Origin of the sequence: Mesorhizobium sp. WSM3879 (assembly GCF_002294915.1) — a bacterium.
Taxonomy (GTDB): Bacteria; Pseudomonadota; Alphaproteobacteria; order Rhizobiales; family Rhizobiaceae; genus Mesorhizobium.
The window spans coordinates 172,760-230,430 of the sequence record NZ_NSFZ01000002.1 but is presented as its reverse complement, the minus strand read 5'-3'; the positions used below and the strand labels follow the sequence as shown (position 1 = coordinate 230,430).

Here is a 57,671-nt window from a genome sequence, read left to right as displayed (position 1 = left end):
GGCGCGACGGGGCTGCTTGCGGCTTGCCAGAGCGGCCCGCCGAAACCATCGGTTATCTCGGTCAACGTGACCGGTGGCGCCGGCATGAATCCGGGACCCGGCGGCGGCGATCGACCGGTGACTGTGCTGGTGATGCGGCTTGCCAGCACCGGCAAGTTCAATTCGGCCGATTATTTCGCGCTGCAGGGCGATGCGGGGTCCGCACTTGGGGCCGACCTTATCGGATCCGATTCGATCTCCGTCGCACCGGGCAAGACGGCGGCCAAGACCATCACGGTCGAACCGAACGCGACGGCGCTCGGCTTCGTCGCGCTGATCCGCGAACCCGGCGGACGCAACTGGCGCACGACCAAGTCGGTGTCGGCGGGATCGAAATTCACCATCAACGTTACGCTAGGCGGCGGCGGTATTTCCGCCTGACGGCGAGGTAGAAGTTGGCAGTGCAGAGAGCAGCGGCATGAGCGACGCAAACAGGGTGCTATGGTCCGAGGGGCTCTTCCTGAGAACCCAGCATTTCCAGCAGCAGGACCGGTTCTTCGAGGCGATGGTGCGGGGCGCGCTGCAGGCCGGCCAGCTCCATACGTTCGGCTTCCAGCAGCTGACGCTCGATCAATCGCTGCTCGATGCAGGCCAGGTTTCTATCGTGTCCGCCCGGGGTATTTTCCCCGACGGCACGCCCTTCTCCATCCCGGAAATGATGGACGCGCCGAAACCGCTGCCGGTAACGGCCGACACCGGCGCCGGGCCGGTGCTGGTCGCGCTGCCGCTCGAGCCGCCCGGCGGCGTCGGTTTCGACCCGGCGCATGCCGCGTCGACCGGAGCGCGCTATCACGGCAGGATCGTGTCGGTGCGCGATTCCGTGCAGGGCGGCGCCGACCCGGAAGAGATCGAGATCGCCCGCCCGCAAGCGGTGCTGCTTGCGCCCGGCAAATCCGTCGGCGGCTATACCGCGCTGCCGGTCGCCGACATCAAGGGTGTGCGGGCCGACGGCGGCGTCTCGCTCGACGAGAGCTTCCTGCCGCCGACGCTGATCACAGGCGCCGTCGCCTGGTACCGGCAACTGCTGCAGGAGGTCGTCACTGGTCTCGACCAGATCGCCGAAGCGCATGGCAAGATGGTGATGGGAGGGCCCGGCCGCAGCGTCGAGGACCTGCTGATGCTCCACCTTGCCAATGCGGCCAAGCCGCGGCTCGCCCACATGCTGGCGCAAGATGTCTTCCATCCGGCCGAACTCTATCTCGAGCTCGCCGGCCTCGCCGGCGAAATGGCGACTTATGGCTCCAGCTCGCGCCGGCTCGGCGAGCTGCCGGCCTATGACCACATGGCGCCCGGCCCTGCCTATATGGCCCTGGCGGACGCCTTGCGCTCGCTGATCCTCAGCCTGCGGTATATCGAGCCGAAATCGCGCGCGCTGCCGGTCATGCGGCATGCCACCAATGTCTGGAAGGTGCGCATCGACAACCCGAAGCTTCTGGTGGCCAGCCGCATCGTCATCCGCGTCGGCTCCGAACTGTCGGAAGACGCGCTGCGCAAGATCTTCGTCAACCAGGCCACCGTCGGGTCCGCCGACCAGTTCGAGGGGCTGTGGAAGTCGCGCCTGCCCGGCATTCCGCTGAAGCCGCTGCATTCGCAGCCGCGCGAGATTCCCTATGACGGCGACCGGCTGTGCCTGGAGCTGGACCAGAAGAGCGAGCATTGGGCCTCGCTGCTCGACGCCCCCGGTTTCGTCATCGGCGTTTCCGGTGTGCTGCCAAGCGAGCCGCAGGTCGACTGCTATTCGGTGAACAGGTGAGGCCATGAGCCGGGATGATCCTTTCGGACTGTCGGAGGATCGCGAACGCACGCGCATCAGGCTGACGGGCGCTTCGCCCCGGCCGATGGCGCCGCTGGCGCCGGGCGCGCCGGTGAAGCGCGCGCGCGCCCATCCCAATGTGCTGATCAATAGCTTCGCGCCGCTGCTCGAATTCGCGCCGGAGTTGGAAAGCGCGCTGGCGCCGGAGAACCCGGAAGTGCTGCGCACGCGCCTGCTCGAGGAGCTCGTGCGCGCACGCGATGCCGCGATGGCCGCGGGCTCGTCGCTGGAGCGGGCCGATCAGGCCGCCTGGGCGGTGGCGGCCTTGCTCGACGATCTCGCGCTCAACACGCCCTGGGGCGGCGCCAGCGCCTGGCCACGCCAGCCGCTGGTGGTGATGCTGCGCGGCGACGTCGATGCCGGCACGCAGTTCTTCTCGCGGCTCGACGAACTGGAGCGGCATCCGAACCGCGACCGCGAAATGCTGGAGTTGCAATATTATTGCCTGGCGCTCGGCTTCCGCGGCAAATATCGCGTGCCTGGCCGCGCCGGCGACCGCTCGCTCAATGCCGTTCGCGTGGCGGCGGCGCGCTTCCTGCGCAATGCCGATGCCGAAGATGCGCCGCTGTCGCCGAACTGGAAGGGCGTGATCGCCTCGGACGAGCCGCAGCGCTTCATCGTACCGATCTGGGTGATGGCGCTGGCGGCCGTGGTCATCGCCGCCGCTGCTTATGTCGGCCTGTCGATGGGGCTGAGCAGCCAGGCGGTCGAGCTCTCCGCCCTGGTCCGCGCTTTGCCGCCGCCCTCGCGGGGCGACGTCACCCGCGCCGCGCCCAAGGTCGACGCGCCCGAACCCGAGGCGCCGCAGCCGGAACCGGTCGATTTTGCGCTGCTGCCTGAATTCAAGGCCGAGGCGCCGGATGGTCTCAAGCCGGCGCTGAGCGGGACCGAGAGCGTGTCGCTGGCCAAGCTCGTCATCCAGTCTTCCAATCCCGAACTGTTCCAGTCGGCGCGGCCGACACTCACGCAGGGCTATGAGCCGCTGATAGAATCGATCGCCAAGGTGATCCTCGCCAATCAGGAACTCATCGGGAACGTCACGGTGGTCGGCCACACCGACAATGTGCGCCTGCAGAAATCCAACCCGCTTTCGTCGAACCAGCGGCTGTCCGAAGCGCGCGCCGAGACCATAGCCAATCTTCTGGTGCAGGCCGGCGTGCCGCAGGAGCGCATCCATTCCGAAGGCCGCGCCGAGACCGATCCGGTGGCCGACAACTCGACGCGCGAGGGCCGCGCGCTCAACCGCCGCGTCGAGGTCCTGGTCGAGAAGAGGCTCTGATGTTCATCTTGCGCTTCCTCTGGGCGGTTCTCACCTCGCGCTTCCTTTGGACGCTGATCGGCATCGCGCTGCTTTCGCTGCTGATCTGGGTGTTCGGCCCGATCGTCCAGGTCGGCCCGTATGCGCCGTTCGATTCCGACAATGTGCGCATCGCCATCATCGCCGGGCTTATCATCCTGTGGCTGATCTGGCTGATCATCGCGCAGCGCCGCGCGATCCGCGCCAACCGCATGTTCGTCGCCGAGATCGCCGCGCCCGTGGCGGAAAAGCAGCTCACTCCTGGCGAGGAAAGCGTTGCCGCGGTCGGCGCCAAATTCGGCGAGGTGATGGCGGAGCTCAAGCGACGCAAGCTCGGCGGCCGCAAATTCCTGCGCGAGATGCCTTGGTATGTCATCGTCGGACCGCCGGCCACGGGCAAGACCACGGCGCTGCGACAGTCAGGCCTCAACTTCCCGATCGATCTCACCGACGATCTGCAGGGCGTCGGCGGCACGCGCAATTGCGACTGGTTCTTCTCGGAGAACGCGGTGCTGATCGACACCGCCGGCCGTTACGTCCAGCAGGAAAGCCAGCCGGATGTCGACGCGACGGAATGGCTGGGTTTCCTCGATCTTCTCAAGAAGCATCGCGGCCGCCGCGCGCTCAACGGCGTCATCGTCGCGCTGTCGATCGATGTGCTTTCGGAAGGCGACGAAGCCATCAAGGCGCATGGCCGCAAGATCCGCCGCCGGCTGGCGGAGCTGAACGACCGCCTCGAAATCCGCCTTCCCGTCTATCTGATGCTGACCAAGGCCGACCTGATCAAGGGCTTCGAGGCCTTCTTCGGCGGTCTCTCGACCGCCGCCCGCGAGCAGGTATGGGGGACGACCTTTCCGCTCGACGCCCGCATCGACGCCAAGACCGTCGAAAGAGAGCTTGCCGCGCTTGCCACGGAGCTGGAGCGGCGGCTGGTGCCGCGCCTGGAGGACGAGGACAAGCTCGGATCGCGCGCGGAAATCTTCCGTTTCCCGGCCCAGCTCGCCAGCCTCTCCGAGCCGATCCAGGTGCTGATCGAGGCGATGTTCGGCGAAAGCCGCTACGAGGAAGCCGCCTGGCTGCGCGGCCTCTATCTGACCTCGGCGACACAGGAAGGCGCGCCGATCGACCGGCTGACGGCGGCGCTGTCCTCCTCCTTCGGGCTGCCGCCGCGTCGCGCGATGCTGGCGCCGCGCGTCGAGAAGCGCAGCTTCTTCCTGCGCAATCTCCTGACCGAGGTCATCTTCAAGGAAGCGGGTCTCGGCACGCTCGATCCGTTGGCGCAGCGCCGCCGCGCCTGGATTTGGCGCGGCGCGGCCGCGGCTTGCGCGCTTGCCGCCCTGCTGGCGGGTGGACTGTTCACCTGGTCCTATCTCGACAACCGCAATGCGATCACCGAGCAGGCCGGCCAGTTCGAGGCGCTGCAGGCGCCGCTGACCGACGTCTCCGCCACGCCGGCTTCGGTGGAGCAGCCGACGATGGATGGGGCGCTGGCCGCGATGGACGCGGTGGCGACGGCACGCACCGCACCGCCGGAGGCTGTCCACAATTTACTCGGCCCGACCGCTTCGGCCGAGCTCGTGCGCGCCCAGACCGACACTTACGACCACGCGCTGCGCAACGTGCTCGAGCCGCACATGGTGGCGCTGCTCGAAGCCACGATGTGGCGGCAGATCCGCGATCCGGATTTCATGCTCGGTGCGCTGAAGACCTATCGCATGATGACCGGCCTGTCGCAGATGGACACCGACTTCGTGCAGAACTGGTGGGTGAACAGTCTGCCGGAATTCGCCCCCGCCCCGCCCTTCCCGACCGCCGACGCCGAACAGCACCAGCTTGCCGCGCTCCGCCGCATGGCGGTCGACGACAGCTACATCGCCCCGGACAAGGAGCTGGTGGCCGAGGCGCTGAAGACGGTGTGCACCATCTCGCTGCCGGAGCGCGCCTACAAGCAGTTGCTCGCGGATCCGGAAGTGGCAGCCGTCAAGGAATGGGTGCCGGCCAATTTCGCCGGCCCGAACGGCGCCAAAGTGTTCGCGCGCCGCTCCGCCAAGACGCTGCGCGTCGGCGTTCCCGGCGCCTACACCTATGCCGGCTTCCACGACGCCGTTCTCGATCGCGTCGAGGATGTGGCGGCGCAGGCGGCGCTCGATCGCGCGGTATTTGCCGGCGGCTGCTCGGAGAATGCCGAGACCTCGGTGTCGGCGCTGTCCGAAGACATTCTGAAGCTCTACTACGACGACTACATTTCGCAGTGGGACAGCTTCCTGCGCGACATGCGGCTGGCGCCGCTGACCGACCTCAACGTCGCAAGCGAAAATCTCAAGGACCTTTCGAGCGCCGATTCCGCGTTGAAACGCCTCCTCACCGCGGTCGTGCAGGAACTCGATCTCACCCGTTCCGACGAGGCGCCGGCTGATGACAAGAACGGCGCCGCCGCCAAGAGCGGCTCGAAGCTGCTCTCCAAGCTCGGCAAACTCGGCAAGGTGGTGAAGACGGGAGCGAAATTACTGCCACGCGCGGGCTCGGCCGAGCAGGTCGATATGACCGGCAGCCTGGTGGCCGAACATTTCAAGCCGCTCAAGGGCACGATCGCCGAGGTGGACGGCCAGCCGCCGGCGCTCGACGCAGCCGTGGTGGCGCTGACGGCGCTGTCCAATGTGCTGCAGACGGTGTCGGCCAACCCCGACCCGCAAGACGCCATCAAGAAGCAGGGCGGCCTGGCCGAGCTGACGGGGGCGGTCGCAAGACAGGCGCAGATCCTGCCTTCGCCGATCAACGACTGGCTGGGCGGGATTGCCGGCGACACCAGCGGCCTGTCGCAGAAGGCGGTCACCAACGAGCTCAACGCCATCTGGCGCGCCGACATCCTGCCCTTCTGCCAGGCGGCGCTCAACAACCGCTATCCGTTCAGCCCTGAGAGCGCGGTGGATGTCAATGTGCGCGACTTCCAGCGCCTCTTCGGCCCCGCCGGCCTGATCGACGCCTTCATCAACGACCATCTGATCAACTATGTCGACACCGCCAGCCAGCCGTGGAAATGGCGCGCCGATTTCGGCCTCGACGCGGCCGCGCTGGCGGCGTTCGAGCAGGCGCGGCACATCCGCGACGACCTGTTTCCCGGCGGCACCGGCCCGGTGATGAACTTCACGCTGGAGCCAAAGGACCTGTCGCCCAACGTGGCGCGGGTGACGCTCAACCTCGATGGCCAGAACCTCGTCTACTACAACAACGCGACCCGGCCGCAGCCGATGACATGGCCCGGCAAGGACGGCACCGGCGTGATCTCGCTCGCCTTCCAGCCGGTCGACGGCTCACCCGAGGTGATGCTCAACGAGACCGGCAGCTGGGCGTGGCTGAGGATGCTGCGCGGCGGCAAGTTCGCCGGAACCAACCTTTCCGACGTCTATAGCCTGCGCCTCGGCACGAAAGGTATGTATGCCGATTTCGAGCTCAAGGCGGCAAGCGTCGAGAACCCCTACACACTCGAGATGTTCAAGAAGTTCACATGTCCGCCGCAGATATGAGCACCGGCTTCTACGGAAAGATACCCGCCACCGGCGATTTCGTGACGCGGCGGCTGCCGGGCGATTTCGTGCGCGTCTGGGATCGCTGGCTGGCGCAGCAGATCGTCCCGCTGTTTGGCCACGATGCCTGGCAGACGGACACTGCCTTGCGCTTCCTCGCCGGCCCCGCCTCGTTCGGCGCCTCGGCCGGCGTCATCGTGCAGAGCGCCGACAAGGTCGGCCGACAGTTCCCGCTCAGCGTCGTCGCACGGCTTGCCGAGGCGCCGCTCAGGCTGGCCTATTCGGATGCCTGGTTCGACCGCATCGAGGAAGCGGCCTTCGCCGCGCAACGGGGCGAGCTGACCCCCGACGAACTGGATGCCGCGCTGGGCGCCCTGCCTGCCCCGGCGGTCGATGAGGATGGCGATGTCATCGACGACCTCGTCATGTGGACGGCGCGCACGGATATCTTCGACGTCGACCCGCAGGCGCCGCAAAAGACGGTGGAGAGGATCTTCGCCGCTAGCTGGGAGACCAGCTGATGCAGGGACAAGTCTGATGTTCGTCAGTCAAAACACGACGCCGTTTCTCGCGGAGACTTTTCCCTATCAGGACAAGCATTGCGCGAAGTTCTGCGTTCTCGTCGTGCGAGCGACATACGACGTCGACGAGCAAGGCAACTGCACACCGAGCAAGCAGCAGTCGCCCTTCGTCTACGCTGATACCCATTACGGCGATCCGGAATTCACCTCCATCCGCGTCGAAACCGATTTCGCTCCCGTCAAACCCAAATGCGAGGTCCTACTCGACGCGGTGGCGATGGCCCCACAGGGGCGGCAGGCCGAATCGGTCGAAGTACGCCTGGTCGGCCCCGGATTAGACAAGTGCGCGGTGGTTACTGGCCAACGGCGCTGGTTCAGAGGCGGGCTGGGTATCCAGGCTTCGCGGCCGACCCCTTTCACCTCAATGCCGTTGGCATGGCACCTTGCCTTCGGCGGCACCGATCGCACGGATTCCGACCCAGCGAAGCATCGCAGCGACGCCGTCAACCCGATCGGCAGCGGCTACCTTGCCGGTCAGGGCAATATCGACGGCACCCCGCTGCCATGTGTCGAGCACCCGCAATCGCGGATGCGCATCTGGAACGATCGGCCGCATCCCGTCGGGTTCGGCCCTGTACCGCGCTTTGCGAAGGAACGCGCTCGCTATGCCGGCACCTACGACAAAAACTGGATGGAGAACGTGCTGCCATTCCTGCCGCAGGATTTCGATGACCGCTATTTTCAGGCGGCGCCGGAAGACCAATGGCTCGACAGATTGGGCGAGGGAATGGTCTTCGGCTGCATCGGGATGAACGAGAGAGGTCGGTTCGGGGTAAAACTGCCGAGACTGTCAGTGCCGGTGCGCTTCGTGTTCGACGACCATTTGGAACGGAAGACGATGGTGCCTGATACGCTCATCATCGTTCCGCACGAAAGCAGAATCGTACTGGTGGGCCGGTTAGGCACGAAGCTGCCGCGCAAGTTCGTGAGACTTGAGGAGGTTCAAGTCGGCAACGACCTCATCCCCCGCGAGGGCGAGAAACCGCACTATGCGGGGCTGGGAGTCGCAGTTGCCGCTCTGAAGGAGATAAGGCGCCTAAAATGACGGTCATTTCCTGCCTTAGCCTCGTGTCGCCGGTCGGCTATTCGGCGGGGAGTACGGCGGCCGCTATGCGGGCAAACATAGCAGCGTTCGCCGAACTTTCCTATCGCGATGCCGACGGCGAGCCAATACGTGGCGCGTCAGTGGATGCCCTGCCGGCGACGATGCGCGGCCGCGATCGCGTTGCTGCCCTGACGCGTCTGGCCGTCGATCAGGTCGACCCAAAACAGGCGGACCGGCTGCCTTGGGGCGAGATGCCGATCATCTTGTGCACGCGTGAACCGCAGGTTCCAGGCCCGCGCCTCAACGGTATTGCGGGCGGGCTGGCGCTGCCCAATGGCGCATCTCTTGTCGGACCGCATTCCGTGCATGTGACGGAAGGGGCCGTGTCCACCTTTGTCGGCGTCTGGCACGCGCGCAAGCTGCTCGCCGAACGCAAAGTTCCCGCCTGTATCATCCTGGCCGTGGATACGCTCATCGATTCGCGCACCCTCGGCTGGCTCGACAAGGCGGGCCGTCTCAAAACGAGCATCGTCACGGATGGCCTCATTCCTGGCGAGGCGGCGAGCATCTCCGTCGTCAGCGCTCGTCCGCTGCTCGAATCACATGTGACGGTGCATGGCCTCGGCTTGGCGCGCGAGACCGCGACAGTGGTCAACGAGGAGCCGTTACGCGCGGACGGCCTAGCCTCTGCGCTGCGGACGGCCCTGGCGGAAGCCAGGGTGGAGATTCACGATGTTGCCTTCCGCCTGTCCGACGTCGCCGGAGAATCCTACGCTTTCGAGGAATTGGTGGTGGCGCAAATGCGGGTGATGCGCACAGTCAGGCCGCAACAACTGGTCTGGCTGGCGGCGAGTTGCATCGGCGACTGCGGAGCGGCTGCGGGTTCCATCCAGTTCGCATGGGCCGAGCAAGCCTTCCGGCGCGGCTATGCACCCGGGCCTTCCGCGGTGCTCTACGGCAGTTCGACGTTTGGTAGCCGCGCAGCGGCGATCGTTACCGCATAGGGTTGAGAGAGATGACCAAGAACGTCTTCGCGGAAAAATGGGAGATTGCCGGAAAGAACGGCATGAACAAGTCGATCGCGCGGTTTCCGGATGTCTGCCTGTCGCCGCCATCCCCACCGGCTGGGCCCATCCCAATTCCCTACCCGGACACGTCGTTCTCTAACAATCTGAAGGAAGGCTCCGAGACCGTGCTGATCGGCGGTAAGCCCGCCGCGCTGGCGCAGAAATCCTACTACAAGGAGCCGATGCTCGGAAACGAGGCCGCAACCCGCACGTTCGGATCTTCGGTCGTGACCCACCAGATCACCGGCAAAACCTACTTTCAGGCTTGGTGCATGTCGGTGAAGTTCGAAGGCAAGAACGTCTGCCGCCATTTTGACATCACGACGAGCAACCATGCGTCCTATGTTGGCGCGACGCCGCCGGCGCCGCCGCTCGAGTCCCTCAATGCAAAGGATGCCAAGGCGGCCGCGAAGGCCGGGAACTGCCCGTGCTGCGGTGGCCCGCTGCACGAATGGCAGAAGGACCCTTCCACCGGCAAGGCCTATCCCGTGGTTAAGGAAAAGACGTTCTGGACGAACAAGATCAAGAAGATGAGGACTGGGAACGCCGCGCAGATTGCTAATAAGGCTCTCTACGAAGCCTCGCTAAAGAGGATGTTGCAACTTAAAGCAAAGCATCGCCGGCTGCGGAAAGCCGGCAAACCGGCTTGTCCGAATGTCCACAACAATGACAATCAGGGCTGCGCCATGTATTTCGACATTCCGAAGGGCGCGAGAACCTCTGGGGGGGTCAATACACCGGCGCAGGAAGCCAAGATTGCCTTTGAAGCGACCGGAGTGAAGGATGGCTGCATTCTTGCCTGGGAAACGGGGAAAGGCTCACCCATTAGAAGAGGGCCGAATGCTGTCGCCGGGAAGAAGTCCTACCATTCCTTGAACCACTTAACACCTCACATGGCCGGCGGATGCAACGAGCCATCAAACGTATGTCCACAGGATGTGATGGATACGGGTGAATGCCAGGAGATTGAGGACGCACAGACTATTCTTGAGAACGTAAACGATTGCATTCCATAGGCTTTACAATGTCGAAATACATTCAAGTTCCAGAATCCACTCTCAAGACCCTTTCGATAGGATTCCATGTTCCTGGAGTCGATTTGCGTTCTTATGATCCATTCCGGTTGCTTGGAAGCGATGAAACCTGGGAACAGATAGCAGGCCTCTTTCTGGCCTGTGAGTTGGGCGATTCTTCCGCGTTGCGCCGCATTCCCGCAATCATGAAGGGCAGCGATGCCTATCTCGTCTGGCGAGCGGTCACCAATTTGGCTGGCTTGGCCAGCACCCTTGGCTTTGTGAAGAACGTCTTCAAGCCGTTCGAGAAGGATGGCTCCGGATCGGAGTACTTCATGGCAACGGCGTTGGGCCTGACGCTAGACCCTGACGCGATCGGGCTGCTGCTGACCCTGCACAATGACGCAGCGGACGAAGAAACCCGCCATCAGATCGAGAGAGAATTGTCGTATCTGCTCGAGGACACCAACGGACCCATAAGCAGGGGCGCCGACGAGTCCATCGAATCCGAGGATGAAGATACCGTTCACATCGTCAATCGGCAGAAGTACTTTCCCAAGGTAGGGGACGCGTTGTCGCTGATGCGGGGCCAGCTTCCGGGTCCCAATACCCCCGTCCTCGGTGGCAAGATTTTCGACGTGGTCAAGCTCGCAAGGCAGCTGCTTGAACGGGTGGGCGGCGCGGCGCCGGAAATAGGCCGCGTTCATCGGCACCGTCTCATCTTCGAGGCCGCCACCGGCGTGAACTGTGCCGCCTTCTTTGACAGCCCGGTCAAACTCAATTCGCTTCAGGCGACGGCAATACTGGAGACATTCCTCGATAGCGATGACGTCAGAAGATTTGTCCCGGGACAAAGGTATTTTTTTGGCCATCCCATCGGCGCCTGATCCGACTGGAAATTGAGAGCTGTAACGTCGTTTCAGTTCCGTAGGGCGCCGGCCGCTCTGCCCCATTCAGCAACCTTATCGGCGAGCGGCACGCGTACGATGCTGTCGCTGAAGTAGTCGATGAAGTCCGGGCCAACCTCTTCCATGTCGGCGGAGGACAGCTCATCCCAAGGAGCTTCTGGAAATAACTCCGCAAATGATGCGCCCGCTGCGATCGATACCGGCGGCTCGCGCATCCTCTCGACAAGCCAGGCAAGCCGGCCGCGATCGCCCAACATGCCGATGCTGCGAACCGCGATTGAGGCGGTCTGGGGCGACTGCATTAATCCGCCGAGCCATGCCCGAACTTCCGTTTCAGGCCCGCCCTTGATCGCGGCGCGGAGCGCTATCAGCCTGTCCTTTCCCGGCGTTTCAACCGCTGCCCTCAATGCGTTTTGCGCCAACCGGGCATGACCCAGTTCAACCAGCGACCATGCCGACCAGAATCGCGCACCTTCGTCGGAATCGTTGAGCGCAGCGTTCGCCGCGCCGGCGAGATCGGCTCGTTTGAGGACGCCCACCAGCCGTAAGCCCGCCGCACGAACGCGGGGATCGGGATCGCGGGCTAACCGCGGCAGCAGGTTCTTTGGATCGACCGAATGCGCCAGACATGCAGAAACGCCGAGAAAGCGCTTGAAGGCGTCGGCATCGGTGATCCAGTCCCTCACATGCGGTCCGATTCGGTCGGCCGCATGCCACCGCAGCGCGCCGATGAACCCGGACGGGCTCGGTGTCAGCTCGCGGGCATGCCCCACCGCTTCTGAAAGCCTGAATGGATCGTTGAACTCGATCGCGGTCCAAGCAAAGGCAAACAGTTCCCCACTGTCAGGATAGTCTTGCAGTTGCTGGTGCAGGCTCGGCCACGCGGCCTGGCCTGCGATACGCAGTCCGTCCATGTTGGCTTCGATACGGTCGCCGATATCCTTAGCTGCCACCGCCGCGGGCGGCTCTTGCGCAAGAAGGCTCTCGCGCTGCACCCAAAGAAAGGCTACCTGTTCCGCGTGCTGTCTGACCACAAGGCCAGCGATGCGGGGGCGATGGAAGCTTTCGACCGGCGACATCAGTTCAGATTGATCGAGCCGCCACGGATATGATTCGGCCCGCTGGAGTGGCTGACCAAGTATGAACCGCGGATGACGATCTGCCCATCACTATCCATCACGATAGATGCCTTGCCGCAACGCAGTTCGAGCCGGTCATTGGCTCGGATGCGTACACGCTTGCCGTCGCTGATAACCTCGACGCCAGGCCTGCGCACTGGCTCGACGATGCGGCCGACGATCAGCGGCTTGCGCGGATCGCCCTCCTGGAAAAGCAAAGCCACTGCCTTGCCGACCATATCGGAAGACAATTCACTGAGGCTACGCGCAGGCTGCGCCGTTTCCTCAGGATTGCCGGCAAAGACCACGAGAGGTACGCCTTCTTCGCCGAACCCCATGAAGACTCCGATCACAACGCCATCGATCGTGCTCTTGACTCTGCCCATCACGTCCCTCAATTCTCGTTGATCTTCGAGCCTTTGATGATGACATCGCTCGATGCCTTGACGTTGATTTTCCCTGAACCCTTCACCGTGATGTCCTTGCCGTCGATGATGATGGTACCGTCCTTCTTCATCACGATCTTGGAGCTGCCGCACTTGAGGGTAATGTCGTCGGCTGCTTCCACTGACAGGCTTTTACCGACCTTGATGCCGGTATTCTCCTTCACGTCGGTAAGGCTGCCCTTCGCTACCTTCAGGATGTAACCGCCGCCGACGTCGGTGCTGTCGTTCGACTTGATGTTGGCAGCGCGTGAGGCGCCTACGTCGGTCACCTGGGACGCCGCGATGGCAACTGTCTGTCCGGCACCGATGCTAATGTCTTGTCCCGCGCCGATGGTCCAGGAGTCGCTAGCGCCGATGCTGTGGCTCTGGCTAATGCCGACGCTGACCGAGCGTGTCGCCCCGATCGTGTTCATTTGCGCCGCGCCTACCGTCCTCGCCTCAGCCGCCCCAACTGTATCCACACGCGCGGCACCCACCGTCACCGTCTGCACCAGCCCAACCGTCTGCGAGTGGTTGGCGTCGATATTCTCCGTCGAATTCGCAACAATGTGGATGGTCTCATTCGCATGGACCGTCAGCGAGCGGTTCGCCCCCACCGTTTCGGTGTCGTTCGACCCGATATTCGTCGTCTGGTCGACGCCGATCTTGACCGTCTTGTTGTTGCCGACGTCCTCGTCGAGGTTGTGGCCGACGGAGTGCTTGGCGTCGTGGTCGATGCGGTCGGACTGGTCGTGCTGGACCAGCTTGTTGCGGTCGTGCTTGATCAGCAGATGGTGGTCTTTCTGCGCCTGGAAATTGACCAGCTCGGAGCCCGCCTTGTCCTCGAACATCAGCTCGTTGTAACCGCCGCCGCCTTTCGAGGAGTTCGACTTCCAGCCCGACTGCGTCGCATTGCCCGGCAGCCCGTACGGCGGCATCTGCGAGGCGTTGTAGACCCGGCCGGTGATGATCGGCAGGTCCGGGTCGCCTTCGATGAAGTCGACGATCACCTCTTGGCCGATGCGCGGGATCTGGATAAAGCCCCAGCCGCTGCCGGCCCAGGTTTGCGACACCCGCACGAAGCAGGAAGAATTCTGGTCCTTCTTGCCGAGGCGGTCCCAGTGGAACTGCACCTTCACGCGCGCATATTTGTCGGTGAAGATTTCCTCGCCCGAGGGGCCCACCACCGTCGCTGTCTGTGGGCCGCGCATGATCGGCCGCGGGGTGATGCGCGGCGGCCGGTAGGGCAATGTGGCGGGCGCCACGCCGAGCACCACCTTGAAATTCTCGCTATGGGCCTCGTTCTGGGTCCGGTAGCCCGGATCGAACAGCCGGTACTCGGCGCTGATCACCAGATAGTCCTGGTTCTGGTCGTCGCGCGGAAAGCTTTCCAGCTTGAACTTGCAGCCAGAGAAGAGGCCGCGCACGGTGCCCACCGCCGTGCTGCGCTGGTGCACGGCCTGAAGCTCCTCGCGGCGAATTCCCGCAATCGTGTCGCCTCGCCCGACATCGAGATGCGCGCCGGGCTGGCGATAGTTTTCGCCCGCGGCCTCCTTGTGGCTGAACGGCTGGGCGGACTTCGCCATCAAATCCGCGCCGGGCTTCTCGAAATCAAAGTCGGTGTGGGCATAGGCCCCCGGCCGCACCGCGCTGCCTGGAATCCATTCGGTGATGTACTCGACGTCGCGCCGCGAGCCCTGGCCCTCGAAATTGTAGAGCACCTTCTCGTAGCCGGGTGCCGGCTTCAGCTTGCTCATCGCGTCGCAGAGCACCAGGGTATGCTTACCCTCGTCATGCTCGAAGAAATAGAAGATGCCCTCGTGCTCGAGCAGCCGTTGCACGAAATCCAGATCGCTCTCGTCATACTGGACGCAATATTCGCGCTGCGGATAAGACCCTTGCAGCCGCTTCTCGAATTTCGCGATGCCGTATTTCGAGAAGATTTTCTCGACGATCTCGACCGCCGTCATATTCTGAAAGATGCGGCAATCGGTGGTGTTGCCGAGGAACCAGAGCCATGGCCTGACCATCGCCTCGTAAAAGGCGAGCCTGTCCTCGATGCGGATGAGCTTGAATTCCGACACAAGGCCGCTGAACCAGCGTTTCGGATCGGATTCGCCCTCGACCGAAACGACGCCGCCCAGCATCTTCAGCGGATCGACGTCCTGGCTCTTGGAGACGAAACCGACCGTATAGGCGAAACAACGGCTGATCTCGTCGCGCCCGACGAGATGGGTGAAGGTCAGCACATCGCCGCCGACGGGTGTCTGCACAACCGTGGCGCGTTCGTTCGGCATGGGTCGTGCCCCTCCTGGACGCGGCCGCCAGTATGATGGATTGAAGCCCCCGCTATGTTAACCGCATCACGTTCGGGAACTTTTCGCACCCACCGCACTGGACCTTTTTCAGCCTAGCACATGTTTGGTGGCGGCCAAACAACAGCTGTGGCTAAACCCGCCAAGCGCCGGTGTGAAACGCTCCTCTCCCGCCGCGCTCGCAAGCTGCTAGAATGCCAGGGCAATTCCCGGAACACCGCATAGCGATTTTCCGTTCGGAGTTGCGTGAAGAATAAGCATTTGTTGACCAAGTTCGGCGACGCTTCCGGATGTTCATCTCGCTCCAGATCAGCAATGTCGACAGGCTGCCATCCGGCGCCGCCGCGAGCTACGCCGCCCGCGACCGCAGTTTCGAGATCGGGCGCGAGAATTGCGACTGGACGCTTTCCGATCCGGACAAGATCATCTCGGGCCGGCATTGCGAAGTCCGCTTCCAGGCGGGCGGCTTCTGGCTCTACGACATCTCGCGCAACGGCACTTTCGTCAACGGCTCCAGTCAGCGCATGGCCGGTCCGCATCGGCTGGCGCATGGCGATCGGATGCTGATCGGCCGCTATGTCGTTGCGGTATCAATTGACGAGGAAGGCGCCGCCGCCGGCCACCCGCGAACCCGGCCAGCGTCGACGCAACGCGAACTGCCGCCATCGACGGGCAAACCGCTGGAGCTCGGCAAAGAGCCCTTCTTCAGTCGGACGGAACAGCGGCCCGGGACGGGAGCGGCATCGACATCTTCGGCGCTGCGGCCGCCCCCAGCGCCGGCGAAGCCGGGTAGCCAGCCGGCGGGAACCGATATGCTGCTGCAGGATATCGCGAGGGCGGCCGGCATTTCGCCCGACCTGTTTCAATCGCGCGATCCGCATGAGGTGGCCGCCGAGATCGGTACCGTGCTCAGAACCACGGTCGAGCAACTGTCGCTGCTGCTTAAGGCGCGCGCGGCGGCCAAGGTGCTGGCCAAGAGCGCCAACCGCACGATGATCAGCGCCGAAAACAACAACCCGCTGAAATTCGTTCCCGGCACCGACGACATACTGGAGATCATGTTCGCCAAACGCCGGACCGGCTATCTCGACGCCGCGCACAGCGTCGAGGACGCCTTCCGGGACCTCAAGACGCATGAATTGGCAACTTACGCCGCCATGCAGGCAGCGCTTTCCAGGCTGCTCGACGACCTGTCGCCGGAAGCCATCGCCAGGAAGCTCCCGCCGGCCTCCTTCTCATCCAAGAAGAGCCAGGCGTGGGATGCCCTCGTCGCCACCTGGCGGACGATGGAGGAGAAGCATGAAAACGGCATGCTCGACGTCTTCCTGGTCTATTTCAGCGAAGCCTATGCCAAGGCCAGCAAGCAGAAGTAGGTGGACCCGGGCTATGTGACGGGTCTCACAGAAGAAAGCGCTGCTTCGAGCATCCTGCTTTCCGATTTCAATCAGCTGCCTGTACGGTTAGGATAGCGTACGGAAGCTTGCCTGGCGGGCAAAGCGGCGTGGCTTGGGGCGTGTGCAGCAATGTCATGTTTCGGCGAGATGAGCCTTTCCATCCGGCCCGCCCCCAAAGCTCGGCTTGAAAAGCCGCAAGCCGACCTCATTTCCCGTCAAGGAAATGTTCGCCGCGCCGCGACGGTGGATCGCCGATGAGTTCGAAGGACGATCCCTCCCGGCCGGCGGACAAGACCGTCATCCGAGCGCCACGGCCAAGACAACGCTCGCCCGCGGCTCCCGCGAGTTCTTCTTCGGCTGGCGCTGAGCCCGCTGCGCCACCCGCCAGGGAATCGACGGTTTTCGACGCCGGCGTCGGCAGGCGGATGCCGACAGGCTGGTCCTCCGGAACCGTGGTCGTTCAAAACGCGGTTCCAGGGGCTGCAGCGGCGGCACCCGCCTTGCAACAGGAAATCCTGCTCAGCGCCGCGGATGGCGTGAAATACGCCGCGGCAAATCCAGTCCTCGCTGCGGCGGCGCCCTTGCTGGTGCTGTTCAGCCAGCTGCGGCTGATGCCGGTCGAGCGGCAGGCGGCCCCTTTGGCAGAGCACATCACCGAAGCGATCGAGACATTCGAGCGGGAGATGGCGAAAGCCGGCATCGCCGAGGAAGACGCGCGGATTGCTAAATTTGCTCTATGCGAAACCGCCGACGATCTGGTCGGCAACCTGCCCTGGCCGAAGGACGACGGCTGGAGCGCGCACAGCCTGGTGGCTCGGTTCTTCCACACCAAGCCCACCGGCGCCGGTTTCTACGAGGCGCTGAACAAGATCCTGGGCCGGCCGGAGGGTCATAACGACCTGCTCGAACTGATGCATGCCTGCCTCTCGCTCGGGTTCGAGGGGCAGTATCGTGGGAGGGTCGGCGAACGGGACGCGCTCGAACGCGTCCGGCGCGACGTCTACGACACGATCCGCTATTTTCAACCGCGCGCCGGGGACGGCATCTCGCCCCATTGGCAAGGCATGGCGGCGGCGCTGTCAAAGCCCCAGGCGCGGCTGCCGCTATGGGCGGTCGCGGCCGCCGCCGCGACCCTGGTCACGGCGGCCTTCTTCGGACTACGGATCCTGATCACCGACGAGGGCGACGCAACAGCCAGCGAATTGCTGGCGCTCAATCCCTCAACGCCGGTCACCATCGAGCGCGCGAGCGTCGCTCCTGTTGCCGAGCCGGCGGTAGCCGCCCCGCCGGAAGCCACCCCGTCGCCGCCTGCCGTTCCCACCGTCACCCAGATCGACGTTCCCACCATCACCCAGATCGACCGCATCCGCGCCGCGCTCGCCAACGAAATCGCCGGCGGCGGGCTGATGGTCGGCACAAAGGGCAACTTCATCGTGGTCGAAATCAGCAACCAGCTCTTGTTCGCGCCCGGGCAAGCCGAGCTGAAGCCGGAGTTCCAGCCCATTGCGGCGGACATCGCCACGGCTCTCAATGCCGAGCCCGGACCGATATGGATCGTCGGCCACACCGACAATGTGAAGCCGAAGAAGTCGAGCCAGTTCAAATCGAACTTCGATCTTTCCGTCGCGCGCGCCAAAGCCGTCCAGGCGATGGTGGCGAACGAGCTCAAGGACCCGTCGCGGGTCGGGGTCGATGGCAAGGGCGAGGACGAACCGATCGCCGACAATGCGACGGCTGATGGCCGCGCCAAAAACCGCCGCATCGACGTGATGATCCCGAAGGAGGAGACGTTGTGAGCGCGCGCGGCGTGGAGCGGCACTGATGCGCTGGGTGCTGCGGCTGTTCAGCCTGCTCGCGCTTGCCGGCTTCTCGGCTGCGGTCTGGTATGCCGGGCCGCTGATCCGGTATGCCGATACACGTCCGCTCGGACCGGTCTGGCTCCGGACAACGATCATCGGCGTGGCCGTTGCGCTGCTCGCGCTCTTCTACGGCATCCGCTTCTGGCGAGCGCGCAAGGCGCAGAACGCGCTTGAAACGGGCATCGTACGCAGCGGCGACCGCAACGACGATTCAGGGGTGCTCGAAGCGCGTATGAGCGAGGCCATCGCGACCCTGAAGCAGTCGAGCGGCAGGCGCAACTTCCTCTATGAGATCCCCTGGTACATCATCATCGGCCCGCCGGGCGCCGGCAAAACGACGGCGCTGGTCAATTCGGGGCTGAAATTTCCGCTTGCCGGCTCCGGCAATGCCCAGCCGCTGGCCGGAGTCGGCGGCACGCGGTCCTGCGACTGGTGGTTCACCGAGGATGCCGTGCTGATCGATACGGCCGGCCGCTACACGACGCAGGATTCGGATGCCGAGCGCGACAAGGCGAGCTGGCTCGGCTTCCTTGGACTGCTCAAGAAGTACCGCACCCGGCAGCCGATCAACGGCGTGATCCTCGCCATCAGCGTCGCCGATCTGATCGGCTTCGACGACCAGCAGCTCGATGCGCATGTCACCGAGATACGAAGCCGGCTGCGGGAGCTGCACGAGACGCTGAAGATCCAGTTCCCGGTCTATCTGCTCTTCACCAAGGCGGACCTCGTTGCCGGCTTCATGGACTATTTCGGCGATTTCGATGAAGTCCGCCGGCGCAAGGTCTGGGGTGCGACGTTCCAGACCACCGACCGCAACAGGAACATGGTCAGCGAAACCTCGGCCGAGTTCGACGCGCTGGCCAGGCAGCTTGCGGACGAGATCGCCGACCGCCTGCAGGACGAGACTGATCCGGTGGCGCGCATCGCGATCTTCGGCTTCCCGGCCCAATTCGCCGCGCTGCGAACCCGCGTCGTGCGGTTCGTCACCAGCCTTTTCGATGCCTCGCGGGCCCACGTGAATGTCAGCCTGCGCGGCCTCTATTTCTCGTCGGGCACGCAGGAAGGAACACCGATCGACCAAGTGCTGGGCGCGATCGGCCGCAATTTCGGCAGTGCTTCGCAGGCGCATTTTTCCGGTACCGGCAAGAGCTTTTTCCTGCATGATCTTCTGGCGAAGGTGATCTTCCCCGAGGCCGGCTGGGTCTCGTTCGACAAGACAGCGGAGCGGCGCGCCAGGCTCGCCAGGTTTGGCAGCCTCGCCGCAATCGCATTGGCAGCTTTTGCAGCGCTCGGCGTGCTGGGCCTCAGCTACTTTGCCAACAAGTCGCTGATCGGCTCCACGAGACAGGCGATGGCGCAGTATCGCGACAGCGCGGATTCGCTGCTCAGGAGCACGACCGTCACCGATGTCGATCTCGAGAACGTCATCGGCCCGCTCGATCAACTGCGCAACCTGCCGGCGGGATATGAGACCGCCGGCCAAACGAAGCCGATCGAGGAGAGTTTCGGGCTCAGCCAGCGGGAGAGGCTTCTGTCGGCGTCGAAATCCGCCTATCGGCAGGCGCTGGAGCGTAGCTTCCGCTCGCGTCTGCTGGTTCAGGCGGAGCGCACGATCCAGGCCAAGATGGCCGACCCGATCGCGCTCTACGAACCGTTGAAGATCTATCTGATGCTGGGCGGCAAGGCGCCCAAGGTCGACGACGAGTTGATCGTCTCCTGGATGAAGCAGGATTGGGAGGAAAACCGCTACCCCGGCGAGAACAACCGCGAAGGCCGCGCGCAGCTCGAAAAGCATCTGCGCGCCATGCTGGCGCTCGACGATGCCTACGACCCGGTGTTCGAGCTCAACCAGCCGCTGGTCGAGGCCGCGCAACGCTCGCTCGGACGCATGAGCCTTGCCGACCGCGCGTCGGCGCTGATCAGATCGGCGGTCTATGCGGCAAGGCTCCAGGATTTTTCCGTTGCCGCCAAAGCCGGTCCGGAGGCGCAGCTGCTGTTCGAACGCATGGACGGCGCAGAGCTCGCCGACCTTGGCGTTCCCGGCCTCTACACCAAGGCGGGGTTCAACGGTTTCTACCTGCCGCAGCTCTCGCGCATCGCGCAAATGCTGGTCGATGACCAGTGGGTTCTCGGCGGCGGCGGCGAGCAGGGCGGCATCGATCAGGACCTGCCCAGGCTCGGCCCCGAACTCATCGATCGCTACGGCAAGGAGTTCGCCTCCGCCTGGAACGGCGCGCTCGACCAATTGAAATTCAAGGCGATGCTGAAGGACAAGCCGCAATATATCACGCTCTCGGCCGCCGCCTCGCCGGGCTCGCCGCTGGACCGGCTGTTCACGGCCATTGCCGATGAAACCGCCCTGACAAAAGACGGCGCCGCCTTCGCAGGCGACACCGGAACGGCGCAGCAGGACCCGGTCGTTATGGCCAAGGGTCTCGCCCGCATCGGTCTGCAGATCGCCGGCGGCAAGTCGCAGAGCCGCGCCGGGGCAAGCTCGTCCGCCACGCAGAATGCCGGCGCCACCGTCGAGGCGCAGTTCAGGCCGTTCCAAGCGCTGGTGAGCGGCTCCAGCGGTCGCCGCCCGCTCGATGCGCTGACGCAAAACTTCCACGACATCTACCAGAGCGTGAAGCTGGCAGCGGATGTCCCCGCGCAGACGGAGCGCGTCAACGCGAACCTGAAGCTGCAGATTTCGACGATGCGCGCCAATGCCTCGCGCCTGCCCAAGCAGCTCGCGCGCATGGTCGACGCGGCGGCGGACGAGTTCGAAGGCAATGTCGCCGAGACTTCGGTAGCCAACCTCAACCAGATGCTCGACGAGACGGTCACGCGCCCCTGCGAGGAAGCCGTCAACGGCCACTATCCCTTTGCCGGCGACGGCAGCGAGGAAATCTCTCTTGCCGATTTCGCCAAGCTGTTCGCACCGGGCGGCCTGATGGACCGTTTCTTTGCGCAGAACCTGGCGCCGCTGATCGACATGACAGGCCAGGACTGGACCTGGAAGCAGGAGGCCCGCTCCAGCCGCGACCTCGCCAAATCGACCTTGAACGCGTTCCAGGCGGCGGCGGAAATCCGCAGCGCCTTCTTCCCCTCCGGCGGTTCGGCGCCGTCGGTCTCGATCACCTTCACGCCCTCCTCTCTGAACAGCGAGGTCGATAGCGCGGTGCTCAACGTAGATGGGCAGACGGTGCAAAGCACGCAGGCCGGCAATGCGCCGAGCACGGTGACATGGCCGGGCGGCGGCGCTTCCGGATCCGCGAGCCTCAGCCTGACGCCGGAGATGCCCGGCCGCGAGTCCGCCCTCAAATTCGAAGGGCCATGGGCTCTGAAGCGCCTGCTGGACAAGGCGAGCGTCACCAGCAACGGCGCCGGCGCCGAGGCGCGCTTCGTGATCGGCGGACGCGATGTCGCCTACAAGATGGAGAGCGGCTCTGGCGCCAATCCCTTCCTGCTCCCGGCGCTGTCCGGGTTCAGCTGTCCGAAGGCATTCTGAGATGGCGCTGTCATGGTCGATCGGATCGTTCCCGAGCACCACCGTCTCTCGCCTTCATTTTGATACTCTAAAGTATGCGCTTGTGGCAAACTGGCCTGGGCACGCGGCCCATCGTTCGTCACAGAGGACGCTCGCGAAGCGCTTGGTGGCAAATTGAGCACTGTCGCCCTTTCCATTGAGAGTTTCGGCGTCAGCCACAAAGGCTGTGTGCGCGACCACAACGAAGACAACTATCTGGTCGAGCAACAAGCCGGCCTTTGGGTGGTGGCCGACGGAATGGGCGGCCATGAGGCCGGCGAGGTCGCTTCGGCCAGCATCGTCGACCACCTGGCGACGATCGGCATTGCGAGCTCGGCGCCGGACCTTCGCGCCCGTTTCGAGGACCGGCTGAGCCGCGCCAATGCCGAGATCCGCAACATATCGCGTTCGCGCGGCATCACCATCGGCTCCACCTTCGCCGCCCTGCTCGCCATGGAGGGGCGGTTCGCGGGCCTGTGGGCCGGCGACAGCCGCATCTATCTGGTACGCGGCGGCGCTATCTCGCAGATTTCCAGGGATCATACCGAAGTCCAGGAGCTGCTAGACCGGGGCATGATCAGCGCCGAGGAAGCGCTCACCTGGCCGCGCCGCAATGTGATCACCCACGCCGTCGGGGTCAGCGACGAACTCGAGATCGATTTTCAGCAAGGCGAGCTGATGCCGGGGGATATCTTCGTATTGAGCACCGACGGGCTCACCGCGCATGTCAGCGACGCGGAGATCGAAGGGGCGGTGAAGTCCGCGCCGCCGCAAGCCGCGTGCGAGAAGCTGCTGGAGACGGTGCTGGCGCGCGGCGGAACGGACAATGTCACCATCGTGCTGGTCAGGATCGGCGACGGACGCAACGGACCGCTCGATGCGGATCGGTCCAGGGGCTGAGACAGATGAGCGACGACGACAGGACGCGGATTTCGCCGAACCTCGCAAATACTGGCGTCGGCACGCAGCTCAGCGGCATCTACGAGCTCGACGAGCGCATCGCATCCGGCGGCATGGGCGAAGTCTATCGCGGCCACAATATCCAGACCGGCGACCATGTCGCGATCAAGATCGTGCTGCCCGAGTTCGCGCGCGACCAAACCATTCTGTCGCTGTTCCGCAAGGAAGCCTCGATCCTCAACCATTTGTCGCATGACGCGGTGGTGCGATACCACGTCTTCACCATCGATCCGGGGATCGGCCGCCCCTACCTGGCGATGGAGTTCGTCGACGGCCAGTCGCTGTTCGATGTCATGCGGCGCGGCCCGATGGCGCCACCGGACGTGCGTCGGCTTTGCCATCGCCTCGCCTCGGGCCTGAGCGCCGTGCATCAGGCCGGCGCGGTCCACCGCGACCTTTCGCCCGACAACATTATCCTGCCGGGCGGCCGGGTCGAGCGAGCCAAGATCATCGACTTCGGCATCGCGCGCTCGGCGAATGTCGGCGGCGAGACGCTGATCGGCGGCAAATTCGCCGGCAAATACAATTACGTCTCGCCCGAACAGCTCGGCCTTTATGGCGGGGAGGTCGCCGAGCAATCCGATATCTACAGCCTCGGCCTGGTGCTGGCGGCCGCGCTGCGCGGGAAGCCGCTCGACATGAGCGGCTCGCAATATGAGGTCATCGAGAAGCGCCGCACCGTGCCGGACTTGTCGGACATCGATCCCGATTTCCGCGAACTCATCGAAGCGATGTTGCAGCCGGATCCTCAAGACCGGCCCGCCAGCATGGCCGAGATCGCCAGGGCAACGCGTGACGACGATCTCGACGCGACCTTGCCGCCGCCCGGATCGTTTGCTCCGCGGGAACGATCCGGCTTGCCACGCGCCGGCTGGACGGCCTTGCCAAACACCAGTCCCCCGGCTTCTGCTGTTCCCGACGAACCGCGTTTCGTTCCGCATGTGCGGCCTGCGCACCTGTCGCAACCGAGGCCGGCGCCGGCGGCGGCTCCGGCCAGTGCGTCAAGCCGACCTGCGGAGCGAAAGCCCTCGCGGATCCCGGCCATAACGGGCGGCGTCGCGGTTCTGGCAGTCCTGGCGGCGGCCGGTGTCTATTTCAGCGGCGCGTTGGTCACTCCGCCCGCCGTTGAAAAGCCTGGGCCTCTTACGCCGAAGCCGGCGGCAAAACCCGTCGCGGAAGCGCCCAAGCCGGTAGCGGAGGCACCGACGCCTCAGCCAGAAGCACCGCAACCTCGGCGGCAAGCGCCGGCCGAACCGCAGCCGGAAGAACCGAAGGCGGACAGCTCAGCCACCGTTGAGCCGGCAAAGCCTGCCGCTCCGGCTCTGCCGCAACCGCAAGACACGACACAACCCGTCCAGAAGCAGGCCGAGACTGAGCAGAAGCCGACACAGCCGGCCCCATCGGCTGCGCCGCAACCGCAGGACAAGACCGCCCAGAAACAGGCGCAAGTAGAGACCGGACAGAAATCCGAGCCGACACCGCCTGCCCTTTCAGAGAGCCTGGCCAAAAACAACGAGGCGAAAGCCTCGCAGCCGGCGGAGGCCGAACCGGCTCAGCCGTCGGTCGAGAACTTGCCGGCACCCCTGCCGAAAGCAGCGGAAAACCAAAAGCCGTCGAGCCCGACGGCGGAAGCTGCTGCGGCGCCGGAAGCAAAACCGCCGGCGACGAAACCGAGCGCATCCGACCTCGTCGACGCTCTGTCCAAATTGTCGAAGTCGAAGACGCCGGCGCCGCAAGTTACGGAAAACCAAAATCAGGCGCCGGCTTCGACTGCGCGCCAGCCGGCAGCGCCCGAAGCGGCTACTCAGCCGGCAAGGCCGAAAGTCTCGACCACACAACCGGCACCACTGCCGCAGCCACCGCCGGCCAACAAGCCATCTCAAAATACCGACGTCGCAATCAATCTGCCAAAGCCCCAGGTTCCGCCGCCGGCAAACAAAACCGACGCGTTGGCTCAGCGCGCCTCCTGGGTGCGCGACTTCAGCGGCGGCAATTGCTTCTACGCGACCCTGACATCGGCAACGGGCACATCCGCGGCCATCGAGGGATTCGGAACCGCCGTGCAGCCTTTCGAGCAACTGCTTGGTGCGTTCCAGTCCAGGTTCAACGTCGAGCCGGACATCAGCGTGCGCCTGATTACCCCATCACAATGCGGCGTACCCACCTTCCTGCACCTTCTCGACCGAAGCGAGGCTGAACGACCGCAGCTCGTGCTCGACCGGACATCGGTGCCCGACGGATCACCGATCAGCGGCACGCTGGTGACGCGCGGGGGGCTCATCTCCAGCGTGTTGCTGATCAACCACAATGGCACCGCCTTCAACCTCGACAGCCGCATGGTCGCGCAGCCGGACAGGGCGACCTTCAAGATCGCCATCGATCTCGCCGCTGACGACAAGGCGGCCGGCAAGGCTTTGCCTCAGGTCATCCTGGTGATCACCGGGCCACGGGACGTCCAGGCCGCGATGTTTGCGGGCCCGACCCCCGCCTCGGAAGTGCTGCCCCGGATCCTTAAGGAGATCCAGGCGGACGACTCCGGATTTTCGGCCACCGCCAAGTATTTCCGGCTTGGCGGATAGCGCCGACGCCGATGGTTCTCTGCCGCCTGCTCTCTTCCACCCTGTCCCAGTCACGCAAGGAGCGCGGACCGATCCGGCCTGTTGCTAATCGCATCGGCCGCATGAAGCTTGCTGCGCTTGCCGGCACGGCTTTGCTCTCCATGCTATCCGTCAACAAGGCACATGCCGAATTCACCGTCTGCAACCAGACGCTCGACGTCGTCAACCTCGCCGTCGGACAGAAGGTCGACGATGCCGACCAGACCGACGGCTGGTGGACGATCGGCGCCAACCAATGCGTCAACGTCATCCGCGAGGAGCTGACCAACCGCTACATCTACATCTATGCCACGGACGTCTTCGGCCATGCGATCCTCACCGGATCGATCGAGATGTGCATCGACCGGCGCCGCTTCTCGATCCGCGGCATCGACGAATGCTGGCAGCGCGGCCATATCGCGGCGCGCTTTGTCGAGGTCGACACGCAGGAGCAGGTGCGCTGGACCTATTTCCTGAGCGGGAACGGCCCGTGACGCACAGCATCGACACGAGCTTCAAACTGAAGAAGCAGGCGCGCCTTGCCGAGCGGCGACGCAAGCTGTGGCGCTGGATTCTTTCCGGCGTTGCGGCACTCGTCCTCGTCTCGACAGCCACGGGTTTCTACCTCACACGCGATTACTGGTCCTTCGGCGACGAGGACGAGGAACTGCATCCGGTCGAGGGGATGGATGACGTGCCGCCCGACGCTTCGGTCTATGTGCCGGCCATCATCGACCTCGCCGGCGATCCGATGTGGATCACGCTGGCGCCCGATGCCGACACGGCCAAGGGCAAGACCGTCGCGCGCCCGGCCGAGCTCGACAGTTCCGGCGCCTCGCCGCAGATCGAAATCCTGTCCGATGTAATGTTGAGCGCCAGCGAAAAATTCATGACGACGATCCCCTCGACGCAGGAGGATTTCGCCTTCTTCCAGGCGCAGCGGCAGACCGCGCCGAAATCTCCTGCAACGGCGCCGCAGGATCGGCAAGCCGCCCCCCTCGCTCCGGGCGCAGCCGACGACCAGCAAGGCGATCTTGAGAACGACCTTCAGGCCGCACCCGACGAGAGCGAAGCTCCTGCCAGTTCAGCGCCCAAGGCGGATGCCGATGATCCGGAAGCGGGCTGGGGCGAGACCGTCGACCAGGGCGAGGCCGCCCTTCCCGCTTTCAAGAAGACCCAGATCGAGAACAACACGACCGTTGCGACCGTCAGCAGCGAATACCAGCGCTTCGAGGCGACCGAGGACACATTCGTAAAAATCCTCAACGACCGCAGCCTGGACAGCGTCGTCGCCGATGCGCATTTCTCCGCCGACGACGCGAAGCTGGCGGGCGAAGCGCTGAAGACGCTGTTCAACCGTGACGGGCTGGGGGCGGGCTTTGTCGTGGCGATGCGCGGATTCAGGCCGAACCGCGAGACCACCACCATGTCGCTTATGCAGGTCTCGATCTACGCCAGGAATGTCTATGTCGGCACGCTGACGCGCAATGCTGCGGGCGCGTTCGTGTCGGGCGTCGACCCGTGGGTGCGGGAGGACCTTTTCAACTATTCAGGCGCATCCGACGAAGGCGGGCCCAAGCGCCAATATCGCCTGCTCGATGCGATATATTCGACGGCCGCCCGCAACAAGGTTCCGACCAGCGTGATCGGAGAGGCCATCATGTATCTGTCGCGAGGACAGGATCTCGACGCCTTCGCCAGCGAGGACCAGCGGCTGGTGCTGATCTACTCGCAGACGCCGCGCGGCCAGGGCGAAATCTCAGGACGGGTCCTCTATGTCGGCGTTCAGGGCACGGAGAAGACGCTCGACTGTTTCGTCTTCCAGCAGAGCGATGGCCAGTATGCGTGCGTGACGGGCAATGACGAGGTTCGCTCGCTCAACGTCACCAACGGCATGGTGACGCCGGTGAGCGGGGTGATGACCTCGACGTTCGGCCCGCGCAAACACCCGATCCTGGGCACCGTTCGCATTCATAAAGGCGTCGACTGGGCCGCTCCGGTCGGCACGCCGATCATGGCCGCCTTCGACGGCGAAATCACCTTCCAGGGCGATGGCGGCAGCTATGGCAATCTGGTGAAGATTGCACATGCCAGCGGGCGCGAGACGCGCTACGCGCATATGCAGAAATTCGCCATCGCGAGCGCCGTCGGCACCAAAGTGAAGGCCGGCGACGTCATCGGCTATATCGGCACCACCGGACTTTCGACCGGCCCGCACCTGCATTTCGAGCTCTACCAGAGCGGCCAGGCGATCGATCCGCTGGGTACGGTCACCACGGTCGCCACCTATGCGTCCGGCGGCGCCGGCGGCGGCTACGGCGATGCTGCCGTCGAGACGCTGACCGACCGCATCGTCCATGTCGAAAGCGGCGGCAAAGCGCGAGCCAAGAACCCGCTCTCCTCGGCGACCGGTGCCGGTCAGTTCATCACCAAGACCTGGATCCGGATGATGAACACCTATCGGCCCGATCTCGCCCGCTCGCTGTCGACCGCCGACCTGCTCGCGCTCCGCTACGACGCCACGCTGTCGCGCGAGATGGTGCGCAATCTGGCGCGCGAGGGCGAAGCCTATCTTCGCGCCCGCGGCCACCAGATCACCGCCGGGCGGCTCTATCTCTGCCATTTCCTGGGCATGGAGGGGGCTGCCCAAGTGCTGGGGGCGCCCGGCTCGGCGCAATTGAGCGCAGTGCTCGGCTCCGCCGTGATCCAGGCCAACCCTTTCCTTACCGGCAAGACCACCAGCTACGTCGTCGACTGGGCCGAGCGGAAAATGGGTCAGAAGGTGACCCGCTTGGCGTCGTCCGATCAGAACCAGCAGACGACCACGACCCAGGTCCGACAGACTTCGCCGGAGTTCGAGAAATACAAGCAGGCCGTCACGGCCCTGATAAGCTCGATCCAGGCGACCCTTTGAGGCTCTGTCGCGCTGCCGTCGATCGCTGTCCGCAGCGTGAGTGATTCGTGCGGCTTATTCCGTCCTGATCCGCATCTCGACCCGGCGGTTCACCGGATCGTAGGGATTGGCGACGCGCGGGTGCGACTTGCCGAGACCAATAGCTTCGAGCCGGGTGGCCTGTACGCCGTTCGCGGTCAGGAATGCGGCAACCGATTTCGCCCTGCGCTGCGACAGCTCCTGATTGTAGCGATCCGAACCCGAAGCATCGGTGTGGCCTTCGACAACGAAGCTGAACGAACTCAACCGGTTGTCTTTCAGCGCCTTGGCGAACTCGTCGAGCTCGGTGCGCGCGGTCTGGTCGAGCTGGGCGGAATCCAGCGCGAAATTGATCATCATGTCGAGCCCGGTTTTGGTCGGGGCCGCGGTCTGGTCGTTCTTGCTCTTGCACTCTTCTTCAGTGCCGACGCAGATGCCGCGCGTCGCGCCGAGATTGCCCGCGCCGGTGAAGAACTTCACGATGTCTTCGGATTTCTGAAGCGGATCAGCGGAAACGTGCGTCGAAAAAAGCACGGCCGCCAATGCAAAGGCTGAACTGGCCCACCGCATGACCGTTACTCCCTGTTTGAGCGGATCTCGCTGCGGCGGACGATAGCAAATCTCGCGCCGATTGTCTGTGAACAAACACACGCTGCGAGCGCCCGTCATTTGCTAAGCTAATGCTTGACCAGCGCCTCCGCTGGGGCTTCAGTATCTCTATTCCTAATAAGGGCGTGGCAGCCATGGCGAGGGGGCTCCGGTTCAGGACGGCGCGGGATCTCTTCAGCGCTTGCCCGGCCATTGCCCGGGACATGAAAGCGGTCCCGACAGACCAGCCCTCGATCGAGTTTTGCCGCGCGCTGCTCGCTGGACGCGTTCCGGAGGAGGCAATCACCTTCTGCGCCTATCTGCTGCCCGAGCGGGCCGCGATCTGGTGGGCGCATGAGTGCTTGGGCAACCTTGCCGAACTCCTCGGCGACACGGACCTCGAATTGCTGGGGCTCGTCGGCGACTGGGTCGACGAACCCGGCAATCCCGACCATCGCGAGGCGGTGGCCCAGGCCGTGGAGGTGCCGCCCGCGACGCCGGTTTCCTGGATCGCTTTGGCAGCAGGCTGGCGCGACGGCGGCTCGGGCATCGATCAGGCGACAGCCGAATTTCCGACCGCCCATGCCGTCAGCGCGGGGATACTGGCAGGCCTTGCGCGGGTATCGCTCGCGGACCGGTTTACCGTGCTTTCAGCCTTCGTCGAAATGGGCATCGAGATGGCGGAGATGGAGGCGCAACAACAATCGGCCGATGCTTACTAGCCAAGCCTGCTCAAACTAGCCAAGCCTGCTCGAATGTCGGCGATCACGTATAGCCGCCTTGCGCCCCTTGGGGTCAACCTCCCCAGCCGCCGCCACCACCACTATTGCCGCCGCTACCGCCTCCGCCCATCGCTGGAATAACTGGAGGCGGAGCTTCAGTTGTTACCTCCGCCGGTTCGATCGGCTTCTTCGCGGTGACCTTCTTCTGCTTGATCACCTTTGGCGTGGTCGTTGTCCGAACGACTTTTTGCTTCGTCGTCGGCTCCGGTTCGACCTGGGGCGTCACGGCGGTGCACCCCGCGACAGCCAGAACTCCAGTTAGGAATGTTGCGATGATTGCCAGTTTCGATGCCCTGCCCACCATTGCCTCCTTGTTGATCAGAACAAGTCCCGACGCGGATTGGCTTGCTCCCAGACCGCTCTGGCCGTCTTGACCAGTTGAACGTCCAACGAGCCTTCCGCCGAAATCTTTGATTTGAGTTCCCCACGCAGCTGTTTCAGGGCCGCCGTTTTCGCTTTAGCTCCGAACTTCGCCAGCGTGGCCTTGGCATCTGGAATTTCGTTGCGAACATCGAGCGCCGCCGCGAAAGCAAGGTAACGTACGGCGAGAGGCTGGTCCGCCTTGTTGCCCCGCTGCAGTTCCAGAGCCGCGCGATCATATGCGGCCGACTGATCACCGCGGTCGGTCGCTACCTCGAAAAGGCGTTGCGCCTCAGCAAGGTCCTGCTGCACACCGACACCGTCCCTGTACATACGCGCCAAGCTGCCGGGAGCGTAGGGTTGGCCGAGATCCATGGATTTCTGGAAGAGTTCGAGCGCGCTCTTGGGGTCCTTCTCAACCCCAGTGCCGGCGAGATAATTTCGGCCGAGCAGGTTCATCGAATACATGTCTTGCCGTTCGACACCCGCTTTGAGGAAGGCCACGGCGCGAGCCGGATCGGCAGGTACGCCGTTACGACCTTCCGTAAAAATCGCGGCGAGGTCGTTCATGGCATAGGTGTGCCCCATCGCCGCCGCTTTGAGCAGCAGGTCCAGGCCCTTGGTGGCATCACGATCGACGCCATAGCCGTTGAACAAAGCGCGACCCCACGAGGTCATTCCATACGGATCGCCCTTGTCTGACGCTGCGGCATAGAAGGTATTGGCCTGCTTGCGATTGACGGGCATTCCCGTTCCCGTGGCGTTGAGATATCCAAGCTCGAACACCGCCCGGACATGCCCCCTGTCGGCAGCTTCCTGGATGGCCTTCTTGGCCTCCTCGACCTTGCCGACAACAAGCAGCGCACGCCCGAGCTGGTAACGGAAGCGGGCGACGTCGGGATAGGCTTTCACCGCCGCCCGGCAGACATCCACGGCGTTGCTGCTGATTTCGTTCGGCAGCAAGCCGGGGACGACGCCCTGCAGGTCGAGAGGCTCGCCGGCCTCCCTGTCACAGGCGTCGACGCTTGGCGACAGTTTCATCGTCGCCGGCTTCGACGGCGTGTTGTCGGCCCTTATTTCGAAGCCGACGCTCAGCGGCTTGACGGCGCCGATCTGGGGTTCGTAGCGCAAGTGGTCGACTTCATCGGCCATCAGGCTTGAATCCGGAGACAAGGTCCGGTCCGGCAGCGACAGCGTTCCCGTTGCCGGATAGCTTGCAAGCTTCACGCTGACGGTGGGATCCTTGGTCGGAAAAACGAGCTTCAGCGGCACAGGGCCGACACCGATCGGGACGCTTACGTCACGGTTCTCGATCGCCTCGGCGGCGCCGGTGATGTGAATGCCGCGCTCCAGCACCTGCTGCTCCTGCTCGGCCTCGAGCGAAGCCATGAGCTGCTGCCCTTCGGCCGCGTTCCCGTTCTTGACCCGAAACACCAGGATACCTTGGGATTGACCGCCCCAATTGTCATGCGTGGCATAGGCCAGCATGTCGACCTCTTCCTGCGCGCCGGATCCTTTCGGCACGTCCATCTTAAGACGCGGCAGATCCTTGCCCGCAATCGGCTGGCCGACAGCGACAGGCTTGCCGTCCAGCGTCAGGCGTCCAAGCGCCGGCGGCCTTTCGATGCTGACGGTGACCGCGCCGCCGTCGACATCGACCGGCTCCGGCAGGTCAAGCGCCACCGGTCCGACGCCCGACGGCACGACCTTTTCCAGCACCGGCGGCAGTGCCGGTCGACTGGCGCGGCGCATCAGCACCACCTCGTCGATCAGCGACGAATTCTCCCAAGGAACCTGCTTGCCATCGGTGGCTTTGACCACGTCGCGGCGAACCGCCGCCATCACCGTGCGGATCTCCTGGTTGGGCGCCAGCGCCCGACGCGAGAAGGCGGACGAGAAGGGACTGAGATCGCTCGCTCCGTCATAGGCGACGGCTCCCGGCTCGGTGGCGAAGGCAATCAGCGTGTTCAGCGAGCTCTTCACCTGCGCAAGTCCGGTGCCGCCCGCGGCAATCAGCTGGTCCCGCAACCAATAGTCCTTGCGCGGGAACGGATTGTTGCGGCAGGCATCGAGGATGATCACCTGGATCTTCGATTTCGCCCGCAGCTGCTCCAGCACGTCGTCGAGCTTGATCGCCTGGACCTCGATGTCGGCCGCGGCCTTGAGCGAGGCATCGACCGGGATGAGGAAATTCTCGCCGCCGATCTGAAAACCGTGGCCCGAATAGTAGACGACGGCGAGATCGGCACCGTCCGCCGCGGCGAGATAGTTGCGGAACTGCTCCTCGAACCGAAGCTTGGTGAGATCCTTGGCGACGAACACGTCGAAGCCGGCCAGGCGGAATGTGTTCGACACATCCTCGGCATCCTTGTCCGGGTTCTTGAGAGCCGGGATGTCGCGGTATTCGGAATTGCCGATCACAAAGGCGACCCTGCGCTCCGCATGAGCTTCGAAGGCCGTGAAGCTCACGAGAACCAGGGCTGCAAGGAACGCGCAGCATCGCAGCATGGCAAATCCTTAACTGCTATGACCTGTCGGCCACAGGAACGCAGCTTGCGGCGCCGAGGTCTGTTAAAGAGTTCACAATCTGCCGGGACCAGAGCAGACCGCATGCATAACGACAGCGGGCATGCGTCTCATCCAACCAAGTTCTAAATTACTCCAGAGACCTATTCACCGCAATGAGAAGACGCGTTTGATCGCCGGATTGCGTCGCGGCCATCCAACTTCAGGTTCAGGGCTGGTGGGCGTTTGCGCTGCCTATGCCATCCGCGCGGCGTGCCACTTCAAATGATCGTCCATGAAGGTCGAGATGAAATTGTAGGAATGATCGTAGCCCTCCTGCATGCGCAGCGTCAGCGCGATGCCTGCCTTTTTGCACGCCTCTTCGAGCAGCCAGGGACGAAGACCATCCTGGAGGAAGCCGTCGGCGCTGCCCTGGTCGACGAGCAGTTCGCCGTAACGATGGCCGTCCTCGATGAGCAGCGTGGCGTCACAGGCGCGCCAGCTCTTTTCGTCTGATCCCAGGTATTTTTCCAGTGCCGGCCGCGACCAGCCCGCCGTCGTCGGCTGCACGATCGGCGCGAAGGCCGAGCAGCTGCGGAAGCGCCCCGGGTTCTTCAGTGCGATGGTCAGCGCGCCGTGCCCGCCCATCGAATGGCCGAAGATCGACTGGCGCGAAATGTCGACCGGGAATTTGGCCTCAATAAGCGCCGGCAACTCCTCGGTGACGTAGGAGTACATGCGATAGTTCTTCGCGTAGGGCGCTTGCGTGGCATCGACATAGAAGCCGGCGCCGCAACCGAACTGCCAATTGTCCTTCTCATCGGGAACGTCCGGACCGCGCGGGCTGGTGTCGGGGCAGACGACGACGAGTCCAAGCTCGGCCGCCAGGCGCCGGTATTCGCCCTTGTCCATGACATTGGCATGGGTGCAGGTGAGCCCCGAGAGATACCACAAAACCGGCAAAGGCCCGTCCTTCGCCTGGGGTGGCACGAAGACGGCAAAGGTCATGTCGCAAGCACAGACTTCCGACGCGTGCGAATAGACGCCCTGGATGCCGCCATGCGATTTGGACGTGGAAAGGACGTTCATCGGTTCTGCCTTCTCGCCGGGAATGTCCGGCCCGACATAGCTGCCAGACCCCGCGCCCGCAACCTTGCACCTCGCCAAAACGGCGCAGGTGCGCGATCGAGCCACAGAACGGCGGACATTTCGAGCCGCTCTCGTTATGCATCGCCTCCCAGGCGGGTCTTCGCGTGTTCTAGGGTCGGCAAGAGAGCATCCGGGCCGGTTCGCAAAAAGAAGTCTTTTTCTGTCCTTTGCTTCGCCGAAACCGAAGCGGGGCGCTCGCTGACAAGCGGGCAGGGAAAATTCGACGGGTTGTGAACGGAAGCTATCCGCCGGTGCAATGCGGGTGGGGGTGCCCGCATTGCAACGGCGGCTCGGCAATCAGCGGATTGATGAGCAGATCGCGGCGCGCTGCCGCTCGCCGCATCGTCAAGCGATAAGCTGGTCGATCCTGATCGGCAGATCGCGGATGCGCTTGCCCGTCGCGTGGTAGACCGCGCTGGCAACGGCGGCGGCGGTGCCGACATTGCCGAGTTCGCCCAAGCCTTTGACGCCGGCCGGATTGACGGCGTGGTCTACCTCCGGGACCAGGATCACCTGCAGGTCCCTGATGTCGGCGTTGACCGGCACGAGGTAATCCTGCAGGTCGCGGTTGACGTAGCGGGCATAGCGCCTGTCGACCTCGGTCGCTTCATGCAGCGCCTGGCCGATGCCCCAGATCATGCCGCCCATCAGCTGGCTGCGCGCGGTGCGCGTGTTCATGATGCGGCCGGCCGCGAAAGCGCCGACGATGCGCGGCACACGGATTTCCCGAGTATAGCTGTTGATGCGAACTTCGACGAACTCCGCGCCGAAGGCGTATTTCACCGAGTCCTCGTCCTGATCGCCGCCATGGAATTCCGACTGACCGGCATAGAGTTTCTTCACTGCCTCAGGCGTCGCGCCTTTCGGGGCAAACTCGGCATACTCCTCGATCGCGCCAATTTGCATCGCCTTGAAGACGTCCTCGATCTTCGCGGACGCTCCGCCCCTGGCCGCAAGCTTGCCGCCGTCAAGGTCCAGTTCCTCGTTATGTGAGCCGGCAAGCGGGCCGCCTTCGGCCGTGGCTCCGGCGGAGAGCTTCGCCCGGATGGCATCGCAAGCCTTCAGAACCGCCGAGCAGACGCTTGCGGTGGAAATCGAACCACCTGAGACCGGGGCCGGAGGCAGGCTGCTGTCGCCCATTTCGACGGTCACCTTGTCGATCGAAACGCCAAGACGTTCCGAGGCCATCTGGGCGGCCACTGTCCGGACGCCGGTGCCGATCTCATGCGAGCCGCATTGCACCCGCACATCGCCATCCGACGTCAGGCGCACGCGCGCCGCGCATGGTGCCACCGCGGTGGGGTAGATGGCGGTGGCGCAGCCCATGCCGATCAGCCAGTCGCCGTCGCGCATCGCGCCGACCTTGGGGTCCCGCTTCGCCCAGCCGAAGGCATTGGCCGCCTGTTCATAGCATTGGATCAGCGAGCGGCTGGAGAAGGGCTTCTTGCCGATCGGTTCCGCCTTCGGCTCATTGATGCGGCGGAACTCGACCGGGTCCATGCCAAGCGCCACCGCCATCTCGTCCATCGCGTTTTCCAGCGCGTAGACGTAAGGTGTCTCGGGCGGCGAACGCATGTAGCCCGGCGTGTTGCGATCTGCCTGGACCAGCGACACATGCGTCAACACCGAGCCGTAGTCGTACATGCGGCCGGTCGCCGAGGTGCCGCCGACAACATAGGGATCAGGGCGCGATGTCACCTCCCATCCTTCGTGCGCGAAAGCGGTGATGCGGCCGTCCTCGCCGGCGCCGATCCGGATGCGGTGGCGGGTTTCGGCCCGGTAAGTCTGTGTGCCGAAAGCCTGCATGCGGCTCGTCACGCAGCGCACGGGACGCCCGAGACGTTTTGCGGCTACTGCGACGATGGCGGTGCGCGGCGTCATCGGTCCTTTTGAGCCGAAGGCGCCGCCGATGAAGGGACTGACGATGCGCACATTGGCCGGATCGATTTTCAATTCTCTCGCAAGTTCGGCCTTCCAGCCGGTGACGTTCTGGGACGGCTCGTGGACGATGAGCTGATCGCCCTGCCAAAATGCCGTCGTGGAGAACAGCTCGATCGGGTTGTGGTGCTGGGTGGGCGTTGAATACCGAGCGTCGATCCTGACCGCGGCGGCTGCATAGGCGGCGTCGAAATCGCCTGCTTTCACATCCTCCTTGAACAGCGGACTCTTGCCGGCGGCGGGAATGGTTTTGGTGCCGGGACTATCGAAACTCGCGGACGGTTTCTCTTCCTCGTAATCGGCGCGGATCAACTGGGCCGCCTCCTCCGCCGCCTCGAATGTCTCGGCAACGGCCAAGGCGATGATCTGGCCGTCGTGGAAAATCGTCCTGTCATGCAGCGGTCCGATCGAGGTCGCGCCGGCGTTGCCGAATTTCGGCTTCTCGACCTTGTCCATGTCGCCATAAGTGACGATGTCGAGAAGGCCGGGCACGGCACGGGCATCGTCCAGGTGAAGCTTCGTCACCCTGCCCTTGGCGATGCTGCTGGTGGCCAGCGCGCCATAGGCTAGGTTTGCCGTCGGCAGGTCTGCCGGATAGTGGGCTTGCCCGGTGACTTTCAGCCGCGCATCGACGCGCGGCAGCGGTTCGCCCATGTTCTCCTTGGGCTTCGGAGCGGCTGGGTCCATGGTCACACCTTCATGTCTCGCGTTTCGAGCAGCGCGCGCACCAGCGTCCGCTTGCCGAGCTCGATCTTGAACGCATTGTGCTGGCGCGGTTCGGCACCGGCAAAGGCAGCGTCCGCCGCCGCACCTACCGATGCCTCGTCGAGCTTCTTGCCCTGCAGGGCCGCTTCGGCCTCGCCGGCGCGCCACGGCACCGTCGCCAGCCCGCCGAGCGCAATCCTTGCCTCGCGGACGCTGTCGCCGTCGAGGTCGAGCGCAACGGCCGCCGAGGCCAGCGCAAAGGCATAAGACTCGCGGTCGCGGATCTTCAGGTAGCGCGAGCGCCGGGCCCACGGTAAGGCAGGCACCTCGATGGCGGTGATGATCTCGTCCGCCGCCAGATCCGTCTCGATATGCGGCGTGTCGCGGGGCAGCCGATGCAGCCTTGCAAAGGGAATTTCGCGCGCTCCGCGAGACCCCTCGGCTCGAATAACGGCATCGAGCGCAATCAGAGCCTGGGCAAAGTCGCCGTGATAGGTGGCAATGCAGGCATCGCTGGCGCCCAGCACCGCGTGCTGGCGGTTGAAGCCTTCCATCGCCGCGCAGCCCGAACCCGGCACCCGCTTGTTGCAGGCCCAGGAGGGCTCGCGGAAATATTCGCAGCGCGTTCGCTGCAGCATGTTGCCGGCAAGGCTCGCCATGTTGCGGATCTGGCCGCTTGCCGCCAGCCGCAAACTTTCGGCAATGACGGGATAGCGGCGTTTGACTTCGCCATGGTCGGCAGCCTCGCCCATCCGCACCAGGGCGCCGAAGCGCACGCCGTCGTCGGTAACCCTGATCTGCCTCAGCCCTGGCTCTTCGAGCCGGTTGAGGTCGAGCAGCCGGTTGGGCGCCGCCACCCCAAGTTTCATATAGTCTGCAAGATTGGTGCCGCCTGCGATGAACTGCGCGTTCGCCCGTGTCGGCTGGTCGTCCTCGGTGGTAAAGCGGGATGCGATGGCGACCGCGGCGGAGACATCTGTCGGCCGTTCATAGATGAAGGGGCGCATCGTCAGGTTCCTCTCGCCTGATCGCGCGCCTGGACGACCGCGGCGACGATGTTCGGGTAGGCCGCACAGCGGCAGATATTGCCGCTCATATATTCGCGGATGTCGTCCTCGGAGTTGGCGTGGCCTTCGTTGACGCAGCCGATGGCCGACATGATCTGACCCGGCGTGCAGTAGCCGCACTGGAACGCGTCGTGGTCGATGAAGGCCTGCTGCATCGGATGCAGCTTGCCGTCGCTCGAGGAAAGCCCTTCGACGGTCGTCACCTCCTTGCCGTCGTTCATCACGGCGAAGCTCAAGCAGGAGAGCACGCGCTTTCCGCCCACCAGAACGGTGCAGGCGCCGCACTGCCCATGGTCGCAACCTTTTTTCGTGCCGGTAAGGCCGACATGGTCCCGCAGGGCGTCAAGCAGGCTGGTCCTGGCATCCAGCGAAAGCTCGTAAGGCTGCTTGTTGATGCGCAAGGACACCGCGACCGTTTCCCTCAAGCCGGAACGGGTCGCGGCCGGTTTTTCCGCTCTCGTTGGGGAGCTGAGCAAGGGCGCCGCCGCGGCGGCTGAGACAGTAGCTGTCATGAAGCTTCGCCGGCTGAGGCCGGTCGCGCTTGGCGCAAAAATTCGGGACATGGCTCGCTCCCAGGCTGGCTGTCATCGGGGCTGGCTATGGGGCGCTAACCTCTCAACGGGGGCATTGTTCCGAATTTTGCAGGCGAAGGCCCGGAAGCTCACGCGACTGTGACAGCATCGAGGGAAGTCGGAGGCAGAGCACGCCGGGACAGCAGAGGAACGTTCCGCGCAAGGGAGGTTGACTGCCACGCGGCGGTGCGCACCGGCGCTGCGCAAGCTCGCACAACCGATCGAAAGTCACACCGGTAGATACCAATTCCCCAGTTCGAACCGTAGCTGAGCAATAAGGCTAACAGGCCCTGCCCAACGACAGGAGGGGTGGCTTCGAGCAGGGCATGGGAGCGGGGCTCTGGTTCAATGCTGCGGTCCTTGCGCCACCAGATGGAAGCTGTATCGGTCGCGCACGAACTCGTTGAAGAACCGGCCCTTGGACCGAGCAGCCTTGAATGCCGCGTGGGTCTCTGGCTCAACCTGCTCATAGTCATAGCGGTCGCCGCTCGGGACAAACCATACCGAAAGGATCTTCGTCGCCGGGTCGTAATAGATGTTCCGGATGGCGGTGGAAGGCATGACGAGCGCCCCGTTGGCCAATGCGTAATTCCCGTAGCTGTCAATGGGTTCCGTCGCACAGGCTGCCGACGGATCAGGGCCTTGCGAGACCCGCCGAATTGCCTATCTGAGGTTTATGCCGTCAACGAAATCGAGCGCCACGGCGCAAGTCCGCCAAGGAGATCTTTTCGGTATCCCGAACAGCCTGCCGGAAGGATTCCGCTACCGGCCGGAGCTGATCACGCGTAACGAAGAAAGCGCGTTGGTCCGCTGCATCGAAGGCCTGCCGTTCAAGCCCTTCGACTTCCATGGCCATCTTGCTAACAGGCAGGTTATCGGCTTCGGGCTGCGTTACGACTACGACCGCCGCGAGGTCGTGGAAGCACCGGCCATACCCGACTTCCTGCTGCCGCTTCGCGACAAGGTCGCCGTCTTCGCCGGTCGGCCCGCGTCGGAATTCTCGCAGGTGCTGATCAACGAATACCGGCCTGGCGCGGGCATCGGCTGGCATCGCGACAAGCCCCATTTCGAGCTCGTCGCAGGCGTCTCCCTGCTGGCATCCTGCAGTTTCCGGCTGCGCCGCAGGAACGGCGCGACATGGGACCGGCAGATGATCGAGGTCGAGCCGAGATCCGCCTATCTCATGGCCGGTCCGGCGCGCAACGAATGGGAGCACAGCATTCCGCCGCTCGCAGAACACCGCTACTCGGTCACATTTCGGACCTTGCGACCCAAGCTGTAAGTCCGACGTTCTGCCAGGCCGATATTCCAAGTCGCCCAATCAGGGGTCGAGCCATGGCGTGGTGTCCTCCACAGCCGTGCCGGCCTTTGCCGGATCGGACGGACGGCGCGCGACGAAGCCGCCGAAACCAGCTTGCGCCTGCAGCTTTTCGCCCGCGATCAGCGGCTCACCACGCAGCAGCACGGTGATCGGCTTGCCCGTCACCGCCATGCCTTCGTAAGGCGAAAAGTCGACGCGCGAGTGCAGCATTTCGTGGCTGATGGTCCACTTGCGTGCCGGGTCCCAGAGCGCGAGATCAGCGTCCAGGCCGGGGGCGATGCGACCCTTGCGGTGGCCGAGACCGTAGATCGCAGCGGCATTGCGCGAGGTCAGATCCAGATATCGCTGCAGCGAAAGGCGCCCCGTCAGCAGCCCTTCGGAAAACAGCAGCGGCAGCCTGGTTTCCAGGCCCGGAATACCGCTCAATGTCGTGGTGAAACCTGGCTCCGGCGCCTTGCCGATCTTGTCGGCGAAATAATAGGGCGAATGATCGGACGACCAGAGGTCGAGGCCACCCTCCGCCAGCAGCCGCCAGAGATGCTCGCGGCTATGCGGCGTGCGCGGCGGCGGCGAAAAGACGAAGCGGGCAGCGTCCCTGCCTGGGCGGTCGAGGTCCGCGGCACCGAGGAAGAGGTATTGCGGGCAGGTTTCGGCCGCGACGTCGACGCCGCGCTGACGCGCCCGCGCGACCTCCTCGGCGGACTGTTGCGACGACACGTGGACGATGGTCATGCGGGCGCCGGTCATCTCCGCCAGCGCCAGAGCCCTATGGGTCGCCTCGCGCTCCATGATCTCGCTGTGCGCCACGGCGTGATAGCGCATCTCGGTGCGGCCAAGCTCGATCAGCCGCTGCCGCGTGCGCCGAATGGCGGCATCGTTCTCGGCATGAACCATGACAATCCAGCCGAGCTTCCTCGCCGTATCGAGCACGGTGAAGAACAGGTCGTCGTCGACCGCGAAGCCCTGGTAGGTCATGAAAAGCTTGACCGAAGCGATGCCATGCCCGGCCAATTGGCTAAGTTGTGCCTCGACGTTGGCGCCGGTCCCCGTCGTCACCACCGCATGGAGGCCGTAGTCGACGATGGAACGGCCGGCCGCGCAACCCATCGCCCGTTCGAGCGCATCCACAGTGGTCATATTTGGACCCGGCATGCCGAAGGGCACGATGCAGGTCGTACCGCCGAATGCGGCCGAGATGGAGCCCGATTCAAAATCGTCGGCGTTACCGGCCCCGCCCCAAACAGGCTGGTCGAGATGGCAGTGGGCATCGATGCCGCCCGGCATCACCCACAGGCCCGCGGCGTCAATGGTTTGCCCACCTTGCAGGCCTGAATCTATCGCGGCAATGCGGCCGTCATCGATGCCGACGTCGCAATCCCGCCAACCGTCATCCAAGGCGACCCTACCGCCTTTGACGACCAGCTGATGCGCGCGCCGCGCCATTCGTGCCGCTCACGCCGCTGTGCTGTTGCGGGTCACCGGGCGGGCAAGCACCGGTCAGGCCCTCAGCCGCTTGCCATCGGGATCGAAGGGCGGCCTGTCGAGCAACACGGCATTATGCGGCCGGCCGAGGATCGCGACGGTGACGGCATCGCCCGATTTCACCGAGCCGGCCTTCACATAGCCGAGCGCCAGCGACATCCCGACATGATAGCCGTAGGCGCCAGACGTGACCTGGCCGACCGGCGTGCCATCGGGAAGGAAGATCGGCTCGCCGCCCGTGGCGTCGGCATCCTTCGCCTCGATCGAGATCATGATCAGCTCGTCGCGGGCCGGCTTCGATGCCAGCGCGGCGTAGGCGTCGCGGTTGAGGAAGTCGCCCTTATCCATCTTGATCAGGCGGTCGAACTTCACTTCCTGCGGCCAGTATTCGGGCGAGTATTCGCGGCCCCAGCTGCCATAGCCCTTCTCCACCCTGAGCGACATCAGCGCGCGCGAGCCGACCGGCCCGCCGCCTTCCTGACGCGCCGCGTCGAGCAGGGCGTTGTAAAGAGCGGTCTGGTCCTTCTCCTCGCAATAGAGCTCCCAGCCGAGATCGCCGGTGAAGGAGACGCGCAGCGCAATGACATCGAGGCCGGCAGCGGTGATGCGGCGCGAGGCCATGAAGGGGAACGACGCCGTCGTCAAATCGTCATTGGTCAAGCGCTGCAGCACCGCGCGCGACTTCGGCCCGGCGACGTTGAAGCCGCACATGTTCTCGGTGAGCGAACGGAACGTCGTGCCCTCCGGCAAGGGCAGCATCTTGAAGAAACGCTGATGATAGCGCTCGGCCATGCCGGAGCCGAAGACGCGATACTCGTCCTCCGCCAGCTTGGTGACGGTGAAGTCGCCGGCGATGCCGCCGCGCTTGCCGATCAGCGGCGTCAGGCAGGATCGTCCGACCCGCGAGGGAATCTTGTTGGCGAAAAGCGCGTTCAGCCAGGCCTCGGCGCCCGGCCCCTTCACCTCGTATTTGGCGAAGTTGGAGATGTCGATGATGCCGACATGGTCGCGCAGCATGCGCGCCTCGCGGCCGACAGGGTGCCACCAGTTCTGCCTGGTGAAGCCGATCGTCTCCTCGCGCGGCTCACCGTCGATCGAGAACCACAGCGGATGCTCCCAGCCGAAGTTCAGGCCGAACACCGCGCCGTTTTCCTTCTGCATGGAATAGGCCGGCCGTGTGCGCACAGGCCGGCCCGCAGCGCGCTCCTCGTTCGGGAAATGGATCTTGAAGCGATGGCTGTACTGGTCCTGCACGCGCGCCTTGACGAATGCCTTGCCCGCCCAGTGGCCGAAGCGGGCGAGATCCCAGCCGAACATGTCGAGCGTCGGCTCGCCCTCGATCATCCACTCGGCCGCCAGGCGCCCGAGGCCGCCGGATTGCGAAAAGCCCGGAATGATGCCGGCGCAGCAGAAATAGTTGCGCAGCTCCGGCACCGGGCCGAACAGTGCGGCGCTGTCCGGCGACCAGATCATCGGTCCGTTGATCACCCTCTTGACGCCGGCAGCGCCGACCGCCGGCACGCGGGCGATGGCGCGCATCATGTTCTCCTCGATGCGTTCCAGATCGTCCGGGAACAGCTCGTGGCCGAAATCCTGGGGCGTGCCGTCCTCGGCCCAGAATTTCATCGCCCGCTCATAGGCGCCGATCAACAGGCCGAGGCCCTCCTGGCGCAGGTAATATTCGCCATCGCGGTCGGCGACCGAAGGCAGGCGCCGGCCCATCGAGGCGATCTCTGGGATGGTCTCGGTGACGAAATACTGGTGCTCGGTCGGGATGAGGGGCAGGGCCAACCCGGCCATGGCGCCGACCTCACGCGCCCACAGACCGGCGGCGTTCACCACCCATTGCGTGCGGACGTCGCCCTTGGTGGTGCGCACGATCCAGCTGCCGTCCGGCTGCTGCTCCGTTCCGGTCACCGCGGTGAAGCGGTGGATCTCGGCGCCGCGCTGGCGCGCGCCGGCCGCGTAGGCGGCCGTCACGCCCGAAGGATCGACATTGCCGCCTTCGGGTTCGTACATGATGCAGCGTATGCCGTCGAAGTCGACGAGCGGGTGCAGCCGCTCGGCCTCCGCCCGGTCGACCTCGTAGAAGTTCATCTTGTAGCGGCGCGCTTTGGCTTCCTGCAGCCGGAGCTGATGTTCACGCGCCTCGGTCTGGGCGAGATAAAGCGATCCCGGCTGGAAGATGCCGCAGCCCTGACCAGTCTCCTTCTCGAGCTCCTTGTAGAGCGCCATGGTGTAATGCTGCAGGCGGCTGATATTGGTCGAGTCGTGCAAGCCGTGAATGTTGGCCGCAGCATGCCAGGTCGAGCCCGAGGTGAGCTCGTCGCGCTCGAACAGCACGACATCGCTCCAGCCGTGCTTGGTCAGATGATAGAGGATCGAGCATCCGATCAGGCCGCCGCCGATCACAACAGCCTGGGCATGGGTCCGCATTTACGTGTTCCTTGTGGCTGTGTGCCGGAGCCGGACGGCCGGGCGACGGGCCGGATAACAACAGGGGTTCGTGCTGGCTCTTGTGCCGACAACATGACCCCACTTTTTCGAACGCCGGCAATGTAGAAAGCTCGGGAAACGACTGTAAAGCCTGCTATTGGGGCTGGCTGCTGCTTTTTGGGGCAGTTAAGAGCAAAAAAAACGAGGTCATAGCCACATCAATCTTCGTTTGTAGGCATAGAGGCCGGGTGTAGCTTTTGGCGGGGAATTGAGCAGCCGCGACCAGCGGCGCCACCAATGGGAGCCACCCGCCATGGACCTGCATTCCGAGCGCGGAGACAGACCGGTCAGACCGGCATGCCTCTCGTCGTCCATGCGTCTTGACGGTCCGGCGGCGCGGTCGCGCCGCGGCCTTCAAAACCGGTTCCGCACCAGTCGAAAAGACAGCGCCGAAGCGCCCTGTCCGGCACGCGCATCGCGACAACTCGGAGGTTGAGACCTTGGACAAGACATCGCATCCCTATATTCCGACACTGCTCGATCAGCTTAACGAGGGCGAGATCAGCCGCAGGGACTTCTTGCGCAAGTCGACGCTGCTCGGGCTTTCGGCCGGCGCGGCCTATTCCATGGCCGGCATCATCGACCCGGCGACGCAAGCGCGTGCCGGCGACCTGCCGAAAGGCGGCAATTTGCGCATCGGCATGCGCTGCATGGAGATCAAGGATCCGCATCTGGCCGACTTCGCCGAAAAATCCAACGTCATCCGCCAGGTCTGCGAATATTTGACCTTTACCGACCGCAACAACATCACTCACCCCTATCTCTTGGAGAAGTGGGACGTCAGCGATGACCTGAAGACCTGGACGCTGCACATCCGCAAGGATGTGAAATGGCGTGACGGCAGGGCGCTTAATGCCGACGACGTGGTCTGGAACCTGAAGCGTGTCAGCGATCCCAAAGTCGGCTCCTCGGTGCTCGGCCTGTTCACCGGCTATCTCGTCGAGGAGTACGATACCGGCGAGAAGGACGACAAGGGCAATCCGAAGAAGTCGAGCCGGCTCTGGTCCGACAAGGCGATCGAGAAGGTCGACGACAGCACGGTGCGGCTGAACCTGTTCTCGCCGCAGATCGCGGTCGCCGAACATCTCTTCCACTATCCGATGTTCATCCTCGATCCGAAGGACAACGGCGCCTTCGGCCCGAGCGCCAACGGCACCGGTCCGTTCGAGATGGTCGAATACACGGTCGGCAAGGGCGCGAAGTACAAGGCGCGGGCCGATTATTGGGGCGGTGCTGCGCATCTCGACACGTTCGAATTCGTCGACCTCGGCGACAATCCCGGCGCCGGCATCGCGGCGATGGCGTCCAAGCAGGTCGATGGCCTGTCGGAAGCCGACGCGGTGCAGATCAATTCGATGAAGGCCTTCCCGCATGTCTCGGTCCACAAGGTCGAGACGACGCAAACCATCGTCATGCGCATGCATCCCGATGTCGAGCAGTTCAAGGACAAGCGCGTGCGCCAGGCCATGCGCCATGCGCTCGACCGCGACAAGATCATCCAGACCGTCCTGCTCGGCGCCGGCACTCCGGCCGAGGACCACCATGTGGCGCCGTCGCACCCCGAATATGCCGCGCTGCCCAAATGGCCGCGCGACGTCGAGAAGGCGAAGAAGCTGATGGCCGACGCCGGCCATGCCGACGGTTTCGAATTGGATTTGGTGACACGACCCGACCCGATCTGGGAGCTCAACACGACACAGGCGATGGCCGAACAGCTGAAGGACATCGGCATCAAGGCCAACATCAAGTCGCTGCCGAGCGCGCAGTACTGGGAAGTGTGGACCAGCGCGCCCTTCAGCCTGACCGCCTGGGGCCACCGCCCGCTCGCCATCATGACGCTCGGCCTCGCCTACCGCTCCAATGCCGCCTGGAATGAATCGCATTTCTCGAACGCCGAATTCGACAAGCTGCTGACCCAAGCCGAGGGCATCCTCGACCCGAAGGAGCGCAGCAAGGTGATGGAGAAGATCGAGTTGATCATGCAGGACGAGGGCCCGATCGTGCAGCCGTTCTGGCGCATCTTCTCGACCGTCATGGACAAGAAGGTGCAGGGATTCGAACTGCATCCATCACAGTACATCTTCGCCAAGGATTATGCGGTCGCCTCCGCCTAGACCACGCTGCGCCCGGCCGGCGACAGAACGGCCGGGCGTTCCTTTCCACTCGCACCCAGAACGGAAACGTCCGGCTGATGGCAATATTCGTGGCGAAACGGCTGGCGATGATGCTGCTCACCATGGTCGCGGCGTCGTTTCTGGTATTCGCCGTCTGCGAGTTCACCCCGGGCAGCGTCGCGCGCAAATCGCTCGGGCCGTTCGCAACGCAAGAGCAGGTCGATTTCCTGACCAAGAAGCTGAGGGCCGACGATCCGCTGCTGGTGCGCTACGGGCGCTGGGCGGGCGTGCTGCTCGGCATCATTCCGGATCCGCTCCAGGACCCGAGCACCGGGCTCAATTTCAAGGATCCGCGCGGCGCGCAGTATTTCGGCAATTTCGGCTATTCGACGCTGAACAAGCTGCCCGTCAACGACGTCATCTGGAACCGGCTCGGCAATACGGCGATCCTGGCCGGGCTGGCCTTTCTGCTGATCGTGCCGCTGTCGATCGTCTTCGGCATCCTATCCGGCCTGAAGGAAGGCGGCGTGCTCGACCGGCTCCTGTCGGTGATCTGCATAACCTTCACCTCGATCCCGGAATTCGCGTCGGGCGTGTTTCTGGTCACCCTATTCGTCATTCTCTGGCCGGTGCTGCCGGGCACCAGCCCGCTCGATACAGAGGGCGGCTGGTCCGTTCCCTCGCAGCTCGTGCTGCCGGTGGCGGTGCTCGTCATCTATGATTTCGGCTATGTCGCGCGCATGATCCGCGTGTCCATGATCGGGGTGATGGAAAAGCCCTTCATCCGCACCGCGGTACTGAAGGGAATGAGCACACGCCAGGTCGTCATCGGCCATGCCCTGCGAAACGCGATGATCGCCCCGTTCACGGTGCTGCTCCTGCAGATCAACTTCCTGATCAGCGGCGTGGTGGTGACCGAACTCGTTTTCGCCTATCCCGGCTTCGGTCGGCTGCTGCTCGATGCCAGCCTCTTCGGCGATATCGCGACCATCGAGGCGGCAACGCTGATCACCGTCGCCATCGCGGTCACGACGCAATTCGTCGGCGATCTCGGTTACATGCTGCTCGATCCACGCATAAGATTGCGATGAGCGCACTGGTCGAGCAGAGAGCGATGGAGGCGACAGCCGTCAAGGCAACGGGCAGGGCACGCCTCAAATGGGCGCGCATCCTGCGCTCGCCTACCGCACTGGTCGGGCTGTTCCTGGTCGGCTTCTGGGTGCTTGCGGCGATCCTCGCACCGGTGCTGCCGCTCTATTCTCCGACCGAGCAGGATGTGATGGCGCTAGCCGACCCGACGCCATCGGCGGCGCATTGGCTCGGCGTCGACATTCTCGGCCGCGATGAGTTGTCTCGCCTGATCTTCGGCGCTCGCACCGTGCTGGTCGTCGCGCCGCTTTCGGTCGCGGTCGCCATGATCGTCGGCATCACGCTCGGCATGATCGCCGGCTATTACGGCGGCTGGATCGATGCCGTGATCAGCCGCCTTTCCGACATCATCCTCGCCTTCCCGGTGCTGGTCCTCTACGTCATCCTGATCGCCAATATCGGGCCATCGATAATCAACATCGTCATCGCCACGACGATCGCCTCGGCGCCAGGAATCGGGCGAATAACGCGCGGGCTGGTACTCGGCCTGAAGGAGCAGGAATACATCGCCGCCGCAAGGCTGCGCGCCGAAAGTACTTTATACATCATGCTTGTCGAGCTGTTGCCCAACTGCCGCGGCATGCTGATCGTCGATGCCTGTCTGCGCATCGGCTACACCATCATCACCATCGGCATTCTCGGCTTCCTTGGCCTTGGCCTGCCGCCGCCCAACCCGGACTGGGGCGGCATGGTCAAGGAAAGCACGACGGTGCTCAACGTCTGGCCGTTGATGTCGGTGCTGCCCTCAATCGCCATCGTCAGCCTGGTTCTGGGTTTCAACCTGTTGGCCGACGGCCTGCGGGAGGCCTGGAAGCCATGACGATGGTCGCCGAGCCGATTTCGACGCAAGGCGAGCGTGCGTCCGAGACGCCGCTCCTCGCTGTCCGAGATCTGCGCATCGAGTTTCGCGGGAAGGCCGAGACGATCGTTGCGGTGCCGAAGCTGTCTTTCGAGGTGAAGCCCGGCGAAAGCTTCGGGCTGGTCGGCGAATCCGGCTGCGGCAAGAGCACCACGGCGATGGCGATCATGGGCTATCTCGGTGCGACAGGCGTCGTCGCCGGCGGCAGCATCCGCTTCGAAGGCGAGGAACTGGTCAACGCACCGGCGCATAAGCTTCGCGCCATACGCGGGCGGCGCATCGCCATGGTCTACCAGGACCCGATGAGCGCGCTCAATCCGGTCAAAACGATCGGCGCGCAGCTTGCCGAGGTGCCGATGCTTCATCTCGGCGCAAGTCGCGTCGAGGCGCTCGACATGGCAGCCGCCATGCTGAAGGACGTGCGCCTGCCCGATGCCGGCGACATGCTGAAGCGCTATCCGCACCAGCTTTCGGGCGGCCAGCAGCAGCGCGTCGTCATCGCCATGGCGCTGCTCGGGCGGCCGTCGCTGCTCCTGCTCGACGAGCCGACCACCGGTCTCGACGTGACGGTGGAGTCGGCGGTGATCGATCTGATCGGCGAGCTGCGCCGTCGCTATGGAACCAGCCTGCTGTTCATCTCGCACAATCTCGGTCTGATCGCCGAAAGCTGCGACCGGGTCGGCATCATGTATTCCGGCGAGCTGGTAGAGGAGGCGCCGACGCGCGAGCTGTTCGGCCGGCCACGCCATCCCTACACGCAAGGGCTGATCGACTGCATTCCCGATATCGGGCAGGGCAAGCACAGCCGCACGCTTGCCGCCATTCCGGGCAATATCCCGCTGCCGTCGGAGCGGCCGCGCGGCTGCCTGTTTGGTCCGCGCTGCGCCGGTTTCCGCGCCGGCCTGTGCGACCGGGCTGGCATGACGTTGGAACCGGTCGGCGAGCGGCATGTTGTGCGCTGCGTGCGCTGGCCCGAACTCGAGGTGGCTCATCGGGAGCTTCCGCCGCTATCCGGCGAGAGTGCGGCACCGGCAGCCGAGATCACTTTCTCCGACATCACCAAGTTCTATCACCTCGGTTACCACAAGACGCTGAAGGCCAATGAGGCCGTATCCTTCGAGGCCGGCAAGGCCGAGATCGTCGCGCTGGTCGGCGAATCCGGCTGCGGCAAGTCGACCCTGGCGCGTATCGTCACCGGCCTCGACCGCGCCACTTCGGGCGAAATCCGCATGGCTGGCGAAAACATCGCCGCGATCGAAGCGAGCGCGCGGCCGAAGCCCCTGCTGCAATCGATCCAGATGGTGTTCCAGAATCCGGATTCGACGCTCAATCCGTCGCACAGCGCCGGCTTCTCGATCCGTCGCTCGCTGAAGAAGTTCGGCATCCGCAAGGGCAAGGCGGCCATCGACCAGCGCATGCGCGAGCTGCTGGAGATGGTCCGGCTTTCGCCGGACTTCGCCGCCCGCCGGCCGAGCCAGTTGTCCGGCGGGCAGAAGCAGCGCATCGCCATCGCCCGCGCCTTCGCCTCCGATCCGTCGCTGATCGTCGCCGACGAGCCTGTGTCGGCGCTGGATGTCTCCGTGCAGGCGGCCGTGGTGACGCTGCTGCTCGACATCCAGAAGACCCGGCATGCGACGATGCTGTTCATCAGCCATGACCTGGCGCTGGTGCGCCACGTCGCCGACAAGGTCGTGGTGATGTATCTCGGCAAGGTGATGGAAAAAGGCACCGTCGAGGAGATCTTCGGCGGTGCAACCCATCCGTACACCGAGGCGCTGATCTCGGCGATCCGCAGCACCAAACCGGAAGGGGCAGAGCGCAACCGCATCACGCTGACCGGCGACACGCCGAGCCCCGTCGATGTCCCGCGCGGCTGCCGCTTTGCCAGCCGCTGCCATCGCAAGCTGGGTTCGATCTGCGACAGGGAACCGCCACCGATCCGCAGGATGTCCGCCACGCACGAGATCGCCTGCCACATTCCGGCGGAAGCGCTGGAGAGTCCCAGGCATCCGGACGAGGCGAGCGACCGTTCATGACGAGGCCAGCTTCACTGGGCCGCCTCTGGCGTCAGGCCGAACGGTCGCGCGCCATCCTGTCGATCATGGCGCGCATCTGCCTGGCCGGCACCGGCAGCGCCATGCTGACCACCGCGGTCTCGCTGGCATTGAGCGCGCCGGGAATCGACCCCTCCGAAGTGCAATTGGTGCTGACCGCTTACCCGGTCGGATTTCTCATCGGCTGCCTCGTCGCGCGTCCGCTGGTGTCGCGCGTCGGCCATGAGCGCGCCTTCTTCGCCATAACCGTGCTTGCAAGCCTCGCCGCCGCGGGGTTCGCGCTCACCGATTTCATGCCGGCATGGCTTTGCTTCCGGCTGCTCGGCGGGCTTGCCATGGCGGCAATGTTCGTTGTCTGCGAAAGCTGGATCAACCTCTATGCAGACCAGCACAATCGCGGCAGGCTGTTTTCCATCTACATGCTGACGACGGCGGTCGCGGTGCTGTTCGGACAGCTTTTGCTGGAGATCGTCGGCGCGCATTCGCCGCATTTGTTCGCCGTCAGCGCGGCGACGGTGCTCTTGTCGGCGCTTGCACGGTTTGTCTCCAGGCCTTGGCCTGCCCTGCCCGCCGAGCAAACCGAGCCGTCCCTGGCCGATATCCCGGCGCAGGACGAACGCTATGGCGTCGTCCAGTTGCTGCGTCTCGCTCCGGTAACGGTGGTCAGCATCTTCCAGGCAGGCATCACCAACATGAACATTTTCGTGCTGACGCCGATCTACGGCGCCAAGATCGGACTGTCCGCCGCCGCCACTGTCGGCCTGGTGACGACCGTCAGCATTGCCGGCATGCTGGCGCAGACGCCTATCGGATGGCTGTCCGACCGGTTCGACAGGCGCATCATGCTGCTTGTCCAGGGACTGCTTTCCGTGTCGCTATGCGCCTCTATCGCCTGGCTGGGCAGCGGACCGCTGCCGCTGCTCTTCCTGCTGTTCTTCCTCTATGGAGCAACCGCGCTCACGGTCTATCCTGTGGCCATCGCCTTCGCCAATTCGCGCATGCACAGCCGGCACATGGTGGCGGCTTCGGGCACGCTGCTTCTGCTCTATTCGATCGGCAACATCCTGACGCCGGGTCTCGCCGCGGGACTGATGGAGCGTACCGCGCCGCAGGCCATGCTGTTCGTGCTCGGCACCGGCGGCATTCTGGTGGCGGTTGCGGCTTGCATCAATCTGCGGCGGCGCCCGGTCAGTGTCGCGGTTGCGCAGCCGTGCGGAGGCGAGCCGTGAACAGCGCCCTTCCCCACCGTCTGGATGGCAAGTTCGTTCTGATCACGGGCGCCGCGAGCGGCATCGGCGCGGCGATCGCGCGCCGCTGCGCCGACGAGGGAGCCCGTGTCGCCTGCTCGGATCGGGACACGGCATCGACGAAGGCGCTTGCCGCCAGCCTTGGGCCGAATGCTCTGGCTGTCGACTGTGATGTCACCGATCCGGACTCGGTCCAAGATGCTGTCGACGCGACAGCTCAAGCATTCGGCCGGCTGGACGGTCTGGTCCACAACGCCGCGGCTCCCTCGACCGACGGCACCGTCGCCGACCTTGCAGTGGACAAGTGGCGGCTGGAACTCGACGTCAGCCTGACCGGCGCGTTCCTGATCTCCAAATTCGCCGTGCCGCTGATGGCATCGAGCGGCGGCGGGTCGATCGTCTTCATCGGCTCGCAATTCGCGCGCGTCGCCGTCGGCAAGGCGGTGGCCTATTGCGCGGCGAAGGCGGGGCTTGTGCATCTGGCGAAGGCCATGGCCGTCGACCATGCGGATCAGAACATCCGGGTGAACAGCCTGTCACCGGGAGCGGTCGCGACCGCGCGCCTGCTGCAGCGCTGGCCCAGTCTGGAGGCGGCCGACAAGGGTCTAGGGCCTGCGCATCTGCTCGGACGAATTGCCGAGCCCGAAGAGATCGCAGCCGCCTGCGCCTTTCTGCTTTCGTCCGACGCTTCCTTCGTCACCGGCACCGACCTCCTGGTGGATGGCGGCTATGCGGTGCGTTGAATCCATTCCAGCATAGGAGGCTTCAAGACATGACCCTTCTCGTCACAGGCGGCACCGGCTTCGTCATGAGTGTGGTGGCGCGTGCCTGGCTGGACCGCGACCCTGCCGCGCGCGCCGTCATCCTGGATCGCGCCGGCCTCGACGCCGCGGCCGAAAGGCATTTCGCTCCGGTGCGCGACCGGCTCAAAGTGATCAGCGCGGATATCCTCGACCCGGCGGGGTGGTCCGCCGCACTCGACAACGAGCACATCACCGCGATCGTACATGGCGCGACGATCACACCGATTTCGCGCGGCAGCGCCTCGGAGGCCAAGCGCCAGCCGGAGGCCGAGGACCCGGCTCGCATCGTCGATGTCAATCTCATGGGCACAGTGCGCATGCTCGAATGGGCACGCGCGCAGGCCAACGTGAAGCGCTTCATCTATGTCAGCTCGGGAGCCATCTATCGACACAATGGCCCCGACTGGAGCGGCGAGCCGCTGCCGGAGGACGGCTACGTCGCGCCGTTGACGCTTTACGGCATCTCAAAATTCGCCTCCGAGATGGTGACCAACCGCTATGCCGACCTGTTCGGCCTGTCGGCGGTTTCGGTCCGGCTTGCTTCCGTCTACGGCCCGATGGATCGCGCGACCGAGAGCCGCAACTTCCGCCATGTCCCCAACCGTGTTGCGCACATGGCCCTGGCCGGCGAAACGATCCGGCCGAACAGTCTGGAGCCGGTGGGCGACTATCTTGCCTCGACCGATGTCGCTGCCGCGATCCTCGCGCTGCTCGATGCGCCGCGCCTCAATTACCGCCACTACAATATCGGCTCCGGCTCCAGCCAGACCATCGGCGAGATCATCGCCTGGGCAAAGGAGCGTGTTCCGGCGCTGAAGGTTGAGGTGACGCCTGGAGAAGACGCCAATATCCTACAGGACGTGTCGCTGAAAGGCGGCATGTGGGGCGCCTACGACATCGCGCGGATCATGCGTGATACGGCATGGCGGCCGCGCCCGGGCAAGGAGGCGTTCCACGCCTATATGGACTGGATTTCGGCCAACGAGATGAAGTGAGAGGGATTGCCATGACAAGCGCTGCCTCACAACCGGTCCAGCCGCGCGACTTCGTCGGCTATGGACCGAACCCGCCCTATGTCACCTGGCCGGACGGCGCGAAAGTCGCGATCAATCTCGTGCTGAACTACGAGGAAGGGTCGGAGTACAACTGGCTGGATGACGGCCGCAACGACAATTGGGGCGAGTACAACAACCCCGGCCTTTCACCGCATCGCGACCTCGGCACCGAAACGCATTTCGAATATGGCAGCCGGGCCGGGGTCTGGCGGTTGGCTCGGCTGTTCGACCGCTACGATGTGCCGATCACGGTGTCGGCTTGCGCAGTGGCGCTGGAGAAGAATCCCGCCGTCGCCGAGTGGATGAATGCGCGCGGTCACGACCTGCTCGGTCACGGGCTGCGCTGGACCGATTATCCCGGCATGCCGCGCGAGGAAGAGGAGCGGCAGTTGCACGAAGCGATCGCACTTTACGAGAGGGTGCTTGGCCGGCGGCCGCTCGGCTGGAACTGCCGCTCGTTTCCAAGCGTCAACACCCGCGATCTGCTGGTGCGCGAGGGCGGCTTTCTCTACCACTCCGATCCCTGCAACGACGAGCTGCCCTATTTCGTCGACCATGGCGAGGAGAAAATCCTGGTCGTGCCCTATTCCAAGACGCTCAACGACAGCCGCTTCCTCATCGCGCCGGGTTACAGCAATCCACGCGACTTTGCCGAGGATTGCCGCTCGGCCATCGATTACATGCTGTGGGAGGCAGAAGAGACGGGCGGACGGATGCTCAATATCTGCGTGCACGCGCGCTGGATGGGCCAGCCGAACCGGGCGTCCGGCCTGCGCGAGGTGATCGAGCACGTGCAAAAGACGCCGGGAGCGATCTTCATGCGGCGCGCAGGCATCGCGCGGTACTGGCTCGACAATCACCGGACGTTTGCCAGCAAGCGTGCCGGCTGAACAGCGGAATGTTCGAAACCCTCATCAGCGGCGCGACGATCGTCAACGCAGATGGCGAAGCCCGCCGCGACATTGCCATCAACGCCGGCAGGATCGCGGCCCTGATCCAGCCAGGAGAGGCGGCCGAAGCGCGGAAGGTGATCGACGCAAGCGGCTGTATGCTGCTGCCCGGTCTCGTCGATGCGCACGCGCATCTGCGCGAACCGGGACTGACCCACAAGGAAGACTTCTCGTCGGGCACGCATGCGGCTGCGCTCGGCGGCGTGACGACGGTGCTCGACATGCCGACCGACGAGCCCTGGACGGCGACGGCAGACCAGCTTGCCGAGAAGATGTCGATGGCCGAAGGCAAGCTCAACGTCGATGTCGGCTTCCAGGCTGTTGTCAGCGAGAGGCTGGACGGTCTCGAAAGGCTCGCGGCGCTTGCCCCGGTGTCGTTCGAGCTTTTCACGGCGGATGTCCCAGAGCCGTTTCTTTTTCCGACGGTGGACACCGTTCTTCACGCGCTGAAGCGGATGAGCGCGCTCAAGACGATCGTCGGCATCTCGCCCGGCGATCAATCGCTGCTGGTGGGCAGCGCCGCGCGCGTTCATTCTGGCGACATCGCAGCGTTCCGCGAAAGCCGGCCCCCACTGGCCGAGGCCAACGGCATCGCGCGGGCGCTGCTGGCGGCGGCCGAGACCGACGCGCGCGTTCATGTCCGCCAGATCAACTCTTCGCTCGGCGTCGAGACCTGGCGGCGCCTGCGCGATCTTGCCGATGCCAGCGTCGAGACGACACCCCAGAACCTGTTCTTCTGTGCGGACGACTACGAAAAGCAAGGCGCGCGGCTGAAGGGATCACCGCCGTTCCGGCCGAGGCAAGATGTGCAGCGCCTCCGCGAGGCTGTAGCGGCCGGGCTGATCGACATCATCGCCACCGATCACGCGCCACACAGCCCTGCTGAGAAGGCCGCCGACTATCCGGCTTTCGCGGACATCCCGGGCGGCATGCCCGGACTGCAGACGCTGCTGTCCGTCATGCTCAAGCTCGTCGACGAAGGCCTGATTGGGCTGCGCGACATCGCGCGCCTGTGCGCGGCCAATCCGGCCGACCGGTTCGGGCTTGGCCGGCGCAAGGGCAGGCTGGCCGTCGGCCACGATGCCGACATCCTCATCATCGACCCGACGCGAACCTTTGCCATCCGCGATGCCGACCAGAAGTCAAAGGCCGGCTACACGCCGTTTGACGGCTGGAGCGTTTCAGCCACCTTGCGGCAGGTGTTCCTGCGCGGCGAGGAAATCACGCGTGACGGCGCGCTGGTCAACCCGGGACAAGGCCAAGTGGTGCGGTGGGAAAGCTGAGGCAGGCAAGATGGGTCTTCTGGACGGCAAGGTTGCCATTGTCACCGGCGCGAGCTCCGGCATCGGCCGCGCCATCGCGCAACGCTACGCGCAGGACGGCGCGAAGGTGGTGGTCGCCGATACGCGCGAGGAAGCTATCGAAGGCGGCGAAACAACGGTCCGGCTGATCGAAGCGGCTGGCGGTGAGGCGATCTTCATCTCCACGGACATCGCCGATCAGCAGGCCGTCATAACCATGATGCGGCAGGCGGTGGACCGGTTCGGGCGGCTCGATATCCTAGTCAACAACGCCGCGGTCTATACCTCGACCAATCTGCTCCAGACCACGCCGGAGCAATGGGCGAAGGTGATCGACGTCAACGTCACCGGCTTCTTCTACTGCTCGCAACAGGCGGTGCTGCAGATGCTCAGGCAGGAGCCGGTCAACGGCGTACGCGGGCGCATCATCAATATCGCCTCGCAGCACGGTATGGTCGCCTGCCCGGGCGATTTCCCCTATTCGGTCAGCAAGGGCGCGATCGTGCAGATGACGCGCCAGATCGCGGTCGATCACGCCGAGGACCTGATCGTCTGCAATGCGATAGCTCCCGGCAAGATCATCACCGGCAAGCCGGGCATCGCCAACGACCCTGATGCGCTCGACTATTCGCGCCGCCGCACGCCATGGCCGCGGCTTGGCGAGCCGAACGATGTCGCCGGCGCGGCGCTTTTCCTGGCCAGCGACCTTGCGACATACGTCACCGGGATCAACCTGATGGTGGACGGCGGCTGGATGGCCGGCTGAGCGGTCATCGCGCGAAAGCAAAGGCCGGCTGCAAAGCGGCCAGCCTCCTTCCTATCCGACGATCACGACGATCGCAGCTACTTATTCGGCACTTCGTAGACCTTGCCGTGCCAAGGTGCTGCATCGATCTGGTCGAGGGCCATCACGTAAAGTTCCTTTTCATCGGGCCCGAAGGCGAAGTTCGGCATGGACGGCGACGGCACCGAAAGCGTGCGCAAGAGCTTGGCGTCCTTGTCCACCACTATGATCTTGCCCGGCGCGTCGAGGGAGCGCGGGCTCTGGCCGATATACATCTCGCCAGCCTTGTCCATCTTGATGCCGTCCGGCCAGATATGCGGCTGGTTCGGGAACAGATCGTCGAGCCGAAGGAAGACGCGACGGTTGCTCAAGCTGTGATCGGCCCCGACATCGAACTCGATGATGCGGTTGTCCTCGGTTTCGACCAGGTAGAGCATCTTGCCGTCGTTCGACATGACCAGCCCATTGGCATTGTGCAGGTCGCCAGCCACCTTCTTCACGCTGCCGTCCTTGCCGATGTAGTAGGCCGACGCGTCGATCAGCGGACCGCCCTTGCCGGAGCCGGTGAAGTAGATGCCGCCCTCCTTGTCCGGCGCGAAATCATTGGGGCCGCTGAACGGCTTGCCGTCGGTGTCCTTGTCGTAGGCCGGCAGCGTCTTGCCGTCGGCCGAGATGCGGCCGATCGTGTTGTTGTCGTAGCAGGTGACGACGAATTCGCCCGTCGCGGTCGGCAGCACGGCCGAAGGGCCGCAGCCATCCATCTTCCAGAAAATCGCGTTCTTCTTGCCGTCCCAAACGTCCACAGTGCCGCGGCCGTATTCGACGTAGAAGAGCTTGTCCTGGTACCAGATCGGGCCCTCGGCGAACCAAGCGTCGTCATTGATCACCTTGACGTTCGCGGCGTGTGCCGATGCGGTAAGAGCGAGGGCTAACACTGTGCCCAGCAAATGCTGTCTTGTCATGCGCTTCCCCTTTCTTTCGTTGAACTCCAGGCGCTTAGGGCTCGCCGGCGCCGATCTCCTCCTTGCGGCGCGCCACATAGGCGTCCAGCTCCTCGCGGATGGCTGGATCCATAACCGGTTCCTCGTAGTCGCTGAGTGCCTGCTGCCAGAGCTGCGTCGCCCGCTCCAGCGCATCGTGGCCGCCCGCTTCCTGCCAGCTGCCGTAATTTTGCCAATTGGACAGCATCGGCCGGTAGAAGGCGGTCTCGTAGCGCGCCATGGTGTGCTCCGACCCGAAGAAATGTCCGCCGGTCGGCACGGCCTTGATCGCCTCGAAGCCGAGGTCGTCCTCCTCGAACGGCATCGGCCGCAGGAACTCCATCATGTTCTGCAGGATCTCGACGTCGAGGACGAGCTTCTCGTAGGAGGCTGTCAGCCCGCCCTCCAGCCATCCGGCGGCGTGATAGATCAGGTTCGCGCCGCCGAGCACCGCGCCCCAGGTCGCCATCTCGGTCTCATAGGCCGCCTGCAGGTCGACGACATTGGAGGCATTGGCATTGGAGGTGCGGTAGGGAAGGTTATAGCGCCGCGCCAGCTGTCCGGCGACGATGTTGGCCTTGGCGTTCTCCGGCGTGCCGAAGGCAGGCGCGCCGGAACGCATGTCGACATTGGACGTGAAGGCGCCATACATCACCGGCGTGCCGGGATTGACCAGCTGCGTCAGCGTCACGCCGAACAGGGCCTCGGCATTCTGCTGCGCAAGAGCCGCGGCCAGCGTCACCGGGGTCATGGCGCCCATCAGGGTGAAGGGCGTGATCGTCACCGGCTGGCCGTGCTCCGCCATGGCGATCAGGCCTTCGGCCATCGCCTCGTCGAACAGGCGCGGCGAGTTGACGGAAATAATCGTCGTGACCCCCGGCGAATTGCGCAGTGCCTCGATGGTCGTGCCGCGTGCGATCGCCGTCATGGCGATGCTATCCATGGCGCGGCCGCGGCCGATCGCCGAGCAATGGAAGCTCAGATCCGACAGCGTGAGATTGGCGCGATAGGT

General features: G+C 64.3%; 44 protein-coding genes (2 of these 44 running past the window's edge). 29 read left to right on the top strand and 15 right to left on the bottom strand.

The genetic code is table 11. The features are described 5' to 3' along the window. The 9 genes in view from tssJ to CK218_RS04465 are tightly spaced (at most 37 nt apart) and all read left to right on the top strand, a layout consistent with a single transcriptional unit that may run on beyond the window. Positions 1-420: the 3' portion of a type VI secretion system lipoprotein TssJ gene (tssJ, locus tag CK218_RS04505; protein ID WP_066989071.1), read on the top strand. 33 nt of this gene lie to the left of the window's left edge; 420 of the gene's 453 nt are visible here — the last part of the coding sequence; its start codon lies beyond the left edge, outside the window; it ends in the stop codon at positions 418-420. Between the two features lie 37 nt (positions 421-457). Next, entirely contained in the window at positions 458-1,792 is a 1,335-nt protein-coding gene (gene tssK, locus CK218_RS04500) for a type VI secretion system baseplate subunit TssK (protein WP_067327608.1), read from the top strand. Between the two features lie 4 nt (positions 1,793-1,796). Next, the gene (tssL, locus tag CK218_RS04495) at positions 1,797-3,131 is read left to right on the top strand and encodes a type VI secretion system protein TssL, long form (RefSeq protein WP_095801005.1); all 1,335 of its coding nucleotides are present in this window, start codon (positions 1,797-1,799) and stop codon (positions 3,129-3,131) included. Then, positions 3,131-6,673 carry a type VI secretion system membrane subunit TssM gene (tssM, locus tag CK218_RS04490; RefSeq protein ID WP_095827001.1) on the top strand — a complete coding sequence of 1,181 codons (3,543 nt, stop codon included), beginning with the start codon at positions 3,131-3,133 and terminating at the stop codon, positions 6,671-6,673. Before tssL (CK218_RS04495) ends, tssM (CK218_RS04490) begins: the two co-directional genes overlap by 1 nt. After that, positions 6,655-7,194, top strand: a complete 540-nt coding sequence (gene tagF, locus CK218_RS04485; protein ID WP_095827000.1) for a type VI secretion system-associated protein TagF — start codon at positions 6,655-6,657, stop codon at positions 7,192-7,194. Before tssM (CK218_RS04490) ends, tagF begins: the two co-directional genes overlap by 19 nt. Positions 7,195-7,210: 16 nt before the next feature. Continuing rightward, positions 7,211-8,299 carry a DUF2169 domain-containing protein gene (locus CK218_RS04480; protein WP_179294426.1) on the top strand — a complete coding sequence of 363 codons (1,089 nt, stop codon included), beginning with the start codon at positions 7,211-7,213 and terminating at the stop codon, positions 8,297-8,299. After that, entirely contained in the window at positions 8,296-9,303 is a 1,008-nt protein-coding gene (locus CK218_RS04475; protein WP_143749599.1) for a hypothetical protein, read from the top strand. Before CK218_RS04480 ends, CK218_RS04475 begins: the two co-directional genes overlap by 4 nt. Before the next feature lie 11 nt (positions 9,304-9,314). Further along, positions 9,315-10,382 (top strand): PAAR-like domain-containing protein, encoded by a 1,068-nt coding sequence (locus tag CK218_RS04470; RefSeq protein WP_066989084.1) that lies wholly within the window; start codon positions 9,315-9,317, stop codon positions 10,380-10,382. An 8-nt stretch (positions 10,383-10,390) separates the two neighbouring features. Beyond that, positions 10,391-11,266, top strand: coding sequence for a hypothetical protein (locus CK218_RS04465; RefSeq protein WP_143749598.1), 876 nt, complete (start codon positions 10,391-10,393; stop codon positions 11,264-11,266). Positions 11,267-11,298: 32 nt separating this feature from the next. Here the strand turns inward: CK218_RS04465 and CK218_RS04460 are convergent, their stop codons facing one another. The 3 genes from CK218_RS04460 to tssI are packed head-to-tail and all read right to left on the bottom strand — an operon-like array spanning position 11,299 to position 15,127. After that, on the bottom strand, positions 11,299-12,366 hold the full coding sequence (locus tag CK218_RS04460; protein WP_095826996.1) for a HEAT repeat domain-containing protein: 1,068 nt from the start codon (positions 12,364-12,366) through the stop codon (positions 11,299-11,301). Beyond that, positions 12,366-12,791 (bottom strand): DUF6484 domain-containing protein, encoded by a 426-nt coding sequence (locus CK218_RS04455; RefSeq protein ID WP_066989091.1) that lies wholly within the window; start codon positions 12,789-12,791, stop codon positions 12,366-12,368. Before CK218_RS04455 ends, CK218_RS04460 begins: the two co-directional genes overlap by 1 nt. Before the next feature lie 8 nt (positions 12,792-12,799). Continuing rightward, positions 12,800-15,127, bottom strand: a complete 2,328-nt coding sequence (tssI, locus tag CK218_RS04450; RefSeq protein ID WP_095826995.1) for a type VI secretion system tip protein TssI/VgrG — start codon at positions 15,125-15,127, stop codon at positions 12,800-12,802. 308 nt (positions 15,128-15,435) lie between these two features. Between tssI and tagH the strand changes: the two genes are divergently transcribed. The 8 genes from tagH to CK218_RS04415 all read left to right on the top strand — a co-directional run bounded on the left by tagH (position 15,436) and on the right by CK218_RS04415 (position 28,380). Next, positions 15,436-16,518, top strand: a complete 1,083-nt coding sequence (gene tagH, locus CK218_RS04445) for a type VI secretion system-associated FHA domain protein TagH (RefSeq protein WP_095826994.1) — start codon at positions 15,436-15,438, stop codon at positions 16,516-16,518. A 205-nt stretch (positions 16,519-16,723) separates the two neighbouring features. Continuing rightward, on the top strand, positions 16,724-16,906 hold the full coding sequence (locus CK218_RS31035) for a hypothetical protein (protein WP_245418631.1): 183 nt from the start codon (positions 16,724-16,726) through the stop codon (positions 16,904-16,906). A gap of 133 nt (positions 16,907-17,039) precedes the next feature. Further along, a complete protein-coding gene (gene tssL, locus CK218_RS04440; protein ID WP_245434887.1) occupies positions 17,040-18,335 on the top strand; it encodes a type VI secretion system protein TssL, long form in 1,296 nt (431 codons plus the stop codon). Positions 18,336-18,360: 25 nt separating this feature from the next. After that, positions 18,361-21,891 (top strand): type VI secretion system membrane subunit TssM, encoded by a 3,531-nt coding sequence (tssM, locus tag CK218_RS04435; RefSeq protein WP_179294425.1) that lies wholly within the window; start codon positions 18,361-18,363, stop codon positions 21,889-21,891. Between the two features lie 153 nt (positions 21,892-22,044). Next, complete coding sequence (locus CK218_RS04430; RefSeq protein WP_095826991.1) at positions 22,045-22,809, top strand: protein phosphatase 2C domain-containing protein; 765 nt, start codon at positions 22,045-22,047, stop codon at positions 22,807-22,809. Positions 22,810-22,814: 5 nt separating this feature from the next. After that, positions 22,815-25,448 carry a serine/threonine-protein kinase gene (locus CK218_RS04425; protein WP_095826990.1) on the top strand — a complete coding sequence of 878 codons (2,634 nt, stop codon included), beginning with the start codon at positions 22,815-22,817 and terminating at the stop codon, positions 25,446-25,448. Positions 25,449-25,549: 101 nt separating this feature from the next. Next, positions 25,550-25,960, top strand: coding sequence for a DUF1036 domain-containing protein (locus tag CK218_RS04420; RefSeq protein ID WP_095827213.1), 411 nt, complete (start codon positions 25,550-25,552; stop codon positions 25,958-25,960). Then, positions 25,957-28,380, top strand: a complete 2,424-nt coding sequence (locus CK218_RS04415; protein ID WP_095826989.1) for a M23 family metallopeptidase — start codon at positions 25,957-25,959, stop codon at positions 28,378-28,380. The genes CK218_RS04420 and CK218_RS04415 overlap by 4 nt, the downstream gene beginning before the upstream one ends. 54 nt (positions 28,381-28,434) lie before the next feature. Here CK218_RS04415 and CK218_RS04410 read toward each other — a convergent pair whose 3' ends face one another. Next, a complete protein-coding gene (locus CK218_RS04410; RefSeq protein WP_170950256.1) occupies positions 28,435-28,968 on the bottom strand; it encodes an OmpA family protein in 534 nt (177 codons plus the stop codon). A gap of 110 nt (positions 28,969-29,078) precedes the next feature. Between CK218_RS04410 and CK218_RS04405 the strand changes: the two genes are divergently transcribed. After that, entirely contained in the window at positions 29,079-29,708 is a 630-nt protein-coding gene (locus tag CK218_RS04405) for a hypothetical protein (RefSeq protein WP_245434885.1), read from the top strand. Positions 29,709-29,781: 73 nt separating this feature from the next. On the opposite strand, the gene CK218_RS04400 is transcribed toward CK218_RS04405, so the two are convergent. The 7 genes from CK218_RS04400 to CK218_RS04370 all read right to left on the bottom strand — a co-directional run bounded on the left by CK218_RS04400 (position 29,782) and on the right by CK218_RS04370 (position 38,625). Then, complete coding sequence (locus CK218_RS04400) at positions 29,782-29,994, bottom strand: hypothetical protein (protein ID WP_245434883.1); 213 nt, start codon at positions 29,992-29,994, stop codon at positions 29,782-29,784. A 92-nt stretch (positions 29,995-30,086) separates the two neighbouring features. Next, entirely contained in the window at positions 30,087-32,636 is a 2,550-nt protein-coding gene (locus CK218_RS04395) for a caspase family protein (protein ID WP_095826987.1), read from the bottom strand. A gap of 252 nt (positions 32,637-32,888) precedes the next feature. Continuing rightward, on the bottom strand, positions 32,889-33,722 hold the full coding sequence (fghA, locus tag CK218_RS04390) for an S-formylglutathione hydrolase (protein WP_095826986.1): 834 nt from the start codon (positions 33,720-33,722) through the stop codon (positions 32,889-32,891). Positions 33,723-34,127: 405 nt separating this feature from the next. Continuing rightward, positions 34,128-36,407, bottom strand: coding sequence for a xanthine dehydrogenase family protein molybdopterin-binding subunit (locus CK218_RS04385; protein WP_095801023.1), 2,280 nt, complete (start codon positions 36,405-36,407; stop codon positions 34,128-34,130). 2 nt (positions 36,408-36,409) lie between these two features. Next, complete coding sequence (locus tag CK218_RS04380; RefSeq protein ID WP_095826985.1) at positions 36,410-37,432, bottom strand: xanthine dehydrogenase family protein subunit M; 1,023 nt, start codon at positions 37,430-37,432, stop codon at positions 36,410-36,412. Positions 37,433-37,434: 2 nt separating this feature from the next. Then, entirely contained in the window at positions 37,435-38,055 is a 621-nt protein-coding gene (locus tag CK218_RS04375; RefSeq protein WP_095826984.1) for a (2Fe-2S)-binding protein, read from the bottom strand. 354 nt (positions 38,056-38,409) lie between these two features. Further along, the gene (locus tag CK218_RS04370) at positions 38,410-38,625 is read right to left on the bottom strand and encodes a KTSC domain-containing protein (RefSeq protein WP_067328004.1); all 216 of its coding nucleotides are present in this window, start codon (positions 38,623-38,625) and stop codon (positions 38,410-38,412) included. A 115-nt stretch (positions 38,626-38,740) separates the two neighbouring features. On the opposite strand from CK218_RS04370, the gene CK218_RS04365 reads away from it, so the two are divergent. Continuing rightward, positions 38,741-39,346 (top strand): alpha-ketoglutarate-dependent dioxygenase AlkB, encoded by a 606-nt coding sequence (locus CK218_RS04365; RefSeq protein ID WP_095826983.1) that lies wholly within the window; start codon positions 38,741-38,743, stop codon positions 39,344-39,346. 39 nt (positions 39,347-39,385) lie between these two features. Here the strand turns inward: CK218_RS04365 and hydA are convergent, their stop codons facing one another. Further along, the gene (gene hydA, locus CK218_RS04360; protein WP_095826982.1) at positions 39,386-40,828 is read right to left on the bottom strand and encodes a dihydropyrimidinase; all 1,443 of its coding nucleotides are present in this window, start codon (positions 40,826-40,828) and stop codon (positions 39,386-39,388) included. 54 nt (positions 40,829-40,882) lie between these two features. Next, entirely contained in the window at positions 40,883-43,303 is a 2,421-nt protein-coding gene (locus tag CK218_RS04355) for an FAD-dependent oxidoreductase (RefSeq protein WP_095826981.1), read from the bottom strand. Between the two features lie 500 nt (positions 43,304-43,803). Between CK218_RS04355 and CK218_RS04350 the strand changes: the two genes are divergently transcribed. From CK218_RS04350 to CK218_RS04305, 10 genes are all read left to right on the top strand, one after another. After that, on the top strand, positions 43,804-45,477 hold the full coding sequence (locus tag CK218_RS04350; RefSeq protein WP_095827211.1) for an ABC transporter substrate-binding protein: 1,674 nt from the start codon (positions 43,804-43,806) through the stop codon (positions 45,475-45,477). A gap of 77 nt (positions 45,478-45,554) precedes the next feature. Further along, positions 45,555-46,568, top strand: a complete 1,014-nt coding sequence (locus tag CK218_RS04345) for an ABC transporter permease (protein WP_066989127.1) — start codon at positions 45,555-45,557, stop codon at positions 46,566-46,568. Then, positions 46,565-47,446, top strand: a complete 882-nt coding sequence (locus CK218_RS04340) for an ABC transporter permease (RefSeq protein WP_245299494.1) — start codon at positions 46,565-46,567, stop codon at positions 47,444-47,446. Before CK218_RS04345 ends, CK218_RS04340 begins: the two co-directional genes overlap by 4 nt. Further along, complete coding sequence (locus CK218_RS04335; RefSeq protein ID WP_095826980.1) at positions 47,443-49,521, top strand: ABC transporter ATP-binding protein; 2,079 nt, start codon at positions 47,443-47,445, stop codon at positions 49,519-49,521. The genes CK218_RS04340 and CK218_RS04335 overlap by 4 nt, the downstream gene beginning before the upstream one ends. Further along, a complete protein-coding gene (locus tag CK218_RS04330) occupies positions 49,518-50,768 on the top strand; it encodes an MFS transporter (protein WP_095826979.1) in 1,251 nt (416 codons plus the stop codon). The genes CK218_RS04335 and CK218_RS04330 overlap by 4 nt, the downstream gene beginning before the upstream one ends. After that, entirely contained in the window at positions 50,765-51,529 is a 765-nt protein-coding gene (locus CK218_RS04325; protein ID WP_095826978.1) for an SDR family oxidoreductase, read from the top strand. The genes CK218_RS04330 and CK218_RS04325 overlap by 4 nt, the downstream gene beginning before the upstream one ends. Before the next feature lie 29 nt (positions 51,530-51,558). Continuing rightward, positions 51,559-52,584, top strand: coding sequence for an NAD(P)-dependent oxidoreductase (locus CK218_RS04320; protein WP_095826977.1), 1,026 nt, complete (start codon positions 51,559-51,561; stop codon positions 52,582-52,584). 11 nt (positions 52,585-52,595) lie between these two features. Continuing rightward, a complete protein-coding gene (locus tag CK218_RS04315; RefSeq protein ID WP_095826976.1) occupies positions 52,596-53,534 on the top strand; it encodes a polysaccharide deacetylase family protein in 939 nt (312 codons plus the stop codon). Positions 53,535-53,542: 8 nt separating this feature from the next. Further along, positions 53,543-54,877: a dihydroorotase family protein gene (locus tag CK218_RS04310; RefSeq protein WP_095826975.1), complete on the top strand. Its 1,335-nt coding sequence runs from the start codon at positions 53,543-53,545 to the stop codon at positions 54,875-54,877. 10 nt (positions 54,878-54,887) lie between these two features. After that, positions 54,888-55,661 (top strand): glucose 1-dehydrogenase, encoded by a 774-nt coding sequence (locus CK218_RS04305; RefSeq protein WP_067327509.1) that lies wholly within the window; start codon positions 54,888-54,890, stop codon positions 55,659-55,661. 77 nt (positions 55,662-55,738) lie between these two features. Here the strand turns inward: CK218_RS04305 and CK218_RS04300 are convergent, their stop codons facing one another. Next, a complete protein-coding gene (locus CK218_RS04300) occupies positions 55,739-56,641 on the bottom strand; it encodes an SMP-30/gluconolactonase/LRE family protein (protein WP_164763720.1) in 903 nt (300 codons plus the stop codon). Between the two features lie 34 nt (positions 56,642-56,675). Continuing rightward, positions 56,676-57,671, bottom strand: the 3' portion of a protein-coding gene (locus CK218_RS04295) for a trimethylamine methyltransferase family protein (protein ID WP_095826973.1). Its footprint extends 549 nt past the window's final position; 996 of the gene's 1,545 nt are visible here — the last part of the coding sequence; its start codon lies beyond the right edge, outside the window; it ends in the stop codon at positions 56,676-56,678.

Bases quoted from the DNA above. Each gene is read 5' to 3' on its own strand.
- tssK (WP_067327608.1), top strand. From the start codon at position 458: ATGAGCGACGCAAACAGGGTGCTATGGTCCGAGGGGCTCTTCCTGAGA.
- tssL (WP_095801005.1), top strand. From the start codon at position 1,797: ATGAGCCGGGATGATCCTTTCGGACTGTCGGAGGATCGCGAACGCACG.
- tssM (WP_095827001.1), top strand. From the start codon at position 3,131: ATGTTCATCTTGCGCTTCCTCTGGGCGGTTCTCACCTCGCGCTTCCTT.
- tagF (WP_095827000.1), top strand. From the start codon at position 6,655: ATGTCCGCCGCAGATATGAGCACCGGCTTCTACGGAAAGATACCCGCC.
- CK218_RS04480 (WP_179294426.1), top strand. From the start codon at position 7,211: ATGTTCGTCAGTCAAAACACGACGCCGTTTCTCGCGGAGACTTTTCCC.
- CK218_RS04475 (WP_143749599.1), top strand. From the start codon at position 8,296: ATGACGGTCATTTCCTGCCTTAGCCTCGTGTCGCCGGTCGGCTATTCG.
- CK218_RS04470 (WP_066989084.1), top strand. From the start codon at position 9,315: ATGACCAAGAACGTCTTCGCGGAAAAATGGGAGATTGCCGGAAAGAAC.
- CK218_RS04465 (WP_143749598.1), top strand. From the start codon at position 10,391: ATGTCGAAATACATTCAAGTTCCAGAATCCACTCTCAAGACCCTTTCG.
- CK218_RS04460 (WP_095826996.1), bottom strand. From the start codon at position 12,366: ATGTCGCCGGTCGAAAGCTTCCATCGCCCCCGCATCGCTGGCCTTGTG.
- CK218_RS04455 (WP_066989091.1), bottom strand. From the start codon at position 12,791: ATGGGCAGAGTCAAGAGCACGATCGATGGCGTTGTGATCGGAGTCTTC.
- tssI (WP_095826995.1), bottom strand. From the start codon at position 15,127: ATGCCGAACGAACGCGCCACGGTTGTGCAGACACCCGTCGGCGGCGAT.
- tagH (WP_095826994.1), top strand. From the start codon at position 15,436: ATGTTCATCTCGCTCCAGATCAGCAATGTCGACAGGCTGCCATCCGGC.
- tssM (WP_179294425.1), top strand. From the start codon at position 18,361: ATGCGCTGGGTGCTGCGGCTGTTCAGCCTGCTCGCGCTTGCCGGCTTC.
- CK218_RS04425 (WP_095826990.1), top strand. From the start codon at position 22,815: ATGAGCGACGACGACAGGACGCGGATTTCGCCGAACCTCGCAAATACT.
- CK218_RS04420 (WP_095827213.1), top strand. From the start codon at position 25,550: ATGAAGCTTGCTGCGCTTGCCGGCACGGCTTTGCTCTCCATGCTATCC.
- CK218_RS04410 (WP_170950256.1), bottom strand. From the start codon at position 28,968: ATGCGGTGGGCCAGTTCAGCCTTTGCATTGGCGGCCGTGCTTTTTTCG.
- CK218_RS04405 (WP_245434885.1), top strand. From the start codon at position 29,079: ATGCTTGACCAGCGCCTCCGCTGGGGCTTCAGTATCTCTATTCCTAAT.
- CK218_RS04395 (WP_095826987.1), bottom strand. From the start codon at position 32,636: ATGCTGCGATGCTGCGCGTTCCTTGCAGCCCTGGTTCTCGTGAGCTTC.
- fghA (WP_095826986.1), bottom strand. From the start codon at position 33,722: ATGAACGTCCTTTCCACGTCCAAATCGCATGGCGGCATCCAGGGCGTC.
- CK218_RS04385 (WP_095801023.1), bottom strand. From the start codon at position 36,407: ATGGACCCAGCCGCTCCGAAGCCCAAGGAGAACATGGGCGAACCGCTG.
- CK218_RS04380 (WP_095826985.1), bottom strand. From the start codon at position 37,432: ATGCGCCCCTTCATCTATGAACGGCCGACAGATGTCTCCGCCGCGGTC.
- CK218_RS04375 (WP_095826984.1), bottom strand. From the start codon at position 38,055: ATGTCCCGAATTTTTGCGCCAAGCGCGACCGGCCTCAGCCGGCGAAGC.
- CK218_RS04370 (WP_067328004.1), bottom strand. From the start codon at position 38,625: ATGCCTTCCACCGCCATCCGGAACATCTATTACGACCCGGCGACGAAG.
- CK218_RS04365 (WP_095826983.1), top strand. From the start codon at position 38,741: ATGCCGTCAACGAAATCGAGCGCCACGGCGCAAGTCCGCCAAGGAGAT.
- hydA (WP_095826982.1), bottom strand. From the start codon at position 40,828: ATGGCGCGGCGCGCGCATCAGCTGGTCGTCAAAGGCGGTAGGGTCGCC.
- CK218_RS04355 (WP_095826981.1), bottom strand. From the start codon at position 43,303: ATGCGGACCCATGCCCAGGCTGTTGTGATCGGCGGCGGCCTGATCGGA.
- CK218_RS04345 (WP_066989127.1), top strand. From the start codon at position 45,555: ATGGCAATATTCGTGGCGAAACGGCTGGCGATGATGCTGCTCACCATG.
- CK218_RS04340 (WP_245299494.1), top strand. From the start codon at position 46,565: ATGAGCGCACTGGTCGAGCAGAGAGCGATGGAGGCGACAGCCGTCAAG.
- CK218_RS04335 (WP_095826980.1), top strand. From the start codon at position 47,443: ATGACGATGGTCGCCGAGCCGATTTCGACGCAAGGCGAGCGTGCGTCC.
- CK218_RS04330 (WP_095826979.1), top strand. From the start codon at position 49,518: ATGACGAGGCCAGCTTCACTGGGCCGCCTCTGGCGTCAGGCCGAACGG.
- CK218_RS04320 (WP_095826977.1), top strand. From the start codon at position 51,559: ATGACCCTTCTCGTCACAGGCGGCACCGGCTTCGTCATGAGTGTGGTG.
- CK218_RS04315 (WP_095826976.1), top strand. From the start codon at position 52,596: ATGACAAGCGCTGCCTCACAACCGGTCCAGCCGCGCGACTTCGTCGGC.
- CK218_RS04310 (WP_095826975.1), top strand. From the start codon at position 53,543: ATGTTCGAAACCCTCATCAGCGGCGCGACGATCGTCAACGCAGATGGC.
- CK218_RS04305 (WP_067327509.1), top strand. From the start codon at position 54,888: ATGGGTCTTCTGGACGGCAAGGTTGCCATTGTCACCGGCGCGAGCTCC.
- CK218_RS04300 (WP_164763720.1), bottom strand. From the start codon at position 56,641: ATGACAAGACAGCATTTGCTGGGCACAGTGTTAGCCCTCGCTCTTACC.